The organism is Candidatus Thiopontia autotrophica (assembly GCF_982804495.1).
Genome location: NZ_CEYDPX010000008.1, coordinates 1 through 56,084, shown reverse-complemented (window position 1 = coordinate 56,084; position 56,084 = coordinate 1). Strand labels below are relative to the sequence as shown.

Genomic DNA, 56,084 nt, shown 5'->3' with positions numbered 1-56,084 from the left:
GTTAGGCAAAGCGAACGTACGATTATAATAGACACAAGATTCACGATAATTGAGGAGAAATCATGATTGACGCAAATAAACACAACTTGCTCTATTTTGAAAGTAATTCTATGAAAGAGTTATACAATACCATGGAGGAATGGCAACAAATGAATAGCAAACGTCTTCTCTCAACCAATATCCAACAAGATAATGGAAAATTCTGCTGTATTGCTTTAAGCAATCCTACAGAAGTTATCATTTGCAGTGGTTCAGGTGGCAGCCAGGCAGATGTCTCTGGAGGAAACTTGAACGTCAGCGATTGGTCGCGATAGCCTAACAAGGCAAATTCACACGGACAGCAAAAAGCGCCGCTCGTTCCTCGCTCTCCCTTTTACCGCCGGTGATTTGCGACGTTAACCAGTCGAGCGATACCGCTCTGCATCAGGAATCCAGCGTTTAATCAGTCTGGTTATCTTGTCCTGAGGGCTGTTTTGTAGCATCTGCCTGGCAATATCTTCTACCATTGGAATCAGGTGTTGATCACGTACCAGGTCAGCCATGCGTAGTTGAGGTGTTCCGGTTTGTCGTCGTCCCAGAAGCTCTCCGGGCCCACGCATCTCCAGGTCTTTGCGCGCGATCTCAAACCCATCACTGCTTTCCCGAATTGTCTGTAGTCGCTCTGTCGCAATTTTACTAAGGGGTGCTCGGTACATTAACAGACAGCTGCTGGCGATGGCCCCACGTCCTACTCTTCCTCTGAGTTGGTGGAGTTGGGATAGGCCTAGCCGTTCAGCATTCTCGATAATCATCAAGCTGGCATTGGGCACATCTACCCCAACCTCGATAACGGTTGTTGCTACCAAAATATGCACATCTCCTTTATGGAAGTTACCCATAACCTTATCTTTTTCAGCTGGCGGCATGCGCCCATGTACCAGCCCAACTGAAAGGTCGGGGAATCGCTGCTGTATCTCTTTGGCGCTTTCCGAAGCTGCCTGGCACTGTAATACCTCTGACTCCTCTATAAGCGGGCACACCCAGTAGGCCTGACGTCCCTGTTTGCAGTTTGCATGTACCCGTTCCAGCACCTCGTCTCGACGGAATTCAGGAATGGTGACAGTTTTAATGGGAGTACGTCCGGGCGGGAGCTCATCAATAACAGTGCTGTCAAGATCCGCGTAGAAGGTCATGGCCAGGGTGCGGGGGATTGGAGTTGCGGTCATGATTAGCTGATGAGGACTGGTGATCTCATCAACACCTTTCTGTTGCAGGGCCTGTCTCTGTCCAACCCCAAAGCGATGCTGCTCATCAATGATGATTAGTGCAAGGTTTCTGAATTGAATAGTTTTCTGGAACAGTGCATGTGTTCCCACAACAATTGAGGTTTTGCCACTAATCACTTTGTCAGTAACCTCAGCTCTATCCTTTGTGTTCATGCTGCCCGAGAGAAATCCTGTAGATATATCCAGTGGCTCTAACAGGCTACAGATGTTGTTGTGGTGTTGTCTTGCCAATAGCTCTGTTGGTGCCATCAGAGCGGTCTGAAATCCGGATTCGGTTACATGCAGTGCGGCACAGATGGCCACAATGGTTTTTCCAGAGCCTACGTCTCCCTGGAGTAGCCGCTGCATGGGATGCGGTTGTTGCAAGTCCAGAAAAATTTCACTGATTGCACGTTGCTGTGCATTTGTCAGAGAGAATGGAAGCTGTTCTATAAAACTATCCACCACTCTTCTCTCTGTTGATAGCGCGAAGGCATGATCTTGTCTGTAATGGCCACGTAGCTGTTGAAGACTTAAGTGGTGGGCAAGAAGCTCTTCAAAGGCAATGCGTTCACGGCATAGCGGCAGTGCCGCAAGAGTCTCTGCGGTGGGCCGATGTAGCGTCTGCAGAGCCACCTGCAGCGATGGCATATGTTGTAGAGGTGAAATATCCGGTAGTAGCTCTACAACCAACGGGAGAGCTCGTACAAGTGCCTGCGTCGTTATGGAGAGCAGGGTACGTTGTCGAACCCCATCGGTTGCCGGGTATATGGGGGTCAGGTTTTTTTCAAGTTCAGGGGCAGGCCTGTCTGGGTGAATAATCCTGTATTCCGGATGAACCATTTCAAGCCCGGATGGGCCCCGGCGTATCTCTCCAAAACAGCGAACAGAAGTACCCTCTTTCAGGGCTATCTGTTGTTGTTTGTTGAAATGGAAAAGACGAATGGTAAGAGTGCTGTTCTGGCCTGCAATTGTGCAGAGCAGGGAGCGGCGTTTGCCAAAACGTACGGCACACCCCTGAATGACCCCCTCAATTAATCTCTCATCACCTGGTTGCAGTGAAGAGATTGGGGCTATTTTGGTTTTGTCCTGATAGCGAAGAGGAAGATGGAACAGTAGATCTGCTACTTCACGTATCTGTAGCTTCTCTAATCTTTTCGAGAGTTGAGGACCAACCCCCTTTAGTGTGGAGACGGCAGGCAATGTAGGTTGCTAGCTCAGCACCATTACTCCGTCCATCTCTACCCCGGCAGCTTTTGGAAGCGCCGCAACCCCAACAGCTGCACGTGCAGGGTAGGGAGTATTGAAGTAGCGTGCCATTACCTCGTTAACTAGTGGGAAATGGCTCAGGTCGGTGAGAAAGATATTAAGTTTAACGATATCGGCTAGTGAGCCTCCAGCAGCCTCTGCAACAGCGGTGAGATTGTCAAATACGCGGACAATTTGTGCCTCCATATCTCCCTCAACCATTGCCATAGTCTCTGGTATCAGTGGAATCTGTCCTGATAGGTAGACGGTCTCTCCTGTACGCACTGCCTGTGAATAGGTGCCGATAGCCTGTGGTGCCTGGTCGGTTTGAATTGTCTGTGGTTTGTTGTTTGTCATGGTCTATTTTCTCGAGTTTTATCCATTGATTCTCTGAATGGTGGTAACCGGCTGCAATTTTTTGATCTTGCGGATAATTGAAGCGAGATGCTTTCTGTCGGTTACACGAATAATAAAGGTGATGGCATTGGTTCGTCCGTCCTGATCATCCAATGTGACATTATCGATATTAGAGCCCATCTCCGAGATGGTTGCCGCAACAGTGGCCAGTACCCCAGGTTTGTTGGTGACATCAACCCTGATTACTGCAGGCAGATCCCGTTCACTTTTCTTGGACCACTCCACGGTTACCCACTGCTCAGGGTGGCTCTGCAGATTGGATACATTTTTACAGTCGTTACGGTGAATAACCAGCCCCTTGCCGGCGCTGATGTGACCAATAATAGGATCACCAGGGATAGGGCGACAACATTTTGCAAAGTGAACCACCATCCCCTCTGTTCCCCGGATCATCAGGGGGCGTTGGTCATCATGGTTTTTGCCTCTTCTTTTGAGAAGAGGGGAGAACCTTGAGAGAGGATTCCACAGCGCAGCCATCCTGCCTTTCTGCTTCGGATGTTTTGTGTCGCTTTGGGGCTCTTTGGTTTTATACTGCACCAGGTTTCCAGCCACTAGATCAGCCATTCTCTGACCCATGCCAATTTCGTTATAGAGCGCATCCGTGTCTTCGAGCTGCAGCTTCTCCAGTAGAGAGGTGATCTCCATCTTCTTGAAACGCTTCCTGGATATATTGTGTCTGGAGAGTGCCTTGAGTAACAGTTTTTCACCTAGCCTTACAGCCTCATCCTGCTGCAGGTTTTTAAGATAGTGGCGTATGTTGCTGCGCGCTTTGCCAGTAGTTACAAACTGTAGCCAACCAGGATTTGGTCTGGCATCGGGTGATGTAGTGATCTCGACAGTCTGTCCGTTGAAGAGTTGGCTACTAAGAGGCACTGTCTTGTGATTTACTACGGCAGCTATTGCATGGTTTCCAACTTCTGTATGAATTCGGTAGGCGAAATCAAGGGTTGTTGCACCACGAGGAAACGCCATGATCTTTCCCTTGGGGGTAAACACGTAGACCTCATCAGGGAAAAGGTCAATTTTGACGCTCTCAAGAAATTCTATGGAGTCACCGGTATTTTTTTGCAGATCCAAAAGGTCCTGCAGCCACTGCCGGGCCCGTTTCTCGGTGTTAGTGATATTGGATGTATCACTCTCTTTGTACTCCCAGTGGGCAGCAATACCCTCCTCGGATATGGTGTGCATTTCCTGGGTACGAATCTGAATCTCTACCGGGATACCGTGTGGCCCAAACAGTACGGTGTGGAGTGACTGGTAGCCATTAGCCTTTGGAATTGCGATGTAATCCTTGAACTTGCCAGGAACCGGTTTATAAATGCTGTGGACAATGCCAAGCACCTGATAGCACTCCTCTACTGATGAGACAACTATTCTAAATGCGTAGACATCAAAGATTTTACTGAAGGGGAGGCGCTGATCCTTCATCTTTTTATATAGACTGTAGAGATGTTTCTCTCGTCCAGCTATCTCAGCATCCAGATTAGTATCTAGCAGGCGTTGGCGAATTGTGGTCTCGATGGTATCAAGCACCTCCTTGCGATTACCGCGAGCCTGACTTACTGCTTTGTCAAGAACACGCGCCCGCATGGGGTAGAGGTTTGAGAATCCGAGATTCTTTAGTTCGGTAGCAACCTTGTTCATTCCCAGTCTATGAGCGATGGGAACGTGAATCTCCAGAGTCTCCTGGGCAATACGGCGGCGCTTGTATGCTTTCATTCCATCAAGAGTCCGCATATTGTGGAGGCGGTCAGCAAGCTTTATCAGGATAACCCTGATGTCTCTGGTCATCGCCAGCATCATCTTGCGGAAATTTTCTGCCTGCGCATGTTGCGGGCTCTCCATCTGCATGCGGGTCAGTTTACTGACTCCATCCACTAGTGCCGTGATCTCTTCACCAAACTTTTCAGTCAGCTCTTTTCGGGAGTGGTTGGTATCTTCCAGTACATCATGTAGTAGCGCTGCGATGATGGTGGTATGGTCAATTCGCATCTCTGCCAAAATGCGAGCAACCTCAATGGGGTGATATATGTAAGGTTCACCACTTACGCGGTGTTGTCCGTCGTGGGCCTCTGCAGAGAAGAGATAGGCCTCATAGATTTCATTAACCTGCTTCTGATCAAGATAGCTCTCCAGGAGGGAGACAAGATCACTGATCAGAAACATGATAGAAGAGAAGTGTAAGCGTTAAGCCGCCTCGTCTTTGGCAACTGCAACTGTTGCGACATCGGTATCAGCAGAAGCCTCCTCCTCGTCAGCCTCACTCGTCTCTTCTGCGGCAGCCTCATCAGCAGCGACGGCAGCTTCTTTGATCTGGTCAAGGATGTCACGATTAATGAGACCTTCAGCTATTTCCCGCAGGGCAATTACAGTTGGTTTGTCATTATCAACCGGCACCATAGGTTCTCCACCCATAGCGATCTGACGTGCACGCTCTGCGGCAATCAGGGTCATATCAAAGCGGTTGTCAATTTTGTCCAGGCAGTCTTCTACGGTAATGCGTGCCATCAGTAATTACTCCAGTCAGTGTTCAGCTCGAAAAGGGCGGTAATTCTATATAAATCAACTGGATTCTTCCAGCAGACTTTGCAGTAACAGGCCATTTCTCTCTGATTGTGCATCGATTAGTAGCCGTTGTGCAAGAAAAATGGCCTTAAGCTCAACTTTTGCCTGATCAAACTCATCATTGATGATCAAAAAGTCATATTCATCGTAATGAGACATTTCACTGACAGCATCACTCATCCGTCGAGAAATGACCTCTTCACTGTCTTGTCCTCGTCCCTGTAGACGTTCTTGCAGGGCATGTTGCGATGGAGGCAGGATGAAAATGCCGACAGCTTCTTTCATTCTGTCACGTACCTGTCTTGCGCCTTGCCAATCGATCTCCAGGATTACATCCAGCCCTTGTTGTAGTGTGTCACGAACCCAAATTTCAGAGGTGCCGTAGTAGTTGTCAAAAACCTCTGCATGTTCCAGAAAATGCTCTTTCTCTATGCCCATACGGAAATCTTCAACAGATGTGAAGTTGTAGTGAATGCCATTCTCCTCACCAGGACGGGGTGCGCGAGTAGTATGTGATATAGAAAGTAAAACCCCATCGATCTCACTGAGCACCGCCTGTAACAGGCTTGATTTACCGGCTCCAGAGGGGGCTGAGATTATATATAGGGTTCCATTACTCAATGTTCTGTACCTGCTCTCTCATCTGTTCGATCAGCACCTTCATCTCGACAGAGATCCTGGTGGTCTCGATATGGGCTGATTTGGATCCGAGGGTATTGGCCTCTCGGTGGAGTTCCTGCATCAGGAAGTCGAGACGACGACCAACTGCACCGCCTTTTTTCAGGATGCGCTCTACCTCATCCAGATGTGTTGTAAGTCGATCCATCTCTTCATCAATATCAAGTTTTTGTGCCTGAAGAGCCATCTCCTGTTCCAGGCGAGTTTCGTCGGCCTGTTCCAAAAATTCCTCCAGGCGTTCGCGTAGTTTTTGCCGAACACTTTCCATCACCTTTGGCATCTCAACTTTTGCCTGCTCCACCAGGGGGCGCATGGCATCACAACGTTGCTGGATCATATCCTGAAGGCGTTCTCCCTCACGTTGACGTGTCTCTATAAGTTCATTGACAGTTTTCGAGAATAGATCCAGAGCCTGCTGCTGTACAAGTGAAGAGTCAATATCTTCTGACTGTATTACACCGGGCCATGAGAGGATCTCCATAGGATCTATGCGTGCTGCATTATCCATATGGTGTGCTACTCTCTTTGCGGCATCTGCAACCTGTTTGGCAAGCTCCTCATTGACCTCTACGCCACTAGCTGCATGGTTGGCTGGAGCATAACGGAGACCACACTCAACTTTGCCACGCCCCAACTTCTTGCGGCCCAGTTCACGCACCTTGTTTTCAATGGCGCGCAGATCTTCTGGCAGTCTGAGGAAAAGTTCAAGATAACGGTGGTTTACAGCACGAATCTCCCATGCCAGGCTGCCCCATTCAGCCTGAATATCTTTTCGCGCAAAGGCGGTCATGCTCTGAATCATTTTTGAACCCTGCTTCCGATTACCGGATAATGTGTCGTTTCAATAGATGGAAAGTATACAAGGAGTTTACCCATGCGACCCAGTAAAAGAGAGCCTAATCAGATGCGTGAGATCAAGATCACCCGCAATTACACCAAGCATGCCGAGGGCTCGGTGTTGGTGGAGTTTGGTGAGACCAAGGTAATCTGTACCGCCTCGGTTGAGGATAGAGTTCCACGCTGGCTAAAAGGTAAAGGCAAGGGGTGGGTAACTGCGGAGTACGGTATGCTGCCACGCTCGACTGGTAGCCGTATGGGGCGCGAAGCGGCACGGGGCAAGCAGGGTGGCCGCACCATGGAGATTCAGCGCCTGATCGGACGCTCACTGCGAGCAGCAGTTGACCTTAAGATGCTGGGTGAACAGATGATTACGGTTGACTGTGATGTGATCCAGGCTGATGGAGGTACCCGCACAGCATCCATTACAGGTGGTTTTGTGGCGCTCTCTGATGCGATCCAACACCTGATGGAGGTGGGAGCTGTTGAGCAGAACCCCATTACAACACCAATTGCATCAGTATCGGTTGGGGTTTACCAGGGCACACCTGTTCTTGATCTCGATTATGCTGAGGACTCCAACGCTGAAACAGATATGAATGTGGTAATGAACAGTAAAGGGCAGTTCATCGAGGTACAGGGGACGGCAGAGGAGGCCCCCTTCAGCATGGATGAGATGCAGCAGATGTTGGCGCTGGCACAGCAGGGGATTGGTGAGTTGATTGCCCATCAACAAGAGTCTCTGGCGTGAAAAAAATCATATTGGCAACCGGCAACAAGGGAAAGGTGAAAGAGCTGGGTGAGCTGCTTGCCAACTTTGAGATGGAGGTGATACCGCAGACAGAGTTCGGTGTAGTAGAGGCAGAGGAGACCGGCCTTACCTTCGTCGAGAACGCTATTCTCAAGGCGCGCAATGCGGCAGCCCATACCGGATTGCCTGCTATTGCCGATGATTCCGGTCTGGAGGTGGACTATCTCAAGGGGGCACCGGGCATCTACTCTGCCCGTTATGCCGGAACCGACGGCAATGATCCAGCTAACAACCAGAAACTGTTGAGGGCGCTGGATGGGGTGCCGGAGGGGCAGCGTAGTGCACGTTTTCAGTGTCTGATGGTCTACATGGAACATGCAGAGGATCCAACCCCACTAATTGCCCAGGGGAGCTGGGAGGGGCGTATTCTGACTGCCCCTCAGGGCGAGAATGGTTTTGGCTATGACCCGATCTTTTTTGTTCCGGAGCAGGGGTGCAGCTCGGCAGAGCTTCCTGCAGAGGTGAAAAACAGGCTGAGCCACCGTGGGCAGGCGCTGAAGAGGCTGGTCAAGTTATTACAGAGCTAAACTTTACTGCGGTCATTCCGCTCTCGCTCTACATCCACCTGCCGTGGTGTCTACAGAAGTGCCCCTATTGTGATTTCAATTCACATGCGTCTGGAGATGCCCTGCCGTTTGATCACTACGTAGATGCGTTGTTGCTAGATCTGGAGTGGGAGCTTCCCAGGGTTTGGGGGCGACCGGTACGCTCAATTTTTATTGGAGGAGGAACCCCCAGCCTTTTTCCTGCTGAAGAGATAGAGCGTCTGTTGTCTGGAATCCGTGCCCGTCTGCCGTTTGGCCCGGAGCCCGAGGTTACACTGGAGGCTAACCCAGGAGCAGTGGAGCAAGAGCGTTTTGCTGGATATCGGCAGGCAGGGGTAAATCGACTTTCCATTGGGGTCCAGAGTTTTGATGATGGGAGGCTTGAGGCAATTGGTCGAATTCATGATGGAGAGGATGCTGCTACCGCAGTTGAGATGGCAAGGGGGGCTGGATTTGAGAATATCAATCTGGACCTGATGTTTGGGTTGCCGCAACAGAGTAGAGCGGAGGCGATGGGAGATCTGCAGCAGGCTGTGGCGCTGGGCGTGGAGCACCTCTCCTGGTATCAGCTCACCATGGAGCCAAACACCCCATTCGGTCACCAGCCACCACCACTCCCTGATGATGAGGAGCTCTGGGAGATGCAGCTGGAGGGGCAGCAGCTGTTACAGGAGGAGGGGCTTGAACAGTATGAGATCTCGGCCTATGCGAGAGAGCAGAGCGAGTGTCGCCACAACCTCAACTACTGGCGGTTTGGGGACTATCTCGGCATTGGGGCCGGGGCCCATAGCAAGATTACCATGGCCGCAGATGGGGCCATTATTCGCTCATCACGACAGAAGAGCCCACAGCGCTATATGGATGGTGCGGGGTCGGAGCGGCTGTTGTCAGAGCGCCACACTGTGCCCGCACATGATCTTCCGCTGGAGTTTATGATGAACAGACTACGGATAAATGAGCCGTTTACAGTGAGGCAATTTGAGGAGCGTACCGGTTGCAGTTGGAATAGGGTAGAGTCAACAGTTGAAAAGGGGTGCAGAGAGGGGTTACTGTTACGCACCGGAGAGCAGGTTGTTGCAACCGACCACGGAAGAGAGTTTCTCAATGACCTGCTGGCACTATTTATGAATATTAAACAAGATGGAGAATAGAGAATGAGATCGGTGGGAGATTTTCAGCTAGAGCAGCGCATGACGCGCTATAGTCAATTCATTCCCAGGCTCTATAATTTCTGCCTCTCGCTGGGGTTTGAGCCAGGCAGGATTATGCCCTCTCGCGCCTTCTGTTCGGATGAGAACCAAGGCTTCCCCATCATTCTAATCGCCAAACACTTTGGTACCTTTCCATTCAACCATGGGCGAGTTGGGGGCATTGTGGCAACCGACCGCCACGGGCCTCATGCCCACCATGGCCAGGATATGGTAATTATTCAGGCTAGCCACGTTGGCTATGACCCGGATACAGAGCAGTTTGGTAGTTATCGTAGGCTACAGACCAGCCACTGCGAGTCTACCTCCGACTGTGGCAAGATTGCCGGGGTCTCCAGCTGGTATCTTAGCGAGTACCATTTTGCCTGTGAAAACATCCTGGTGAAGCGGCGTAATGGCGAGATTATGGTAACTATAGACAACCAGCTACTTGATGGCCGTCGCCAGGAGGGGTTGGTGCTGTGTCTGGAGAGTATGGTGCAACAGGATGAGCAGGGGGAGTATCTTATCCTGCGCGCACTGAGTACCTCAAAGATGTTTCTTGCAACAGCCGCTTTTGCAGAGCGTTTCTCACTCCTGGAGGAGGGAGAGGCGCAGGTAATTGGTTCGGCATTGAGCGCAGAGCTCTTCTCTTTTGAGAGAAATATTCAGGAGGCAGAGGAGGGGCACGACCATCTGGAGAGAAATCTGCTACCCTATATGCCACAGATTGTAACTACAAACTCCCCGGCACTGATTGCCGCACAGATCAATTCACAGGTTGAATTTGACCGCGCCTTCAGAACCATCACCCAGGATCCTGCCTATCATGGCAAGCGCCTGCTCTTTATCTCCGGGATCAACATCGATATCTCACCACGGGTTGGACAGATCTTCCCGTTGACCAAGTTTGTTCCATGGGCCGCCTATTTTCAGGACAGTGACGGTTCTCGTGTGACCTATGAGCAAGATGAGCTATGGGAGCTACTGAGTGAGCAGTCTACCGACAACCCGGATCAGATTGATCTGGATGGCGCTATTCAGCAGATGGAATATCTGGAAGAGGTGGTGATCGAGTCTCCAGGGGAGCAATAGCTCTATGAATAGGGGGAGGTGGTACTAGCCCCCTGCTGCAATCCCGAGAGCGGGGAGTGCAAAATAGGAGTCATTGACCAGTAGATGGACCCAGATACTGGCAGCATATCCAAGAGCGATCACCGGGGTCCACTTGAGATGGCCAACAAAGGTGTACTTTCCGCGCGCCTGCCCCATCAGCGCAACTCCGGCCGCAGATCCGATGGAGAGCATGCTTCCGCCAACCCCAGCGGTCAGTGTCACCAGTAGCCACTGTCCCATCGACATATCAGGCATCATTGTCAAAACCGCAAACATCACGGGAATGTTGTCAACAATAGCAGAGAGTACCCCAACAGCCACATTGGCATTGGTGGCTCCCCATTGAGCGTACATCACCTCAGAGGCAAGAGAGAGATAACCAATAAATCCGAGGCCACCAACAGCCAGGATTACCCCATAGAAGAAGAGCAGGGTATCCCACTCAGCACGGGCCACCTTGTTGAAAATATCGAAAGGGGCGGGAAGGGCAGGATCCATAAGATCGCCATGCTCTCCACTATCAGGGATATCCTTGTCGAAGGTCTTTTTCAGGTAGTAGCCGAAAAACTGTAGATAAGCCAGGCCGGTCATCATTCCCAGAACTGGCGGCAAGTGCAGGAAGTTGTGGAAGCTAACCGCTGTCGAGATAGTCAACAAAAACAGCAGGATAATGCGTCGGGCACCACGCTTCATTGTTGTTACCTCATCGCTTGCCTCAGGATGCATGTCAGGTATAGCGAAATGCATGATTGCGGCAGGGATCACAAAGTTAACAACAGATGGAATGAACAGTGCGAAGAAGGTTCCAAAATCGACAATTCCCTTTTGCCAGACCATCAGGGTGGTGATATCACCAAAGGGGCTGAAGGCGCCTCCTGCATTGGCTGCCACCACGATATTGATACAGGCAAGGAGGATAAACTTTCTGTTGTCACCACCCACAGCCAGCACCACTGCACACATCAACAGTGCTGTGGTCAGATTGTCAGCAATTGGGGAGATGAAGAAGGCAAGGATGCCGGTTAGCCAGAACAGCTGGCGGAATCCGAAACCTTTGCGAACCAGCCAGGATCGTAGTGCCTCGAAGACACGACGCTCCTCCAACGCATTTATATAAGTCATGGCAACCAGCAGGAACATCATCAACTCGGAAAATTCCAGGAAGTTGTGGCGTACGGCTACTTCAGCAGCATGGGGCATACCGTGGGATGCGTAGACCGTGGCGATCATCGCCCAGATAATGCCAGCTGCAAGCAGTACCGGTTTGGACTTTCTCAGGTGGGTAAACTCCTCAGCCATTACCAAGAGATAGGCAAGGGAAAAGATAATTAGGGATAGAATTCCAATAGTCTCTCCAGTCAGATCAAGAGCCTCACCGGTTTGTCCAGATGCCAGGCTTGATACCGGAAAGATAAGTATTAAAAGAGAGGTGAAGAGGGTTTTCATAATTATTAATTCCTTGAGGTGTCTCTCTATTTTATAGCTAGTGGATGTTTATTAAAAGGATCCGCCCAGCGCCAGGTGAAGAGTGATTCTGTTGTTAATATGGTCGGCAACCGCTCGCAGACGTTTACTTTCGTGAGTATATGCACGTTGTTTCGCATCCAGCAAAGTCAGGATATCGGTGAGCCCGTTCTGATAACGGTATAGTGCCAGAACAGCTGCAGAGTGGGATTCATTGGCTGCGCGGGTCAGTGACTCCACTCTCAGGCGCTGATAGTGGTCGGCATCCAGCGCATCTTCCACCTCCCTGAATGCAGTCCGGATGATTTGCGCATGGTTTATTAGTGCCTCTCGGTGTTCGATTCTCTCCAGCATCTCCTCGGCCTTTAGCCTCTCCTGCTGAAATAGGGGTTGAGTGAGATCACCCAGCAGGCTCCAGATCAGAAAATCCCAGTCAAGCAGGTTTTTTAATTCACTACTGGATGTTCCACCACTGGCGGTCAGGGAGAATGAGGGGAGACGGTTTTTTGCAGCAACCTCTGCATCAAGGCCGGCCGCAACCATACGCTTGTTGCTTGCCGCTATATCAGGGCGGCGCTTCAGCAAGTCAGATGGCAGACCTGCCGGAATAGAGCCGCCTATTTCTGGCATAGGCTCAGAGACTGTAAGTTCTGCTGCAGGGTAGCGACCCAGCAGGGTCTCCAATTCTCGCAATAGAAGGTTCTGTCCCATTCGTTTGCTGGCTAGCCTCTCCTCTGATGCGGTTAACTCAATTTTTATGAGATGTAGATCAAGCGCATCAACCAGTCCATTTTGAAAGCGATCCTCAACCACCTTCAACGCCTGTTGGTCTGCATTAAGCTGATATTCAGCAAGTTCTGTCTGCTGTTTTGACTCCACAGAATCAAACCAGTTTTGGGCTACCTCGGCGGCAAGAGAGAGGCGCGCCGCTCTGAGATCAGCCGCCACAGCCTCTGTCAGGGTTATAGCAGAACGCTCCTGATTTGATAACCTATTCCAGAGATCAACCTCCCAGACAGCCGAGACATCAAGAGTGTGGCGGTTACTGATTGATGCACGATCTGTAGATGAGATTGAACGAGATCGTTTGGAACTGATGCCTCCCTCAATAGTGGGGAGAAGATTGGATGATGCTATGGAGGCGGTCTCATTGGCGCTATACCAATTAAGTGCGGCAATCTTCAGGTCATGATTATGGGCAATGGCTTCTGCAACAAGTTGCTCAAGCTGCGGAGAGTTGAAATCTTTTAGCCATTCATCTGTAATCGATCCTGGCCTAACCGCATTTTCAGCCGTAACAGCACTCCAGCTAACAGGAGGGATGAGGACGGCTGTTGTGGTGTCTGGCGGCAACTGGTTGCTGCTGGCACAGCCTCCCAGGATGCCGCCCAGAAGAATCAGTAATGGTAGCTTCATATCCGTATGATCCCCCGGTTCGACTACTCTTGTCTACTGTGTAGGTGGCCGGTCTTGATATGTTTTGAATTTTATCCATACACATTATTCAGGTTTGGATGCTATACAGGCTGACTTTGAGAGAGGTTGGGGAGGATCGTGCAAAATAAGGAATCCGCTATGCTCTTATATTCCCTTGAATCACAAGGGATTGATTGGTATCATCTGCCGCCACTCCAGCAAGCTCGTCTGCTCCATATCGTCTCTATGTCGTCTGATATGTGTTTTTGTTGTTATATGAGTGCCTTGTAACCCTTTGAACGGTAATAGTTTTATGGAAATGATCCAGCGTTTTCTCCCCTTTCTGAAATGGTTCCCAATGAATGGAGAGACCATTCGTGCTGATCTCATAGCGGGTATTACGGTTGCCCTGGTACTTATACCTCAGTCCATGGCTTACGCTCAGCTTGCAGGGCTTCCTGCCTACTTTGGACTATATGCATCGTTTCTGCCGGTGATGGTGGCCGCGCTCTGGGGATCTTCCAAACAGTTAGGGACTGGGCCGGTTGCGGTGGTCTCGCTGTTAACCGCTGTTGCTGTGGGAACTGCACTGCAATCCAACCTGCCTGAAGGTGTGAGCAGTATTGATGCAATGAATCAGGAGCAGTTGGTTCAGTTTTATGTGCCACTGGCCGTTCTGCTGGCTCTTCTAGTCGGGCTATTTCAGTTAACGCTTGGCGTGTTGAAATTGGGAGTGGTGGTCAACTTTCTTTCACATCCGGTGATTGTTGGTTTTACCAATGCAGCAGCGATGGTTATTGGCCTCTCTCAGCTAAACAAGATTTTTGGAGTAACCAAGGATCGTAGTGACTTTTTTATTGGTGATATCTGGGGAGTATTGCAGCAGTTGGGTGATACTCATATGATGACCCTCTTTATGGGGGTTTTGGCCTTTGCCATCATGATGGGAGCCAAGAAGTTTATGCCCAAACTGCCAGGAGTTCTGTTGGCTGTGGTAATTACTACTGTATTGAGCTACATGATCGGTTTCCAGGGTATGGGGGGTGCAGTTGTTGGAGAGATTCCTGAAGGCCTTCCGGAGATGAAGGTTCCAACCATCAACCTTGAGGTGCTTGGTATTCTCTTTACCAGTGCAATTGTTATCTCCATGGTTGGTTTTATGGAGGCGATCTCCATCGCCAAGGCGATGGCAGCCAAGACCAAGGATAGGGTTGACCCTAATCAGGAGTTGATTGGACAGGGGTTGGCCAATATTGTGGGCAGTTTCTCCCAAGCCTATCCGGCCAGTGGCTCCTTCTCGCGATCTGCAGTAAACCTCAATGCAGGGGCAAAGACTGGAATGTCTTCGGTCTTTACTGCAGTACTGGTGCTGATAACCCTGCTCTTTCTGACCCCGCTTCTATATCATCTGCCAAAGGCTGTGCTGGCAGCGGTAATCATGATGGCAGTAATCGGCCTGATTAATTTCAAGGCATTCAAACATACCTGGATTGCCAATAAACATGATGGTGCAGCATCAATAGTTACATTTGTTGCAACTCTGGGGTTTGCCCCCCATCTCGATCAAGGCATTATGATTGGTGCCCTGTTGGCGCTTGGTCTATACCTCTATACAACAATGAAGCCTCGTGTGGCAATTCTGGGGCGCTATGCTGATGGAACCCTGCGCGATATCAGTGTCCATAATCTTCCACAGGATAAGCGCATTGTAGTTCTTCGTTTTGATGGCTCTCTCTACTTTGCAAATGTCTCCTATTTTGAAGAGGCAATTCTTGAGGCGTTATGTGCACGCCCGGATGTAAAGTATGTCCTGGTGGTTGGTGATGCCATTAATCAGCTTGATGCCTCTGGTGAGGAGATGCTTCATCAGTTGGTTAACCGGCTAAAGGATAATGAGATTACTCTGGTGTTTAGTGGTCTCAAGGCGCAGATCCACAAGGTCATGCAGCGCACAGGCCTGTTTGGACATGTTGGTGCAGAGAATATTCATCCCAATGAGGATATGGCTATCGACTATATCTACCGCCGCCTTGATGGAGAGGATTTCGGCAGTAATTATTGTGCTCTCATCACCCCTGAGGGTGAAGAGGAAGAGGAGAAAAATGCACGCCGGGATTCTCTGGAGGAGGCCTTCTGATTCAGGTTGATGTCGATAATTTCGATCAGACAGTCATTGCAGAGTCCTCAAAACATCTGGTAGTGCTGGACATCAGTGCAGAGTGGTGTGGTCCTTGCAAGGTGCTAGAGCCTATTCTTGAGCGCTTGGACCGGGAGTATAGCGGAGAGTTTATCCTTGCCAAGCTTGAGGCAGAGGATGAGAATATGAAGATTGCCGGGCGCTTTGGTGCACGTGGCTTTCCAACAGTAATCGCCTTTATCGATGGGGAAGAGGTGGAGCGATTTCAGGGCGCCAAACCGGAATCTTTTGTGCGGGACTTTATAAACCGTAACCTGCCGTAACTATTCCCGGACAGACTGCCAGGGCGGCTCTTAGCGAACTCCGCGCAGATAGATCCACTCAAACAGAAGTTTGGCCCAGTGAAAGAGACGGGTCTTGAAGATTATTGCGCGCTTCATATCCCTATATACCAGAACTCCAGAGTTGACCGAGTCAACAATACATATCAGCTCAACCTTGAAGTGATGATTCTCAGGGCTTCCTGTCATATCCGAAAGCATATTTTTGACTGCAGCCGCAGCCTGTAGATCTGCCATATGAGCCTGCTTTGGCATCCACTCAGGGCCAGGAAAGCTTCCGCTGTCACCCGCAACATAGACGTTGTTGAAGCCGGGGACGCGACCTCCCTTGTCAGCAACAACAAACCCCCCCGGGGATAGTGGAAGACCACTCTCAGAAAGCCATACGGAACCTGTTAGTCCAGGCATAAACAGGGTGAGGTTACTCTCAATCTCGCCCCCTTCAGTAATTACAGAATTTTCTGTGAAGCCTTTCATTTTGTGCCCGAGGTGAGTCTCTATCCCACGTTTTTTCATCTCACGCAACAGCCCCCCAGCGGCTTTTGGCCCAAGTTTTTTGCCGGGTTCAGGGGCCGGGCTGAAGAAGGTGATTTTGAACCGATCACGTCGCCCCTGTTTGCGTAGCAGGGTATCAATGCCGTAGAGGAACTCGAAAACCGGCCCACCACGCATTCCTGCAGGCTCTTTAGGGTTGCCCCCAAACCCCATTGCGATTGATCCACCATCCATTGCTGCGATGCGGTCACGAATTTGTTCACCAGCATGAATGCCATCACAAGGGATAATTGCATGCTCCTTGATTCCAGGTAGTTTCTTGATGAAGCTGGCGCCACTCGCAATCAGTAGACGGTCATAAGGCAGTGCGCACTGATCAGTATTGACCTGACGGCTCTCTGCATCGAGGCCGGTAACGCTACCCTGAAAGAAACGTACATTAAAACGGGCAAAAAAGTTTTCCAGAGGGATCTCCAGATCCTCACGTGAGCGCAGGCCAGATGGTATCCAGATAGTGCTGGGTAGATAGGAGAATATTGGGCGCGAAGCAACCATGGTGATGGAGCCACTGAAACGTTTTTTGCGCAGTGTCTTGACCGCAGTCAGGGCAGCAAATCCAGCACCTAGAATAACAATTTTTTCATCTGATCCCATAATCAATTTTTACTCTAAAATAATTGGTTTTATCTCACTGTCGAATGAGAGCTTGCTAAGTTGACCGCGGTGAATATAGCGAATACGACCATCTCTATCAATAACCACAGAGTATGGGAGAACCTGATCATTGTTGCCCCAGTCAGCCATGATTGCGCTGCTGGTAGCTAGCAGAACTGGATAGTTGATCTCTAGGGTGCGGGCGAAGTTTTTTATCTTGTTTGGATCATCAATACCGATACCGATAATCTGAAAACCATTCTCGCCATACTGGCTCTGATACTCAATAAACTCAGGAATCTCATATTTGCATGGAGGGCACCAGGTAGCCCAGAAGTTGAGCATTATTACCTTACCCTTCCAGTCACTCAGACTATGAAACTCCCCGTTGGTATCCTCCAGAGAGAAGGCTGGAATATCCCAGGCATTGATTACATTCCCATCAAGCTGAAAGTCGATAGTACGAGGCGGTATCGAGGCTGACTGTTGCTCTGCAGGGCCAGGGTTCTCATCCTGGACCCATAATCCTCCCAATTTGTAGGCAATAACAGCTCCAACAGTAAGTGCAACCAGATAGAGTGCAGTGGTAAAGCGGTTTCTCTCCATGGTTATCATGATCCTCCTTGAAAGTTTTGACGAGTATATCCTACTCTTCAATCTTCTCGAAGAGCAGATCCCAGACCCCGTGACCCAGTCTTATCCCACGTTTTTCGAACTTGGTAACTGGGCGAGATTCAGGTCGTATTGAGAAGTTGCCAGCCCCGGCCACATTTACAAGACCAGGTTCATTGCTAATGATCTCCATCATCCACTCCGAGTACTCTTCCCAGTCAGTTGCCAGGTGGAATACTCCTCCAGGCTTCAGAATGTTATGAATTTTTCTGACAAATTCAGGTTTCACGATACGGCGTTTGTGGTGCCGTTTTTTATGCCACGGATCTGGGAAAAATAGCATAACCGAGTCAAGGGAGCCCTTCGGAATCTGCTCACTAATGGCCTCAATGGCATCATGTTTTAGCAGACGGATGTTTTTGACCCCCTTTTTGTCAATCTCATCCAGCAGCCGTCCAACTCCAGGGCGGTGTACCTCAATTCCAAGATAGTCTGAACCGGGGTTTGCCAGAGCCAGCTCCAGCAGGGCATGACCCATACCAAAGCCGATCTCAAGGTGAAGTGGTGCACTACGTTGAAACAGGGCGGGAGGATCCATAGCGTCACCGGAATCAATACCAAATCTGGGCCATAACTCATCAAGTGCACGCTGTTGACTCCTGGTCATACGCCCCTCACGGCGCACAAAAGAGCGAATGTGGAACAGCTTTTCTGGAGAGACCACGGTTGTGTAGCCTGTTAGATGAAGTGCCCGTCTATTGGAGAAGAGGCGCTAGCATAGGCTTTCTTGGGCATGCGTCCAGCAAGGAATGCTTCACGACCTGCCTCAATTCCCTTTTTCATTGCTGATGCCATCAAGACTGGATCTTTGGCTGCTGCAATTGCAGTATTCATCAATACACCGTCACAGCCCAGCTCCATGGCAATGGCTGCATCCGAGGCTGTTCCAACTCCCGCATCTACCAGAATGGGTACATTGGCATTCTCTACAATAAGTCGAATATTGTGGGGGTTGCGGACTCCTAACCCAGAGCCGATTGGGGCTGCCAGAGGCATAACAGCTACACATCCCATCTCTTCCAGGCGTTTGGCAATTAGTGGGTCATCAGTTGTATATACCATGACCTTGAAGCCATCCTTTATCAGAACTTCTGCTGCCTCAAGTGTGGCGGTAACATCCGGGTACAGGGTTTTCTCATCCCCGAGAACTTCGAGTTTAACCAGATCATGACCGTCCAGTAGTTCACGCGCCAGGCGACAGGTTCGAATTGCGTCATCAGCAGTAAAACAGCCAGCTGTATTGGGCAGAATGGTGTATTTTTCTGGGGGTATGGCATCAAGCAAGTTGGGTTCGTCAGGATTCTGTCCAATATTGGAGCGGCGAATAGCGACAGTCACAATCTCTGCCCCACTGGCCTCTGTGGCTAATCTGGTCTCTTCCAGATCCTTGTATTTTCCTGATCCAACCAGCAGGCGGGAGTTGTATGTTTTTCCAGCAATTACAAAGCCGTCATTTGTATCCATAACATTGTTTTCCTGATGTTTCTGTTGTCTCTGTTTACTCTTTAACCACCACCAATAGCGTGGACGATCTCAACCTTGTCTCCATCATGTAGTAGATGTGTCTCGTAGCCGCTTCTGGAGACAATCTCCAGGTTGATCTCTATTGCAATTCGTCTTCCCGTTAGTTGCAGCTCCTCGATAAGGTCTGCGGCTGTAGATTTGTCTGGAAGGGTGCGGTTTTTACCGTTGAGAAGAATAACCATGGTGGGTCAGAGGTAGTTGTTTGAATCTGTTGTCAGCCGCGGATTGTCGTTCGATCTACCTGTGGTGTCAATGGAATGGTGGTTTTCTTGATTGACGACCTCTATAAAGAGGCAGACAATGCAGACTCGAGCTTCTTCTGGAGGGGCAAGATGAGCAGCATGAATATTGTAGATTCACTGAGAGCCAGCAGTGCACCTGTTATCTATTTCAAGGATATAAAGGGTAGGTTTGTGTGGGTAAACCAGGGGTGGATAAACCTTTTCCGGGTCAATTCAGAAGATATTCTTGAGAAACCCCATTTCGGCGCCTACAGCGAAGAGCTTGCTAGGGGTCATCGAAAAAACGAACAATTGACTGTTGAGCAGAACAGGGAGATGACCTTTGAGGAAGAGATTACTCTGACTGATGGGCGGCATTGCTATCTGACTACAGTTTTTCCCATGTATGACGACAGGGATAAGCTGGTTGGTGTTGGCTCCATTTCGGCAGATATTACAGAGTATCGAGAGGAGCTAGACAATCTTAAGAGCTCCCAGACAGACCTGCAGGAGCTGGTAATTCACGACAATATGACTGGCGCACTAAACCGCCAGGCACTGCAGGATAGAGCAACCCAAGAGATGATGAGATACCGCAGGTACCGTCACCCATTCTCTCTGATAATGTTTGATCTTGATTACTTCAAGGAGGTGAATGATCGGTACGGACATGCGGCTGGAGACAGACTGCTGATTCATTTGGTTGAGGTTGTAAGTAGTCTGTTGCGAGATACAGATAGTTTGTACAGAATGGGAGGGGAAGAGTTTGTAGTGCTGGCACCGGATACGGCAATTGACGGAGGTATGAGGTTGGCAGAGAGAGTTCGTTCAACAGTTGAATATACAGATTTTTCTCCGGTAGATGCCTTGACTATCAGTGCTGGTGTTTCTGCAATGGTTGAGGATGCAGATCTTGATGATCTGCTTAAACGGGCAGATGAGGCGTTATACAGAGCTAAAAATGAGGGCAGGAACAGAGTGATAGCAGAATGAATCCTCCAATCTCTTGACCAGAGCTCCGTGATGCGCTTCAATACGCATCCTTTCGCAGTCTCTGTTATTGAGAGCAGAACATGTTTTTGGCCGGATAGCTCAGTTGGTAGAGCAGAGGATTGAAAATCCTCGTGTCGGTGGTTCGATTCCACCTCCGGCCACCATATAAACAACGACTTATCGGTTATCCGGTAGGTCGTTTTCTTTTTTGGCAATCCAGGGTGTGGTAGCCGCCAAGTCTGATTGACGATATGATTAAAACGATATGGAATCTATCCACACCGATCCTGTAGCTCCAGTTCTTCTTGGGCTAACAGTTATTACGCTGTTGGCTCTGTTGGGGCGACATATTGCAAAACGTCTCAATCAGCCATCTGTGCTGGGTGAGCTTGCCTTTGGGATGTTGATTGGAAATATTGGTTACTGGATTGGAAGTGATCTGATCTCGGTTTTGCGTGAATCAGGCGCGGTATTCAATGCAATAAACCTCTCTCTTGATGCGGGTGTCACGCTTGAACAGGCTCTTAAGATCACCCTTGGAGATGAGCTGGCAGATGAGATGCTACCAATTCTCTCTAGCTCTCAGGGCGGTAAAATTACTGATGTAATCCAGATTATTGATAGTTTTTCCAGAATTGGCCTGCTCTTTCTGCTTTTTGCGGTTGGGCTGAACTCATCCACAATCGAGCTGCAAGCATCGGCAAAATCGGCATTTCGGGTTGCAATGATTGGGGTGATTGCACCGTTTGTTTTTGGTATTGGAGTAATGCAGTTGCTTGCGCCCCAGGCTCACTGGACCACTAATCTACTGGTTGCTATTGCGCTTTGTGCCACCAGCATTGGTATTTCTGCACGGGTTTTTCATGACCTCAACCAAGACAACACTGAGGTTGCACGTGTTGTCTTGAGTGCGGCAGTTATTGATGATGTGTTGGGGCTGGTTCTTATGGCAATTGGTATTGATGCGGTCTCTCGTGGCAGCCTGGATATGACAAGTATTGTCTACTCCATTATTCAGGCAGCAATGTTTTTGGCCTCTATATATCTGCTGGTCCCCAGGATAATTCGTGCTGTGATCAAGCATCTTCACCACCTTGATCTGTGGGAGGCAGAGCTGTTTATTGCGTTCCTGATGCTGACCAGCCTCTCCTGGTTGGCTGATTTTGTGGGCCTCTCTGCAATCGTAGGGGCCTTTGCCGCAGGGTTAATTCTGAGCAACCATGAATTCAATTACTGGATGAAAGAGTGCGATTTAGAGAATAGAGAGTGTAGGCTTGATCATGAGATTCGTGAACAGATACGCCCCTTTGAGGCTGTCTTCGCTCCAATTTTCTTTGTGTTGATGGGGATGCAGGTAAAGCTTGAGGTTTTTCTTGATCAGGAGATTGTTCTGCTTGCTTCGGCTCTGACTATTGTTGCGATTGTTGGCAAGATGATCAGCGGGCTTGGTGCAGAACGTCATCTATCAAGATCAGCTATTGGTGCGGGCATGGTTCCTCGAGGCGAGGTTGCACTTATCATGGCAGCGATAGGAAAAGGGCTTGGTGTTCTTGGCCCATCGCTCTTTTCTGCCGTGGTGATTATGACAGTTGTAACCACACTGGTAGGACCTGCTCTGTTGAAGTGGAGGTTGACGTCAGCTGACGTCAATACGTAGAAAGCCGAGCATCTTGTTGTATGGACGGGTGTTTTTGTTCCAGAATTTATGTAATGATTCGCTTATATTGGGTTTATAAGGGCTGCTTGTCAGCAGGATAAGATTAGTTATGGATCAGAAGAAGGTTGATCGAGCGTTGGAGATCGTTGGTCAGATGGGCTGCGAAAAGACGCGTGAAATCATTCGTCAGCTAGAGGCAGGAGAGGAGGTTCACCCCTGTGAAAATCTGTCGATTGATGAGTGTAAATCGATGCTGGAGGAGCTAAAAGAGGTCATGGCGGTCTACGGCGATGACTGCTGCCCAATCCCTGCTGTTCAGTCTTAGGGCAGCTCACGTCGTGACCCAATCAGATCTCCATCCCATCAAGCTTTTTCAGAGGCTCCTCAGGCTCACGGCCTGGTATCTCTAAAGGTAGCGTGACCAGTTGCGCGTTCCCTTTCCAAAAACAAAGAAGTGCGGGTTCAGCAGAGACTCCTTGGTGTTGTACCGCAGTGGATTCATTGCGGTATCGGTAATCTGTCCACCAGCCTCTTCAACAATGCACTGTGCTGCAGCGGTATCCCACTCTGATGTAGGCCCAAGACGAGGATAGAGGTCAGCTTTGCCTTCGGCAATCAGGCATGATTTGAGCGAGCTGCCCATGGGGAAGATGCGATGTGAGCCAATCTTGTCCAGGAAGTCGGTGATAACCTCGTTGTGATGAGATCGACTGCCTGCAACCACCAGTTGTTCTTCTGATGGAGAGCGAGCATGGATTTGTGATGGCGATTCGTCGGGAAGCTGTTTCCATGATCCTCCGTCACGCCATGCATAGTATAGAATCTTGTTAACAGGCACCTGAATTACTCCAATAATTGGGCGCTGGTTCTCAATAAGGGCTATGTTGACGGTAAACTCACCATTTTGTTTGATGAACTCTCTGGTGCCATCAAGGGGGTCGATCAACCAGTAACGTTGCCACTGTTTTCTCTCCTCAAACGGAATGGGATCTGACTCCTCGGAGAGAACAGGTATCTCGGGTGTAAGCTGTGCCAGCCCTTCGGTGATGATAGTGTGGGCAGCTAGATCGGCCTCGGTAAGTGGGGTGTCGTCCTTCTTGTCAGTGACCGAGAAGCCGGCATCGTAGATTTTCAAGATGCCCTCACCGGCACGCTGAGTCAGTGAGATCAGAGGGGCAATTAGTGGTTGTAGCTCAAGGGTATTCATTATTGCATCTCTCTAACCATAAACAGGGCAGCGATAGTGCGAGCCTCGGTCATCTCTTCTTGTTCGATTAATTTATTCAATTGGCTAAGTTTCCAGGGAATGACCTCTATCTCCTCCGGCTCATCTCCCGGCAGTCTCTTCTCGTATAGCTCTCTACCAACAACTATATGGGTAGTGTGGCCGAGGTAACCGGGCGCAATGGTAAGGGAGTCAATATGCTCCAACTTGTTGGCACCATAACCTACCTCCTCCATCATCTCTCGGTTGGCTGCTTCCAGAATGGATTCACCCACATCTATTTTCCCCTTTGGAAGGGCTAGCTCGTAACGGCCTACCCCAACGGCATACTCTCGAATCATCAGCACGGTATCCTCATCCACCATTGGTACTATAAGAACTGCTCCACGAGACGAGCTCTTCAATCTCTCCCACTGTGCCTCTACTCCGTTGGAGAATCTAAGATCAACCGACTCTATAGTGAAGAGGCGGCTTTTTGCACAGATCTTGGTATTCAGAATCTCTGGAGGGGTTCGATTTTTAGACATATGGAGTATCCTACCCCACTATGGTTGATTGGTCACAAATCGAAACAGTTCTTCTGGATATGGACGGAACCCTGCTGGATCTCCATTTTGATAATTATTTCTGGCTGGAGCATGTTCCCATGCGCTATGGAGAGAAAAAGAATCTTTCACTGCATGAGGCAAAGCAGGAGGTTTACCAGCGCTGTCAGGCGATTGAAGGGACGCTGGAGTGGTACTGCGTAGACCACTGGAGCAGAGAGCTGGACCTTGATATTCTCCAGCTCAAGGAGGAGGTCCACCATCTGATTGCAGAGCATCCACATGTACGTGATTTTCTTGATGCAGTACGTGATTCAGGGCGGCGTGCAGTATTGGTGACCAATGCTCATGGCAAAAGTCTTGATCTGAAGATGCGTAAAACTGAACTCGGTCCATATCTTGATGAGATCATCTGTGCGCATGATCTTGGTCTGCCAAAGGAGCACCCGGAGTTTTGGGAGCGTCTACAGGAGCATGAACAATTTGACCCGCAACAGACGCTATTGATAGATGATAGCCTCAGTGTGTTGCGCTCGGCGCAGCAGTACGGAATTTGCCACCTGTTGGCAGTTTACCAGCCGGACACAAAAAATCCTCCAAAGAGTGTGGAGGATTTTGATGCAATTAACGGGTTTCGTGAGTTAATACCAGTCAGGTAACAACTCTAGCGGTTCCGGGGGCGTCTACGTTGCCCGTTTCTATGTCCTGAGTGAGATTTGCCATGATACCCATTGTTGGAAGAGCGATTCCCCGCTTTTCCCCCTCGATTTCTTGATGGACGTTTGACAGGTGGCTTCAGTTCAGCCAGCATGTTGCTGGTAATTGCTCCGACTGGAATCTTGTGGTCGATATAGTCTTCGATATCAGGCAGTGAAAAGGAGTATTTTTCACAGGCAAAACTGATGGCATCTCCACTGGCACCGGCACGGGCAGTTCTGCCAATACGGTGAACATAGTCCTCACGATCCTGCGACAGATCGTAGTTAAAGACATGACTGACTTCTGGGATATGCAGGCCTCGTGCAGCAACGTCTGTAGCAACCAGTACGGGAACCTCTCCCTTCTGAAATTTCTCTAATAGCTGTTGGCGTTTTTTCTGTGGCACATCGCCAGAGAGTACAGCAGCAGGAAAGTCATTGCCTTCGAGGAAGCTCCATACCTTGTCAGCCTCAAATTTGGTGTTAACGAAGACAATACTACGGTGCGGAGCCATATCCTTCATCAAACCAATCAGCAGGGGTATCTTCTCGTTGTTGGCCGGGTAGTAGACTACCTCGTTCACATTGGAGGCGGTAACCTGTTCAGGCTCTATTTTGATCTGTTCAGGGCTGTTCATATGGTCGTATGCCAGTTCCATGACACGGAATGATAGAGTGGCCGAGAAGAGCATGCTCTGACGTTTTTCCGGTTTAGGGGCGCGGTTCATAAGAAAACGAATGTCCTTGATAAAACCAAGATCAAACATGCGATCAGCTTCGTCCATAACTACAACCTCGGCCGCCTTGAGGTCAAAAACATGCTGCTTGAAGTAGTCGATTATGCGTCCTGGTGTACCAATCAGGATATCTACACCGTTCTCGATAACCTTGCGCTGCTGCTCATAACCCGTGCCGCCATAAGCGAGCCCAAGTTTGAGTTCGGTAAATTTACCGAGCTGTTCCGCATCATTGTGAATCTGGATTGCCAGTTCGCGTGTAGGAGCAAGAATAAGAGCCCGTGGTTGATTTACGTTTTTCCAGTGTGGAGGGTGTTTTCTTAATAGACGATCCATGATTGCCAATAGAAAGGCTGCAGTTTTTCCTGTCCCGGTTTGGGCCTGACCAGCAATATCTTTTCCCTCCAGAGCCAGAGGCAATGTACCTGCCTGAATTGGAGTGCAGTATTCAAAGCCAAGGGCATCCACACCCTTGACAAGCTCGGGAGAGAGCTTTAGAGATGAGAATAGGGTATCTGAAAGATGCGATCTGTTGTCGTCTTTAGGATTATCATTTGTTTTGTTCTGTGAGTTCATGGGTGCGGAGAATAGCAGAAACTGTAATGGAACCCTGAAGAATGTGAAAATTAAGGCTTGCATTGTCTGGGGGATTGAGCTGAAATAGAGGAAATTAAATCTGCTATTAGGTGGCAGAAGATCCAAAACATTCAGTTACAGGGCTCATCGTCCGCGATGCCAGTCCCAAAAAAATCCCTTCTTAAAGGAGCAAGCAAACAATGAGTGACGATATTGTCCATATTACCGACGACAGCTTTGATGATGAGGTGCTGGCTGCAGAGCTTCCAGTGCTGGTAGATTTCTGGGCAGAGTGGTGTGGTCCATGCAAGATGATTGGTCCGGTACTTGAAGAGATTGCGGGTGAGTATGCAGGGCGAGTCAAGGTAACAAAGCTTAATATTGATGAGAACCCAAATACCCCACCAAAGTTCGGTATTCGTGGAATTCCAACTCTGATGCTCTATAAGGGCGGTGCCGTTGAGGCAACCAAGGTAGGGGCAGTTAACAAATCACAACTTTCTGCATTTATTGAGGAAAATATTTAGATATTTTTTGTCACGGCCTGTCTCTTTCAGGCCGTGACCAGTTTTACCATACATAATCCGGCTGTTTTGCCTCGCTTCGAGGTTATCTGGTACAGCCAAACAATCTTAATTCAAACTTTCACAACCAATCCTATATAGGAAAATCAATCATAATGAATTTAGCAGAACTTAAGCTCAAGACTGTTCCAGAGCTTCATGAAATCGCTCAGGCAAGCGAGATCAATGTCCAAAATCGTCAGAGAAAACAGGATCTGGTGTTCACCATCCTGAAGGGGCTGGCGAAGCGCGGGGATAGCATTGAGGCTGGCGGTGTACTTGAGGTTTTGCAGGATGGTTTTGGTTTTCTGCGTTCCAGTGATGGCTCTTATCTGGCGGGACCAGATGATGTGTATGTGTCACCCAATCAGATCCGTCGTTTTGGGATGCGTACGGGAGACACAGTTACAGGTACGGTCAGGGCTCCGAAGAAGGGAGAACGTTATTTTGCGCTCCAGAGAGTAGACAATATCAATGGTGAATCACCTGAAAAGGGCAAAAACAAGACCCTGTTCGAAAATTTGACACCACTGCATGCCAATGACCGTCTTACTATGGAGCGTGGTAACGGTAGTACAGAGGATCTGACAGCAAGATTGATAGATCTAGCCTCCCCAATCGGCAAGGGGCAGCGTGGATTGATTGTATCTCCTCCAAAGGCTGGTAAGACGGTAATTATTCAGAATATTGCCAAGGCGATTGAGTACAACCATCCTGAAGTGCAGCTGATTGTACTTCTAATTGACGAGCGTCCGGAGGAGGTTACCGAGATGCAGCGCTCTGTAAAGGGCGAGGTTGTCTCCAGTACATTTGACGAGCCGGCATCTCGTCATGTACAGGTTGCAGAGATGGTCATCGAAAAAGCAAAACGGATGGTCGAACACAAGAAGGATGTGGTTATTTTGCTTGATTCCATTACCCGTCTGGCCCGTGCCTACAATACAGTTGCCCCCTCGTCAGGAAAGGTGTTGACTGGTGGTGTTGATGCCAATGCGTTGCATCGCCCAAAAAGGTTCTTTGGTGCGGCACGTAATGTGGAGGAGGGCGGAAGTCTGACCATTATTGCAACAGCACTGGTTGAGACTGGGTCTAGAATGGATGATGTTATTTATGAAGAGTTCAAGGGTACCGGCAACATGGAGCTCCATCTGGATCGCCGTATTGCTGAGAAGCGTGTATTCCCGGCTATCAATATCAACCGTTCTGGCACTCGTCGTGAGGAGTTGTTGACCAATCCTGATGAGATACAGAAGATCTGGTTGTTGCGCAAAGTGTTGCATCCAATGGACGAGCTGGCAGCAATGGAATTTGTGCTTGAACGCCTGCGTGCTACCAAGAGCAATGCTGACTTCTTCGATGCAATGAAGCGATAGTTGTTGTCAAAACACCTGTTTTAGGTATAATTCGCGTCCGGATTTGGCCCCTTGAGGCCAATAGAATGAATTTGAATAGTTGAGATAATGTGATGAAGAGCGGAATTCACCCAGAGTACACTGAAGTAGACATAACCTGTAGTTGCGGTCATGCATTTACAACCAAGTCCACCATGGCGGACGATACTTTGCATATCGACGTATGTTCTCAGTGCCACCCTTTCTTTACCGGAAAGCAAAAGATTGTGGATACAGCTGGTCGTGTTGACAAATTCCGTCAGAAATACGGAGAGATGTAACTCGTCTGTCGAAACAGATTTTGAAAAAGGGCATCTCTTCGGGATGCCCTTTTTTTATGTTCTATCTTCATTCAATGTGTGCAAAGTAGAGTAAAATCGCCATCAAAACAGAGGAAGAGAAAAGTAGTAGTTTAAGGAGGATATATGTCAGAACTAAAAAATGATCGTTTTCTTCGTGCATTGATGCATGAGCCTGTAGATGTTACCCCAGTTTGGATGATGCGCCAGGCAGGACGTTATCTGCCTGAGTACAAGGCAACTCGTGCCCAGGCCGGCAGTTTTATGGATCTGTGCAAGAATCCCGAATTGGCCTGTGAGGTTACCATTCAGCCGCTGGAACGTTTCCCTCTGGATGCTGCTATTCTCTTTTCTGATATCCTTACAGTGCCTGATGCAATGGGTCTTGGGCTCTACTTTGCCGAGGGTGAGGGGCCGAATTTTGAGCGTCCTGTTCGTACCGCAGCTGATGTGGACAAACTGTTTATGCCAGACCCTGAGGGTGAACTAAAGTATGTGATGGATGCGGTTCGCACTATTCGCAGAGAGCTGGATGGACGGGTACCTCTGATTGGTTTTGCTGGTAGCCCATGGACTCTGGCAACCTATATGGTGGAGGGAAAGTCTAGCAAGGAGTACGCCATCACCAAGGCGATGATGTACTCCGACCCAGCCATGTTGCACAAAATTCTTGATGTAACTGCCAAGTCAGTGACAGCTTATCTAAATGCCCAGATTGCTGCTGGTGCGCAAGCAGTAATGGTCTTCGATAGCTGGGGTGGCGCACTGTCACACGATGCCTATAAAGAGTTTTCGCTGCAGTATATGCAACAGATTGTAGACGGCCTAACTCGCGAAAACGATGGGCGCAAGGTTCCAGTTATTCTCTTTACCAAGGGTGGCGGGCTCTGGCTTGACTCAATGGCAGATACCGGATGTGATGGATTGGGTCTGGATTGGACAGTCGATATTGGCAATGCTCGTGCCCAGGTTGGTGATCGTGTGGCTCTGCAGGGAAATATGGATCCATCCGTACTCTACGGCACACCAGAACGTATTCGTGAAGAGGTGGCTACGATACTTGGTAGATACGGTAGTGGCTCGGGCCATGTATTTAATCTTGGTCACGGCATTCATCAGCACGTAGATCCTGAAAATGCTGGAGTCTTTGTGGATGCTGTTCATGAGTTGAGCGCGCAATACCACAGCTGATTTTGTCAATTTGACCGCAGAATACGTATTTCTACGTATATAGGTCTGCCCGCTGTTAATGGTACGATACCCTCACCCCACCACTGGAGGAGAGCTTAAAAACTTTGGTGGAGAGGGGTACCAAACAGATGAGGGGGGAGTGTTATTTTGCAAGACGTATCAAATCTTCAGGCACAGCAGAAATGCGATGTGTTTGACAACAAGGACGAGTTAACCCAAACGGCATCTACGCTACAGGCACTGAGTCACCCTATGAGGCTGAAAATTCTATGTCTTCTTGGGGATGAGGAGATGATTGTCAATGATATTCTGGGACATGTTGGATCAACTCAGAGCAATGTCTCACAACATGTTGAGGTTCTCAGAAAGGCAGGAATTGTGAAATCCAGAAGAGTTCACAACAAGATATATTGCTCAGTCAAAACCGATGAGATGATGCCTCTTATTGCTCAGATCAAGAAGATATTCTGTACAGAGAAAGAGAGCAGTCTGATCTTCACGTAAAGGTTATTTGGGAGAAGGGTGAGCCGGTATCTTGTTAAGTCAGGATGCCGGTTTTTATTTGGGTGTTCCTCATGTGGAGAGGAGCTTATAAATAGTCGCGCATCATGCAACAGTCTATTCGTCATTACCTGGTTGTAACGGGGGGCTACTGGGCCTTCACCGTTACCGACGGCGCCATCCGCATGCTGGTAGTGCTGTATTTCCACCTGCTGGGTTATTCGCCGTTCGAAGTGGCGATGCTGTTTCTCTTCTACGAGTTTTTCGGCATGGTCACCAACCTGGTCGGCGGTTGGCTCGGGGCGCGCATCGGTCTTAACCTGACAATGAACATCGGGATGGGGATGCAGGTGGTAGCGCTGGCGATGCTTACCGTGCCGGATGCCTGGTTATCGGTGGTCTATGTGATGGCGGCACAGGCCTTGTCCGGCATTGCCAAGGACCTGAACAAGATGTCTGCCAAGGCCTCGGTAAAACTTATTGCCGGTGATGGTGGTGAGTCAAAGCTGTTTAAATGGGTGGCCGTTCTGACCGGTTCTAAAAACGCGCTCAAGGGCGGTGGTTTTTTCGTGGGTGCTGCATTGCTTGAATGGATCGGCTTTCGCGGTGCTTTGATTGTGTTGGCATGCATGCTGTTTGTCGTGCTGATCATTACGGCGGTCATGCTGCCTTCGGGTGTTGGCAAGATGACGTCCAAACCGAAGTTTACCCAGGTGTTTTCCAAAGTGCCCGCGATCAATTGGCTGTCGGCAGCGCGTTTTTTCCTGTTTGGTTCACGCGATGTGTGGTTTGTCGTGGCCTTGCCGGTGTTTCTGGTGGAAGTGGCTGGCTGGTCAGTGACCGGCGTGGGTACTTTTATGGCAGCCTGGGTCATCGGTTATGGGTTTGTACAGGCGTCAGCACCAAAACTACTGCGGCGTAGTCATCATGGACAGGGGCCTGGTGGAGGAACTGCAAGATTCTTGGCTTTTGTGCTGGCGGTATTTCCAGCCGGTATTGTCATTGCAATGCAGCGGGGCTGGCCAATTGAAACTGTGCTGGTCACAGGGTTGATTCTGTTCGGTATTGTCTTTGCGATCAATTCGGCGGTGCACTCCTACCTGATTTTGGCCTATTCCGATCATGACCAGGTGTCGATGAACGTCGGATTTTACTACATGGCCAATGCCGGTGGCCGTCTGGCGGGCACGGTCTTATCCGGGTTGATCTACCAGACGTATGGACTGGAGGGCTGTCTGTGGCTGTCATCGGGTTTCGTGTTGGCTGCTGCCATGCTTTCCTTTGCGCTTCCTTCTGTCCAATCTACTGCCGGAGAATAAACCATTGTTTGAGCAACTGGCCAGTTTGCTCGTTTATCAGGGGTTGGCCTTGTCACCAGCAAGCCACTGGGGTGCTGTACTACATTTCTTCGTAATGGACGTCGCCAAGATCTGCGTCCTGTTGCTCGTGATCTATGTCATCGGTTTTGTCAAAGCCGGCATCGCCTGTAATCACATCAACAAAAAAGCCGCTCATTGAGCGGCTTTTTTGTTTTCAGGAAGATGTTGTTTATCCGCCTAGTCCATCAAAGATCTGGTTCTTAATCTCATCAACACTGCCAACACCGTTAACCTTAATGTAGTTGCAGTCTTCGTTGTTGTAGAAGCTGATCAGAGGCTCCGTCTGTTCATGGTAGATGTTGAGACGAGCCTTTACGGTCTCTTCCTGATCATCCTCTCGCTGGATCAGATCCTCACCAGTTACATCATCCTTGCCTTCATCTTTGGGTGGATTGAAAACAACGTGGTAGGTGCGGCCAGAGGCAAGATGGACGCGACGACCTGACATACGCTTGATGATCTCCTCATCAGGAACATCGATCTCAACAACGGCATCAATCGGAACACCAGCCTCTTTCAGGGCTTCAGCCTGTGGGATTGTGCGAGGGAAACCATCAAACAGGTAACCGTTTGCGCAGTCATCATCGGTGATACGCTCTTTTACCATACCCATGATGATGTCATCAGAGACCAGGCCACCCTCGTCCATGATCTTTTTGGCAGCAACACCAAGCTCAGTGCCAGCCTTTACGTGGGCACGAAGCATGTCACCGGTAGAGATCTGTGGAATATTGTATTTGTCTTTGATGTAGTTAGCCTGTGTACCTTTACCGGCACCTGGGCCACCTAGAAGAATAATGCGCATTTTGTTTGACTCCTTGTCAATCCTGGAACCGAACAGGGCATCATTGCAATGATTTGATCTGTTCCGATTCTCAAATAAAAAAACAGGGTCTTGTGATTTTCACAAGAGCTGGTTAATTATCGGATTAATAAGGGGTTGATTGCCAGTTGAGGTTTTCAATGGGCGGATAAGAAATTACTGATATCGGTTTTGTAAAATCCTCTCCATCAGGTTCTCTGCCTGTCGACCATACCCCCCTCCAAACAGGTTGAAGTGGTTGAGTATGTGATAGAGATTGTAGAGATCTTTTCTCGATGTGTACCCTGGGCTTAGAGTCCAGCTCTCATTATAGGCATTGTAGAAGCGGTTGGAGAAGCCACCAAACAGCTCTGTCATTGCCAGGTCGGTTTCGCGATCACCATAGTAGAGTGCAGGGTCATAGATAATTGGATCCCCGATTTTTGTGGTTGACCAGTTTCCTCCCCAGAGGTCTCCATGTAGCAGAGATGGGATGGTATTGTGATCCACAAGAATCGACTCTATCTGTGCAAGTAGCTGTCTACCATTTTCAATAATAGAGGGGGCAGCGCCTTGTTGTGCGGCCCACTGGAGCTGAGGAGCAATACGGTGATCTTTCCAAAATTTCCCCCAGGATGACTCCTGTCGGTTGATCTGTTTTGTTGAGCCTATGGTGTTGTTACGATCCCAGCCAAACTTTGGTTTTGTAACCTTGTGCATCTCCGCCAAGCCATGTCCCAGAACCTCTTCGGATGTTTCTGAGGCTCCCGCCATCTCAATAAAATCCATTACCAGAAAGGCACTGTCTCCAGCACTTCCTGCAAGTATTGGTAATGGGGTTAGTAGTGTATTGCTGCTTTTTATCTCTTCCAGCGCAGCAAACTCTGCCAGAAACATGTCAAGCAGCTCTGCCCTGTTTGCTTTTACAAAAAACTGTTCTGAGGTGGAGGTTTCCAGAATAAATGTCTGGTTGATATCACCTCCAGATATTGATTCGTGAGATCTGTATTCCATTACAGTTCGCAGGTGTTCTGCAAGCTGAGTGGTAACTATCTTCAGTAACTCACTCATTATTCATAGCGTTATTCACAATATCAACAGCTTGGCGAGCCAAGAAAAAACTGATGGCGCCATAAGTTCTATATCTATTAGAAAAGCAGAATAATATGTAATTCATTGTTATCTATCGAATTATTTTTTGTCCGATATATCAGGAAGCTACGACATGCTTTCTCTGTTCAACTACAGGAATTCGTTGAATCTATTCTATACACAAAGTTATCCACAGGCTGTCAGAGTGATAGAGGATTATCTCTATGCCATACCATGATCTGCCGAAATGCGTCTGGATCTTTGGTATGAGTCATCTCTCCTGGGCGCGGAAAGTGCAGGTCTTGTAGCCTGGAGAGCCAGAAACGTAGTGCTGCTGCACGCAACATTGTTGGCCAGAGTTGGTATTCTTCTTCAGTAACAGGGCGTTGTTCGCGATAGTGCGTTAAAAATGAGCTATATCTGGCGCTGTTGATAGATCCATCATGACCTGTACACCAGTCATTAACGGTTATTGCGACATCGTAGAGCAGGGCATCATTACATGCATAATAGAAGTCGATGATGCCTGTTAGTTGTTCACCAACAAAAAGGGCATTATCTCTGAACAGGTCAGCATGGATTATGCCCTGTGGGAGCTCGCCGCGTTTTGAGACTGATTGAAACTGTAGCTCCTCTTCAAGCAGCTGTTTATCATCACTCCCCATTTTTTCTGCAATTATCTGAATCGTCTCCCGACACCAGCGGATGCCGCGAGGGTTCTCTCGGTGTCCACTAAAGTTGTGAGCCATGGAGTGCATTCGCCCCAGGGCCTTGCCAAGTGCAGCACATTGTTCCTGATTCGGATAATCCACGCTACGACCATTAAGACGCTGAACAAGGGCAGCTGGTTTGCCAAGAAACTTGCGAAGATATTCTCCGCTCTTGTCAGCAATTGGGTGTGCGCTAGGCACCTTGTGTTCAGCCAGAAAGGCCATAATGTCGAGAAAATATGGTAGCTCTTCCCACTCCAACTGTTCAAAGATGGTTAGAACAAATTCACCATCTGTAGTGGATACAAAATAGTTGGTGTTCTCGATTCCGGCCTGAATGCCCTCATATGAGATTAGCTCTCCTACACTGTACTGCCCCATTAGTTCGACAAGCTCATCCTGTGAGACAGTTGTATAGACAGACATTAGCGATTGTCCGAGTTATTATCTGTTGATGATTCCCAGCGAAATAGCTCCCATCGTGGGGCCTGGAGAGATGGAGATGTATCATCCTGTTTAAATTCCAGGTAGGCAGCCTCATTTGGGTCGCTTAGAAAGTAAGAGTGTTTGCCCGTTGGTGTTGCGGGTTTAGCATCTCTCTTTAATTCATCTTCCAGCGAGATTGATTTCGGTAAATCAGGCGGGGTGATGGTGATCATGGCGGGAGGGGTAGTAGAGACTGGATTCGGGTCTGCATGGATAAGCGGAAACTGGATAAGCAGAAACAGGCTGAAAAATAGTCGGGCCATGGTTGATCTTTGAATATTCACGTTGTTTATTTCGGTTCATGCTGTTGGCATGAAAAGGGCAGCCCATATGACTTATTCAACGGGCTCTTTATTGGTATGATGATACGACAAATTGACTCAGAGTTCCTGTAGTAACTTATATTTACAACCCTTATGACACAATCTCCGCAACTGATCCTGGTGGACGGATCATCTTATCTATACAGAGCTTTTCATGCACTGCCACCTCTTGCCAACTCCAAAGGCCAGCCAACCGGTGCTGTCTACGGTGTAATCAATATGTTGAGAAGTTTGTTGGATGAATATCGGCCACAACAGGTTGCAGTTGTATTTGATGCCAAAGGGAAGACTTTTCGTAATGATCTCTATCCACAATACAAGGCAAACAGGCCACCTATGCCGGATGATCTTAGCAGCCAGATTGCCCCACTGCATGCAATCATAGAGGCGCTGGGGCTTCCGTTGATAGTGCACGAAGGGGTGGAGGCTGATGATGTTATTGGGACACTGTCACGGCAGGCTGAGGCTGACAATGTCCCAGTACTGATATCGACCGGAGACAAGGATATGGCTCAGTTGGTTGGACCCGATGTCACCCTGATAAACACCATGACTCACACATTGATGGGGTCAGATGGTGTGGTAGAGAAGTTTGGGGTGCGGCCGGATCAGATAATTGATTATCTGACCCTGGTTGGTGATACCTCGGACAACGTACCAGGGGTATCAAAGGTTGGACCCAAGACAGCGGTGAAGTGGCTTGAGCAGTTTGGTTCTCTGGATGAGATTATTGCCAGGGCTGATGAGGTTGGTGGCAAGGCCGGGGAAAATTTACGCGCTGCTCTTGAGCAACTCCCACTCTCACGTGAATTGGTAACAATTCGTTGTGATATTGATCTGGGGGCCACATATTCTGATCTGGTACCACAAGATCCTGATGAGCATCTGCTACATCAGCTCTACAGCGAAATGGAGTTCAAGCGATGGCTTGCGGATCTCTCGGATAGCAGTGAAAGTCTGCAGGGTGAATCGGCAGATCAGAATTCACAAGCAACCACAGATCTTCTGGTTGATACCATTTTTACCGAGCAACAGTTGGAAGAGTGGATGCAGCGGCTAAAACAGTCAGAGCTTTTTGCAATTGATACAGAGACGACAAGCCTCCGTTCCATGGAGGCAGAGCTTGTAGGGGTGTCGTTTGCAGTTGAGCCCGGACATGCCGCTTATCTTCCCCTGGCACACCATGACCTTGAGTCACCACAACAGTTGAATCGGGAGATAGTTCTGGAGCAGTTGCGCCCTCTCCTGGAGGATCCATCACAGCTCAAGGTTGGGCAAAATCTGAAATATGACGCCACCCTGTTTTTCAACCATGGAGTTCAGTTACGTGGAATTGCCTTCGATACCATGCTCGAGTCATATGTAATTGACAGCAGTGCAACACGCCATGATATGGACTCTCTGGCACTAAAATATCTTGGCCACAAGACAATCTCTTATGAGGAGGTGGCAGGGAAAGGCAAAAAACAGCTCCGATTTGATGATGTTCCTGTCGCGCAGGCGGCCCCATATGCAGCAGAGGATGCAGAAGTGACGCTACGTCTCCATCAGGAGCTATGGCCAAGACTGGAGGGTGAGCAGGAGAGGCTTTTCAGAGAGGTTGAGATGCCTCTGCTGGAGGTGTTATCCAGAGTTGAGCGTAATGGTGTGGCCATTGATGTAGCAATGTTGCAGCGGCAGAGTCAGGAGCTGGCAAAAAGCATACTGGAGATTGAGCAGGAAGCCTTTATTGAGTCTGGTGATGAATTTAACCTCTCCTCACCCAAGCAGATTCAGGCGATTCTTTATGAAAAGCAGGGGTTACCAATATTAAAGAAAACCCCAAAGGGACAGCCCTCTACTGCTGAGGCAGTGCTACAGGAGTTGGCGCAGGACTATCGACTGCCCCAGTTGATTCTGCAGCATCGCAGCATGAGCAAGCTGAAATCAACATATACAGACAAGCTGCCGCAACAGATAAACTCAAGAACCGGAAGAGTTCATACCTCATACCATCAGGCGGTAGCTGTGACAGGAAGGCTATCATCATCTGATCCAAATCTGCAGAACATCCCGATCAGAACCAAAGAGGGAAGACGAATTCGTCAAGCCTTTGTTGCAGGTGAGGGCTATGTGCTGGTGGCAGCTGACTACTCTCAGATTGAACTGCGCATTATGGCCCATCTGTCTGGAGACACGGGGTTGTTGGAGGCGTTTCGTGAAGGGAAGGATATTCATCAAGCTACCGCCTCGGAGGTTTTTGCGGTTGATCCACAACAGGTAACAGCAGATCAGCGTCGTAGCGCAAAAGCTATTAATTTTGGATTAATCTACGGCATGTCGGCATTTGGTCTGGCAAGGCAGCTGGGTATTAGTCGTGGTGCAGCACAAAGTTACATCGATCTCTATTTTGATCGTTATCCAGGAGTAAGGCAGTATATGGATGAGACCCAGGAGAAGGCGCGTGACCAGGGTTATGTGGAGACCTTGTTTGGGCGCAGGCTCTATCTTCCTGATATTACCTCTAAAAATGGTCAGCGCAGACAGTATGCAGAGAGAACAGCAATCAATGCCCCAATGCAGGGGACAGCTGCAGACATTATTAAGCGTGCAATGATTGCTGTTGATGGTGCGCTATTAGAGGATAATCCCACTGCACAAATGATTATGCAGGTTCACGATGAGCTGGTATTTGAGGTAGAGAGCGACAAGCGTGATTTGCTAATCTCTATGGTGCGAAAGAAGATGGAGACAGCAGCAGTTCTGGATGTGCCGCTGATAGTTGATATTGGTAGCGGACCAAACTGGGATGATGCACACTAAGTTTTCTCTGATTTTTTGCTCTTTTACTCTGTTAGCCACCCCAGGATAATTCTGCGGGCCTCATCCACCCCCGCCCCCTTGGTAGCAGAAAAGATCTGTGCAGTAACACCGGGAAATTCATGATCGATGATTTTTTGCACCTTCAGTAGAGAGTTCATTGCTGCCCCACGCTTTAGCTTGTCAGCCTTGGTGAGCAGGATATGGAGTGGAAAACCACTCCAGCGACTCCACTCTACCATCTGTCGGTCATTATCAGTCATGGGATGACGAATATCCATAAGGACGATAACTCCACGCAGCGCCTCACGTTCTCGCAGGTATTTCCCTAGATCCTGCTGCCACTGTTGGCGCACCTTGAGAGGAACTTTGGCAAACCCATAGCCAGGTAGATCCACTAGATTGTGATGTTCATCCAGCGAAAAAAAGTTGATTAGCTGGGTGCGTCCCGGGGTTTTACTTGTTCTGGCCAGACCATTGATGCCGGTTAGGCGGTTGAGGGCGCTGGATTTGCCAGCGTTGGAGCGTCCAGCAAATGCAACCTCGGCAATACTCCCTTGTGGACAACGAGAGAGGTTTGGTGCGCTAGTTAGAAAAGTGGCCTGATTAAGGTTCATACTGTGGATTATACCGGCTGAAGCTTCATCGATTCTGATTGATGAAAGGATAGATATTGCGAGAATAGTTTGAAGTTGGCGTGATTGCGAATATAATGGCTAATTCTATGTGGATTTGTGCGGATATTCCGTTGACCATAACATCTATTTTGCATGTTGTGGATTCGGATGCTGGGCAGGTTTGGGTTTGGTAAGTACAGGGTGTACCTGTTGTTAACAAGAAGGAAAGAATCGATGAAGAAGGCCGTTTTGACGCAAACTTTGGTTGCAGCAGCTGTGCTCGCAATATCTGGAACAGTGATGGCTGGTGGTGATGTTGATGCTGGCAAGGCAAAGGCTGCTGTTTGTGGGGCCTGTCATGGGGCTACCGGCCATGGTAATCCAGCCTTTCCTGATCCTATGAACCCAGGTAAAACAAAGGCAGTTCCTGCTCTGGCAGGACAGAACGCTGGCTATCTTGCAAAACAGATGGAGGATTTCAAGTCAGGCGCACGCAAGGATCTATTGATGACAGGCCAGGCGCTTGGCCTGAGTGATGCAGATATCGCAAACCTGGCAGCATATTATGCAACAGCTGCTGGTGCTGATGGCGGCTCTGTAGATGCAGGGCTTGCAGCCAAGGGTAAGAGCCTCTACCAGGGTGGAGATATGGCACGTGGTGTTACCGCATGTATGGCCTGTCATGGACCAGATGCGGCTGGAAATGACTCCGCAGGTTGGCCTGGGTTGACCGGCCAGCTGGCTGACTATACAACGGCACAGCTTAATGCGTTTGGTTCTGGTGCTCGTTATAACGATCCAAATAGAATGATGCAGGATGTCGCGAGTCGTCTTACAGATGGTGACATCTCTGCGGTAACTGCCTATATTCAATCAATGGATGGAGTAGTGGCTTCTGCCCCTGTAGCCGCTACAACTGCACCAGAGGCGCCTGCACCAGAGGCGCCGGTAGTGGCTGAGACAGTAGCTGCCCCGGCCGCTGCTGCTAAAGAAGCAGCACCCGCTCCTGCAGCTGCTCCAGCTTCCGCGGCAACAGGTGGTGCGGCACTATTCCAGGCAGGCTGTTTCGCATGCCACGGCCCAATGGCTCCCGCACTAAATGCACCTCAGATTGGGGTTAAGGATAATTGGGCCCCAAGACTGGAAAAAGCTGGTGGTCGTGATGGACTGGTTGCCAGTGCAATAGCTGGCGTAGCAGGAACAGCAATGGCGCCAAAAGGTGGTACAGCTTTGAGTGATGCGGAAATTGGAGCAGTTATTGACCATATTATTGCGCAGGCTGGTCTATAGCCAATAATTGGTAGTAAATATAAAAAAAGGCCGCAGATTCTGCGGCCTTTTTTTGTGGAGATAGAGTGAACCCGTTATCATCTGTATGGTCTCAGATTTAGACATTAACAACCGAGGGTGAAGCAATGAAAAATAGATGGATTGCATGGACAGCAATGGTGGTTATGGGGTTTGTAACCGTAACCGCAACAGCGGAAGATTATATGGAAGGTGTTGAGTACACCCGAATTAGCAAGCCTATGCGAACTGTTGCCGAACCGGGAACAATCGAGGTGCGAGAGTATTTCTGGTATGGATGCCCTCACTGCAACAATCTGGAGCCTTTTTTACAGAGATGGCTTGATACAAATCCAAAAAATATAAGCCTTAAAGTGCAGCCAACTATATTTAGAGAGAATTGGGCGCCTGCAGCACAGGCATTCTATACTGCAGGAGTGCTGGGAGTGCTGGATAAGACGCATCATGCAATGTTTGATGCCATTCATAATGACAATAGAAAAAATCTGTTGGGGGATGATCTGGCGATGGAGGTCTTCTTTGAAGAGCATGGAGTTGCACCGGCTGATTTTCGTAAAGCATGGGGTTCATTCAGTGTGCAGTCACGTGTAAAGCAGGCTGTTCGCATGACCAGAAAATCTGGAATCAAGGGGGTTCCTGCGGTGGTTGTGAATGGTAAATACGTGACTGACCCAGGGATTGCAGGTGGATATCGTGAGATGTTCAAAGTGATTGAGTACCTAGTTGCCAAGGAGATGGCATCAAACCACTGAGTGCAGAATGACTCCAATTCAGGAGCAGCTTCTTGAAACGCTCTCGGATGGAGAGCTTCATAGCGGCACAACACTAGGAGATAGTCTTGGGGTTAGCCGTGCAGCAATCTGGAAACAGATCCAGGCTCTGCAATCTATCGGTGTGGAGATCTACTCTGAAAATCGTCATGGGTACAGGCTCTCTGCCCCAGTCACTTTTCTTGATGAGCAGGAGATCAGATCCCGGTTGTCTGTTGAGGCGACACAATGCCTGCCGCATATTGATATGGTATGGAGTTGTGACTCAACCAATAGTGAGCTAATGCGTAACCTCCATGACGGTGCCAGCAGTGGCGCGGTCTTGCTTGCCGAACATCAAGTTGCCGGTAGAGGCAGAAGGGGAAAGGAGTGGGTATCCCCATTTGGTGGAAGCCTCTACCTGTCGCTACTCTGGAAATTTTCTGGAGGGCCAATGGTGTTAAGTGGGCTGGGAATCGTTGTTGGAATTGCTATGGCTACTGTCCTGAACAGGAGCTGGCTCTCCGGGGTTCAGCTTAAATGGCCCAACGATCTATATTTTCAGAATCAGAAGCTTGGCGGCATATTGATTGACCTGGAAGGAGAGTCGGAAGGGCCAACCAGTGCAGTCATTGGCATTGGACTGAATGTTAATGTTTCTCAGGCCGCTGGTGGCAGGATTAAGCAGCCATGGACATCTCTTTCCGAGCAGCTAGATAGTGTTCCATCTCGTAATGAGCTGGCTGCAGCTCTGTTGAATGAGGTTGTTGAGGTATTGAACCGTTTTGAGAGTGAGGGGCTGGAGTCGTTGACACCCGAATGGGATCAGCTAGATATGGTTCGTGATCACCATGTGTTGTTGGAGTTGGAAGGAAAAAGAGTTGCAGGCGTGGCGCGAGGAATTGACCAACTTGGAGCGTTGCTGGTGGAGAGTGGTGGTGCAGTTAGCCGCTATTTTAGTGGCGATGTCTCACTACGTATTCAGCAGAATAAGAGATGAGGGAAGAGAGACACTGGTTATTGATTGATGCAGGGAACAGCAGGGTAAAGCTGGGGTGGGCATTAGTAAGTGGTATTTCTCGATTTGATCTGCTGGATAATGAAAACATAGATTCTCTCCTCCCGGTGATCTTGGGTAAACATATTGCGCCATCCATGGTATGGCTAGCAAATAGTGCTGGAGAACAACGAGAGCAACAAATTAAAAAAATTGTAGAGACATTATGGGGGGTTGATGTGCAATCAATTGGTGCCACAGGGAAGTTTGGTGATGTTAGTAATGGTTACTACAAGCCAGAACAGCTAGGGATAGATCGCTGGCTGGGAATGATTGCGGCCTGGGACAAAATTCACGGAGCATTCTGTCTTGTGGACTGTGGAACTGCAGTAACAATTGACCTTGTTGATGGAGAAGGTAACCATCAAGGAGGCATTATTACTCCTGGCATTGGAGCAAGTTCGCGGGAATTAGCAGCAAAAGCCCGACATTTACCGTCTAATCAACTGTATTCTGAGACTTTTCCTCTGGGAAGAAGTACAGAAGAGGGGTTGCGAATGGATAGAGATGGTTCTGTAGATAGTGTGGACAGTGCCATAGCTGATATCTTGTCTCGGAACAAAAATGTGGCATTAATGGTTACCGGAGGGGATGCCTGGCAGATACATGAGAGCTCACGCTTTAGGTTTAAAGATGATCCAAATCTTGTTTTGGATGGGCTATTTTTGGTTGCCAACTCTGCGATCTCCCAGTAAAATGCGCGCTCTTGCCGCTATAGCTCAGCTGGTAGAGCAACGCACTTGTAATGCGTAGGTCCGGAGTTCGAATCCTCGTGGCGGCACCATAAAGATACTGTATACATACCAGCTTACAGTGGACAGATAAAAGGGTTGTCTCGTCATGAGATGACCCTTTTTCTTTGTAGGCAACACCCTACAGGCGGCCCTGAATAAAGTTGCTGATTTCGTTAATCTCCTCAGCACAAACAGCATGCTCCATCACGTATTGATGCCACTTGGCTATGTATCCTTTTTCCTCTAGCCACGATTTTGCAGACTCTCCAGCAGAATACGGGACTACAGGGTCGTTTACCCCATGTGCAAAAAAAATGGTAGCGGGATGTTTATTGTTGGCTGACGGGATTTTTTCAGGGTATGGAAGGTATGTTGAGAGGGCCATCACTCCGGCAAGTTGTTGTGGATGGCGCAGAGCACTATGTAGCGCGATGACGCCTCCCTGAGAGAAACCAGCGAGCAAAATATTTCCGGGCAATATTCCTGACTCCACCTCCTTGTCAATCAACTGGCTAATTGATTCAACGGAAGATTCTATCCCTTCAATATCTCCCCGTTTACCAAAATCAAAACTGGTGATGTCATACCAGCCACGCATAACCATTCCATCATTTACGGTGATTGGGCGCTCTGGAGCATGGGGAAAGATAAAACGAATGGCGTGATCTATGGGCAGCTCCAGCATTGGAAGCACACTCTCAAAATCATGACCATCTGCCCCAAGCCCATGAAGCCATATAACGGTTGAGGATGCTTTTGAGGGGGGTTCAATAGTGATATGAGAGATGGTTTCCATGGGTTATGAAGTTTATACTTATCGCCATGAATATGAAAAAGTTATCTATGGCGTTGTTGTCGATTTGGGTGGTGACCATACTTTCTGGTTGCGGGCAGGCAGGTGATCTTTATCTGCCGGATGATATTCGTGCAGAGAAGTTGGAGCAACAGGCTACAAAGGCATCATCAGTAAAGGCACAACAGTTACGTGACGAGGCTACACGCCTTCGTCAGCGTCATCAGGAGATGGCGGAGTTACGTACCAGACTGAGCAGTCTGGAGCAGGAAGAGAGCTCTCTGCGAGAGAGCAAGAAGATTGAGGCGGCAGACGAGACACTTAAGGAGATCAATAAGATTCGTTACCGCCTTGGAACCCTGATTCTGGAACAGCATCGCGCTCAATAGCAAAAAACATGAACTCATTTTTTGAACAACGTGAGGGTATTCTCTATGCAGAATCACTCTCTATGAAAACTCTTGCGGAAGATTATGGTACCCCACTATTTGTCTACTCCGAGAATGCAATTCGTGCTCAGTGGCAGGCATTTGAGAATGGATTTAATGGTGAAGAGCATCTGGTCTGTTTTGCGGTAAAGGCAAACTCCAACCTTGCGGTATTGGCATTGCTGGCAAGCATGGGTGCAGGTTTCGATATTGTCTCGGTTGGAGAGTTGGAGCGTGTATTAAAGGCTGGTGGGGATGCCGGAAAAGTGGTGTTTTCTGGTGTTGGAAAGCGTGATGATGAGATTAAACGGGCGCTGGAAGCAGGTATTCTCTGCTTTAATATAGAGTCTGAGGCAGAGCTGGAGCGGGTAAATCGAGTTGCTGGTGACATGGGTATGTGTGCCCCAATATCATTGCGGGTCAATCCTGATGTGGATGCTGGTACTCACCCATATATCTCAACAGGGCTCCGGTCCAATAAATTTGGTATAACTATCGATCATGCACGTGAGGTCTATAGGCTTGCTGCAACCCTGTCTAATCTTAAAATTATGGGTATTGATTGCCATATTGGATCACAGCTAACAGAGCTCTCTCCATTTGAGGATGCGCTTGATCGAGTGTTGCTGCTGGTAGATCAGCTTGGTGAGGATGGTATTAACTTGCACCATATCGATGTGGGTGGTGGACTGGGGATTGACTACAATCATGATAATCCACCATCTCCTGAATCCTATGTAAGAGCAGTGACAGAAAAACTGGATGGCAGGGATCTTGAGATCATAATGGAGCCTGGTCGGGCCATGGTCGGAAATAGCGGGGTGATGCTGACCAAAGTGGAATTTATAAAAGAGGGTGAGGAGAAGAATTTCTGTATTGTGGACGGAGCAATGAATGATCTGATTCGGCCAGCCCTCTATAGTGCATGGCAGAATATCGTACCGGTTGAGGAGCGCACCTCTGGTAAAAAGAGTATCTATGATGTTGTGGGCCCGATCTGTGAGACTGGAGACTTTCTGGGGAAGGATCGTGAACTGAATGTGGAGTCAGGTGATCTGCTTGCAGTAATGTCATCCGGGGCTTATGGTTTTGTCATGAGTTCAACCTATAATTCTCGTCCACGTGCTGCAGAGGTGATGGTCTCTGGTGAGAGAGCCGTCGTAGTGAGAGACCGAGAAACCATTGAGTCGCTATATGCTGGTGAGCATATTCCAGATAGTTTCTGAGGAGGGGCTGAGATGAGACTGCGTTTTACAAAAATGCACGGTTTGGGCAATGATTTTGTTGTAATCAATGCGGTCAGCGAGCCTTTTGAGCCAACGTCAGAGCAGGTTCGTTTTCTTGCAGATCGTAATTTTGGGGTCGGATGTGATCAGTTGTTGTTGGTTGAGCCGGCACAGAGTGAGGGGGCTGATTTTCGGTATCGTATCTGGAATGCTGATGGTGGAGAGGTAGAGCAGTGTGGGAATGGTGCTCGCTGTTTTGCCCGTTTTGTTCGTGACCAGGGGCTAACCAATAAAGACGAGATTGTTGTCGAGACGGCCAGTGGCATCATTACACTCAAGCTTCAGGATAATGGATGGGTAACAGTTAATATGGGCCCTCCAATTCTTACACCATCAGATATCCCGTTTGTAGCTGATGAGCAGGCGGACACATATGACATTGAGGTAGATGGTGATGTTCTCAAGGTGGGCGTACTATCCATGGGGAATCCACATGTGGTACTTGCCGTTGATGAGCTGGAGGATGCGACAGTTAATAGGTTGGGGCCGCTACTGGAGTCACATGAACGTTTCCCGCAGCGGGTAAATGTTGGTTTCATGCGGGTAGTTAGCCCTTCAGAGATTCATCTGAGAGTGTATGAGAGGGGCACCGGAGAGACCATGGCTTGTGGTACCGGTGCATGTGCAGCAGTTGTAACTGGTATAGTACAGGGCAAGCTGAGCAGTGAGGTTAAGGTTGGTTTGAGAGGCGGAGAACTCTCTGTAAGATGGATGGGTGGTGATGCTCCAGTTATGATGACGGGGCCGGCAGAAACAGTATTTGAGGGTGTAATTGAGTTATGAGTCAACATGAATCAGTTAGTCATGAAGAGATTCATGCTGTTAGCGGTGACGATGTTGCTGCCTATCTAGAGCAACATAACGACTTTTTTATAGACTATCCAGAGCTATTGAATAAGATTAATGTGCCTCATCAAAGTGGGGCTGCAGTATCTCTGATTGAGCGCCAGGTTGGGCAGTTGAGAAAGGAAAATGGCCGTCTCAATAATGAGATCAACACCCTGATTCATGTTGCGCGCGAAAATGATGCTCTTAGTGAAAACATGCATCGTCTTACTCTTGAGCTGTTGAATTGCGAGAGTCGTGATGGAATTGTGGCCTCGCTGTATGAGAGTCTACGGGACCATTTTGGGATTGAGCAGGTGGTGATTCTGCTTCCACATGCAGAAAATGAGCAGACACATAAACTGTTTGAGTCACTGCTTCAAGACAGTGTCCCATTTTGCGGTCAGTTGGATGAAGAGCAGCGTGAAAGTATCTTTGGAGATGATTTGGAGCATGGCGCATCAGTTGCCTTGCTGCCTCTCGGAGAGTTTGGGGGGCAGGGGTTGATAGCATTGGGGAGTGCTGACCAGCAGTATTATCACGAAAAGATGGGGACTCATTTCCTGGTACAGCTTGCATCGCTGGTTAGTACGGCACTACGTCACTGTGACGGTGAGCAGCAATAACGATCTGGAGAGCTGGATCGAGCGCTTTCTGAATCATCTTCAGAATGAGCGCAGACTTTCACCAAACAGCCTGAAGGCATATAGCAGGGACCTATCCCATTTTCGTAGCCATATTGAGAAGCGTGGCGACAGATTCCTTGAGTTAACATCGCATCACCTGAGGGATTTTGTGGCACAGCGCCACCGTAGTGGAGCTGCCAGTCGAACCATCCAGAGAAATCTTTCAGCAGTTCGAACTTTTTACCGCTACCTGCTGCGTGAACAGGGGATTGATTACAATCCGGCAGCCGGGGTCTCGGCACCCAAGGGTGATCACCCTCTTCCGACAACACTTGATGTTGATCAGATGGATAGTCTATTGGCCTTTAGTGAAGATGATCCACTGTCAATTCGTGACCATGCAATGTTTGAGTTGATCTACTCGTCCGGGCTTCGTCTCTCTGAGCTCGCCGGTGTGGACTGCAGGGATATCAGTCTTGATGATGCAACTATTCGGGTTTTAGGCAAGGGGAGCAAAGAGCGTGTACTGCCAGTTGGAGGGGTTGCACAGCAGGCTATTCAGCAGTGGATGCGGATTCGTCAACAGATGGTTGATAAAGATGAGCAGGCACTTTTCGTCACTCAACGTGGTAAACGTATAGCTGTGCGGACAATTCAGCAACGCCTGGAGAAGCTTGCCAGAAAGAGGGGTATGGATCGCCGGGTACATCCACATATGTTGCGCCACTCATTTGCCAGCCACCTGCTTGAATCCAGCGGAAATCTGCGAGCTGTCCAGGAGATGCTTGGACATGAGAACATCAGTACTACACAAATTTACACCCATCTTGATTTTCAGCACCTGGCAGCGGTTTATGATCAGGCTCACCCAAGAGCCAAACAGAAAAGCAGTGATGGCAGGTTTTCCCCTGCCAAGCGTAAAGATATGTAATCTCAAAAATGCCGATGACAGCAGTTTGCGGTAGAATCCAACTCCTTTTTTGAAAATTCTGGAAAAGATCATGGATCAATACCACGGAACAACTATTCTCTGCGTGCGGCGTGACAATCATGTTGTGCTTGGTGGTGATGGACAGGTGTCTATGGGCAATACGGTGATGAAGGGCAATGCTCGCAAGATTCGTCGTCTCTATCATGACAAGGTTATTGCAGGATTTGCCGGCGGCACTGCGGATGCCTTTACCTTGATTGAGCGTTTTGAAGGAAAATTGGAGAAGTATTCCGGGCATATGATTCGTTCTGCTGTTGAGCTAGCCAAGGATTGGAGAACCGACCGCATGTTACGCAAACTGGAAGCACTGCTGCTGGTTGCAGACGAGAATGAAACCCTGGTGATAACCGGAAATGGTGATGTTATTGAGCCTGAGCATGGTGCAGTTGCCATTGGATCTGGCGGCCACTATGCGCTCTCTGCTGCACGCGCATTGTTGGAAAACAGTGAGATGGGGGCGCAGGAAATTGTTGAAAAGAGTATGGGTATTGCGGCAGATATCTGTGTATTTACCAACCGAAGCTTGGTCACGGAAGAGTTAGGTGATAAGGATTAATAGAGATGAATGAGTTGACTCCAAGAGAGATCGTTTCCGAATTGGATAAACATATTATTGGACAGGATGCAGCCAAGCGTGCAGTAGCTATTGCCTTGCGCAATCGCTGGCGCAGAATGCAGGTTAGTGAGGAGTTGCGTTACGAGATTACCCCAAAAAACATTCTTATGATTGGTCCTACAGGGGTGGGAAAAACTGAGATAGCGCGCCGCCTGGCACGCCTTGCCAACGCTCCATTTATAAAGATTGAGGCAACAAAATTCACCGAAGTTGGTTATGTTGGGCGCGATGTTGAGTCGATTATACGCGATCTTGCAGATATCTCCATTAAAAACGTGCGAGAGAGTGCGGTTGAGTCTGTTCGTTCCAGGGCTGAGGATGCGGCTGAGGAGAGAGTATTGGATGCGCTGCTGCCACCAGTAAAGAGCAGGGGGGCAGCATCTGAACAGGAAGAGGAGGAGTCTCCAACACGCCAGAAGTTTCGCAAAAAGTTAAGAGAGGGTGACCTCGATGACAAGGAGATTGAGATTGAGGTATCTGCTCCTGCAGTAGGGGTAGAGATCATGGGTCCTCCAGGGATGGAGGATATGACTTCACAACTACAGGGCATGTTCCAGAATATGGGCAATAAACCACCAAAAGCCAAGAAGATGCGCGTTGCAGAGGCTCTGAAGATATTGGTGGAGGAAGAGTCACACAAGATGGTCGATGAGGAGGAGATTAAGTCACAGGCTATCAATAGTGTGGAGCAGAATGGCATTGTCTTTCTTGATGAGATTGATAAGGTGGCCAGGCGTAGTGAGGAGCAGAGTGGTGGAGAGGTTTCACGAGAGGGGGTGCAGCGTGACCTGTTGCCGTTAGTGGAAGGAAGTACTGTCAGCACAAAGTATGGGATGATCAAGACCGACCATATTCTATTCATCGCCTCGGGAGCATTCCACCTCTCAAAACCATCTGATCTGATTCCAGAGTTGCAGGGACGTCTGCCGATCAGGGTTGAGCTCTCTGCCTTGAGCGTGGAGGACTTCAAGCTTATTCTCTCTGCGACAGATGCGTCTCTGACCGAACAGTACACAGCATTGATGGAGACAGATGGTGTTGACCTCAGGTTTGAGGATGCTGGGATTCATAGAATTGCAGAGTTCTCATGGCAGGTAAATGAGCGTACAGAAAATATTGGAGCAAGGCGGCTCCATACAGTTATGGAGCGTCTGCTGGAGGAGATCTCCTTTGAGGCGACTGACCATTCAGAAGAGACGGTTGTGGTTGATGCAGATTATGTGGACCACCATTTGTCAGAGCTTGCTGCAGATGAGGACCTGAGTCGTTATATACTGTAGTGGATATGTAATGGCGTAGTGGTCAGGATTAGAGGAGTTTTATAAAGATCAGAGCTTATCTGGTCAATGGAGATAACAAGAGATTATGAGTGAACAGACACATCAGATACCTACAGAGATTCGTTATGACAGGGAGTCTCGAGTATTGACCTTAAGTTATGATGATGGGAAATCATGGGACTACACAGCAGAGTATCTGCGGGTCTACTCCCCTTCTGCAGAGGTGCGCGGACATGCACCAGGCGAGGAGATTTTGCAGGTAGGCAAGGTTGACGTTGCCATCGACAAGATTGATCCTGTTGGCCACTATGCAGTTTCGCTCAAATTTGATGATGGCCATGATACAGGTATCTACTCATGGGACTGGCTATATCAGCTGGGAGAGAAGATGGATGAGTATTGGCAGGACTACCTTGACAGGCTTGAGGCAGAGGGAATTGAGCGCAAGACAACAGCAGAGCGCATGGCCACCTGATTGGGAGAATATCATGAACGAAAAGACTACCCATTTTGGTTACGAGGATGTCGCTGTTGGTGAAAAGGCCAAGCGTGTTCGTGGAGTCTTTGATTCAGTTGTTGATAAATATGACCTGATGAATGACCTGATGTCGATGGGGGTTCATCGTCTCTGGAAAAAATTCACTATCGAGATGAGTGGTGCTCGAGAGGGGCAGGAGATTCTGGATCTGGCCGGAGGTACTGGTGATCTCTCCCTGCAGTTTTCAAAAATTGTCGGCCCCAAGGGAAGAGTTGTGCTCTCTGATATTAACGCAAGCATGCTGGTAAAGGGGCGTGACCGTCTTATCAATGAGGGCGTTCTTGGTAATGTGGAGTATGTACAGATCAATGCTGAAGAGATCCCATTCCCCGAGAACAGTTTTGACTGTATCACCATCTCTTTTGGTCTGCGCAATGTTACCGACAAGAGCAAGGCACTACGCTCGATATACCGGGCTCTGAAGCCGGGCGGTAGATTGCTGGTATTGGAGTTTTCCAAGCCAACAGACGAGAAATTGAAATCAGTCTATGATTTTTATTCATTCAAGATCCTGCCATTTATAGGCAAGGTTGTTGCCAATGATGAGAGTAGTTACAAATATCTGGCAGAGTCAATTCGTATGCACCCTGATCAAGACTCATTGCGAGGCATGATGGACGAGGCAGGGTTTGATCGTACCGAATATTTTAATATGACTGGCGGTATTGTGGCCCTGCATCGCGGGTTCAAGAAATAGCATATGGTTGGGGCTCGCCATCTAGTGCGGCTACTGGTGATTCAGCGTGTTTTGGCACGTCATAGGCTGGATGAGATTATTCTGGCTATTCATCTCTTTCGTCCATTCCGTTTTCTGCTCTACCTCTCCCCATTTTACTGGTTAAGAAGGGATCGTAGCCCCGCAGTTGACGCGGTCAAGGGTGAGAGGATTCGTCGAGCACTTGAGGATCTTGGTCCAGTCTTTGTGAAACTTGGACAGATGTTCTCAACCCGACGAGACCTGTTGCCGGATGATATTGCAGATGAGTTGACCAAACTGCAGGATGCAGTTCCTCCATTCCCAGGATCAGAGGCAAAGGATATTGTTGCAACGGCGCTGGGCGGCCCGCTAGAGAACTTCTTTGAGAGTTTTGATGAGACACCACTGGCCTCTGCTTCCATAGCGCAGGTCCATGCTGCACGCACCCATGATGGCAGAGATGTGGTAGTTAAGGTGGTGCGGCCTGATATTGAGGCTAGAATCAGGCAGGATCTGGGGCTGGCAAAACAGATGGCTTCTCTGGCAGAACGCTACTGGTCTGAAGGACGACGTCTTCACCTCAAACATATTGTTGCAGACTATGAGCAGATCATTCTGGACGAGCTCGACATGATGCGTGAGGCAGCCAATCTCTCGCAAGTGCGACGCAACTTTGCAGATGGAGAGTCGGTACTGACCGTTCCAGAGCCGGATTGGCAGCTGACCCGAGAGAATATTCTGGTGATGGAGCGGGTTCATGGGATTCCGGTCGGCGATCTGGAGGCTCTGCGCCAACATGGGGTAGACCTCAAGCGACTCTCGGAGTTGGGAGTAGAGATCTTCTTTACCCAGGTATTTCGGGATAACTTTTTCCATGCGGACATGCACCCTGGAAATATTATGGTTGATGTCTCTGATCCGGCACAGCCTGGATATGTCGCAGTTGATTTCGGAATCATGGGTAGCCTGACTGAGGATGATCAGCGCTATCTTGCCGAGAATTTTCTCGCCTTCTTCAATCGTGATTATAAAAAGGTTGCACAGCTCCACCTCGATTCAGGATGGGTGCCGGCAACGGCACAGATTGGCGAATTGGAGTCAGCGTTCCGTAGTGTCTGTGAACCGATATTTGAGCGCCCATTCAGTGAGATCTCATTTGCACTGCTGTTGCTGAAACTGTTCCGTACCGGAAGACGATTCGGGATGGAGGTACAGCCTCAACTGGTGCTGTTGCAGAAGACCCTTCTATATATTGAGGGTCTTGGTAAGCAGTTATATCCGGACCTTGATCTGTGGGCAACAGCCATGCCATTTCTGGAGAACTGGATTCGGCAGCGCAAGGGGTTTGAGGGGTTCAAGCAGAAGGTTCAACAACATGGACCCGAGTTGGTGGAGCAGATACCGGAAATCCCCGGAATGATCTATGAGGTGTTGAAACAGGCCCAGGATGGCAAGCTGGCTTTGGAGTGGAAATCCTCCGAGCTGGAGAAAATTCGTAGTGAGCTCCGTACCAACCGTCACGCACTCTACAGCGCAATTGCCGGTGGCAGCATGTTGATTACCAGTGCCCTGTTATTGAATTTCGGCTACCTGACAACAGGAACGGTACTGGCAGCGATAAGTGCCATCGTGTTGCTTAGATCCTGGCCAGAAAAATAGTGCGAGAACGTTTCTGGGAGCACTACCCCCTGGCCGAGTTGACCTCGGATGAGTGGGAGTCTCTCTGCGATGGCTGTGCCCGTTGTTGTCTGCAGAAGCTGGAGGATGAGGAGAGTGGCGAGGTCTTCTATACCAGCATTGCCTGCAATCTACTCGATCTTGAGCGGTGTAGTTGTAGCGACTACCCAAACCGTAATATCAACGTACCAAATTGTGTCCACCTGACTGTGGAGAAGACGGCAGAGTTTCACTGGCTCCCATCAACCTGTAGCTACCGCCTGCTACATGAAGGTAAATCACTGCCCGGATGGCACCCCCTGGTTAGTGGTGACCGGGATAGTATCCATGATACGGGTATCTCTATTCGTAGCTTTGCAATGCTGGAACAGGGTGGCGAGGATCTTGAGGAGTATCTGATAGGGGAGCTTTAGGAATCATCCTGTTGTCCATGGTGCGGAATATGACGTGCTATTCGCCTGGCCGCTGTATGGATCTGTTTAAGATGGTCAATAAGGTTATTCTCCAGGGTATAGGCCGCAACCCGATTGGGCTCACTTGCCTGTAGCCGGCGCATCATATGGTGCACGGTGTGCTCCTGAAACTCCTTGATATAGCTCTTCATCTCGATCACCTGAAGGGCGGAATCCGGATCATGATCATGGAATGCCTGTATCGATCGATGTACAGCATTGAGGATATCATGATGGAATGAGGTTAGAAGTTGTTGGGTTGCCTCACTCACCCTGATCAACTCGTCATGACGCAGCAGACCGCCCTGGGTGATGCCCCTCTCGATAATCTCCCCAATGGTCTCAAGTTCATTGGTAACCACCAGACACTGCATCATCTCTGTGGTCTCATGCTCAGTCAGCTCCTGTTTACTGAGGCGGCGCAGATAATCTGTAATCTCCAGCAGTGATATTTTGACCCGTTGCTGTTCCGCTGCCAGGGTGTGGAGCGAGTAGCTGTCTCCGCTCAACGCCTCTGGCATGCTGCGTCGAAGCATGGAGATAACGTGATCTCCCATGACCTCGATCTCACTCTCGGCTGCAGCCAGGGCAAGCGAAGGTGTGGTGAGCAGATCATGCTCCAGGTAATCGGTAGTGGGTTGTCTCTTGTCAGGAACTAGCACCACCAGCAGTTTGACAATCGGCCCGACAAAGCCGATGAAGATCAACATATTCACCACATTGAATAGAGTGTGGGCGTTGGCAATCTGCCTGGGAACCTCTGCGCTTTGCCGTTCCAGTCCGGAGAGTTCCGTATGGATAGGCGAAAACTGCTCTACCCACGACGCCAGATCATCCACAAACAGAAACCAGATCATCACCCCAATAATATTGAAGAGAATATGAAACAGGGCTGCCCGTACCGCCTCGCGCGGCTTGCCGATAGCGGCAATTCCCGCCGTTATACAGGTGCCGATATTTGCCCCGAAGGAGAGGGCGATACCGATAGGCAAGGTGATCAGCCCCTGGGTCGCGAGGATGATAATGATTCCGGTGGTTGCCGAGGAGGACTGAATAAGGGCGGTAAACCCGGCCGCCACAAAAATGGCAATCAGGGGGTTTTCTGCGCTGGTGATAAGCTCAAGAAACCACGGGTTATCTCTCAGTGGGGCCATAGCATCGGACATGATTCCCATCCCGAAGAAGATCATGCCGAGGCCAAATATCAGGGTGCCATAGTTCTTTATGCGTTCATGTTGGGCAAAGAAGAAGAGGGCGAATCCAAACCAGATCATCACCAGCGCCTGTTTGGTAATGTTGAAGGCGATAATCTGTGCGGTGATGGTGGTGCCTATATTGGCTCCCATAATCACCCCCATAGATTGGGTCAGATTCATCAATCCGGCGGTAATGAAACCAACTGTCAATACGGTGGTGACAGATGATGATTGCACGATTGAGGTGACGATGGTGCCGGATAGAACACCGGTAAAACGGTTTGTGGTGAGCTGAGAGAGCAGCAGTTTCATCCGCTCTCCGGCCACAACCTTGAGTGCTGTTGTCAGCTGCTCCAGCCCGAAGAGAAAAATTGCCAGCCCACCAAGAAGATGGGTAGTGATCTGCCATGTCTCCATTGTCACATCTTAAAACATATCGATCGGGTCCACATCCACAGACCAGCGAACTTTTCGCCCCTCTTTGGTTGATTCAATTGCCGGGATCAGTGGGGCCAGCAGTTGATGCAGTGGTTTACGATACGATGATTGCAACAGCAACTGTGCTCGATAGCGCCCGGCCCGTTTCTCCATTGGGGATGGAACAGGCCCGAGGATCTCGACCTGAGAAATGGCATGACCGACAGCCATCTCCCTGACCTGTTGCAGAAAGTGGATGGCAGCCTGCGGCTTTGATGATTCTGCACGAATCAGAGTGAGATGGCTGTATGGGGGAAGTGCAGCCAGTTTGCGTTCAGCCAGGGCCTGTTTTGCAAAATCCGGATACCCTCTCTGTAACAGGGTAAGAAGCAGTGGGTGGTCCGGGTTGTGGGTCTGAATTGCAACCTCACCTCTCATTGATTCTCGCCCCGCACGGCCTGCAACCTGGGTAATCAACTGCCCCATCTGCTCGGTTGCACGAAAATCTGAGCCAAACAGACCGCTATCGGCATCCAGAATGGCAACCAGAGTTACCTTTGGAAAGTGGTGTCCCTTGGCCAGCATCTGTGTACCCAATAGAATCTGGTGATCCCCGGCATGGATCTGTTGCAGCTTCTCATCCATCGATCCTCGCCTACGGGTGGTGTCACGATCAATTCTGGCAACAGAGTGTTCCGGGAATATTTTCTGTAGCGCCTCCTCAATCCTCTCTGTACCTGCGCCAATATCGGTTAATTCATGGCTGCCACATTCAGGGCAGTGGGGTGGTCGAGGCCGTTCCCCGCCGCAATGGTGGCATACCAGCCGATTTTTTTTCTGATGAAATGTGTAGTGAATTTCACAGCGTGGACAGGCCGAGCTCCAGCCACACCCTCTGCAGAAGAGAGTTGGGGCATATCCCCTGCGGTTGAGAAAAATAAGGATCTGTCCATCCTGTTCAAGATGCTCTCTCATCTTTTCAATGAGTGGAGCGGATAGCAGGTGTTCCATCTTTCTCGAGCGCACATCAATCAGGGATATTTCCGGGGGCTTGGCGCCACCGGCACGGCTAGAGAGAAGCAGCTTCCGGTATTTTCCGGACTCGGCGTTATGCAGGCTCTCGAATGATGGAGTGGCACTGCCCAGCAGTACAGGTATACCCTCCTGCTTTCCGCGCAAAATAGCAAGATCCCTGGCAGAGTAGCGAAAGCCCTCGTGCTGCTTGAAGGAGCCGTCATGCTCCTCATCCACAATAATGATCCCCGGAGATTGTAGTGGAACAAAGACCGCAGAGCGGGTACCGATAACTATTTTTGCCTCCCCCGCCCTTGCCGCCAGCCAGTCACCAAGGCGCTCACTGCTGTTGCGTCCGGAGTGGAGCAGTGCAATCGGCAGATCAAAACGCTGTCTGAATCTCTGTACAGTCTGTGGGGTAAGAGAGATCTCCGGCACCAGAACCAGAGCCTGTCTGCCGTCATCAATCACCCTCTGGATGATCTGTAGATAGACCTCAGTCTTGCCGCTACCGGTCACCCCCTCCAGCAGAACCGGCCGGATCGGGTCGTTGCCTGCGCCGTCCATCTGTTTGTGAACCACATCAACCGCCTGCTGCTGCTCACCATTGAGCTGATGCGGGGCATCGGACTCAACTTTTGGTGGTTGGTTATAACCTGCCCTGCTCTCTCTGACTACCAACCCCTTCTTGATCAACTCTCGCATAAAGGTGCTGGAACCAGAGAGCTCTCTCTCCTGTTGCAACCGCTCCAGCAGTTGACGTTGACGAGGGGCACGGCTTAGTGAGTCCAGATCTGTCTGAATTCCCCTCTCAGTAATACGGTAGATAACCTGTTCAGGCTGTTTGGCATACCTCCCCTGTCGCAACGGAACAGGCAGTGCCGTCTCATAGACCTCCCCAATTGCATGGTGATAGTAACTGGCCGACCTCAACAGCAGAGAGTGGAGTGACTCCGGCAGCAGGGGAGCGGAGTCAATAATCTCTGTGACAGGCTTTAGCCTCTCTTCCGGAATATCGGACTTCGCAGTAGTCTCCAGCAGAATACCGATACGCTGTTGTTTCCCGAACGGAACCTTGACACGAATACCTGGACGATACCCACCCACTGAACCACCTGCCGGAGGAAGATAGTCAAATGCTCTTCTGAGAGGAACAGAGAGGATCGCAATACGGAGGATCATAGATTATCAAGTGGGCTCTGAACCCCCTTTCCACCCTGATTCAGCACATGGGTATAGATCAT

At 49.3% G+C, this 56,084-nt stretch carries 58 protein-coding genes and 2 tRNA genes; 36 read left to right on the top strand and 24 right to left on the bottom strand.

Going from position 1 to position 56,084, the window contains the following annotated elements:
* The first annotated feature begins 62 nt into the window (after positions 1–62).
* Positions 63–314 carry a hypothetical protein gene (locus AC3ZFK_RS04125; RefSeq protein WP_487506568.1) on the top strand — a complete coding sequence of 84 codons (252 nt, stop codon included), beginning with the start codon at positions 63–65 and terminating at the stop codon, positions 312–314.
* 81 nt (positions 315–395) lie between these two features.
* Here AC3ZFK_RS04125 and recG read toward each other — a convergent pair whose 3' ends face one another.
* From recG to AC3ZFK_RS04095, 6 genes are read right to left on the bottom strand one after another with little or no spacing between them, the layout of a single operon-like run.
* Complete coding sequence (gene recG, locus AC3ZFK_RS04120; protein WP_489433734.1) at positions 396–2,447, bottom strand: ATP-dependent DNA helicase RecG; 2,052 nt, start codon at positions 2,445–2,447, stop codon at positions 396–398.
* Between the two features lie 9 nt (positions 2,448–2,456).
* Complete coding sequence (locus tag AC3ZFK_RS04115; protein ID WP_487506570.1) at positions 2,457–2,849, bottom strand: RidA family protein; 393 nt, start codon at positions 2,847–2,849, stop codon at positions 2,457–2,459.
* A gap of 18 nt (positions 2,850–2,867) precedes the next feature.
* Positions 2,868–5,075: a RelA/SpoT family protein gene (locus AC3ZFK_RS04110; RefSeq protein WP_487506571.1), complete on the bottom strand. Its 2,208-nt coding sequence runs from the start codon at positions 5,073–5,075 to the stop codon at positions 2,868–2,870.
* A gap of 21 nt (positions 5,076–5,096) precedes the next feature.
* Positions 5,097–5,417 (bottom strand): DNA-directed RNA polymerase subunit omega, encoded by a 321-nt coding sequence (rpoZ, locus tag AC3ZFK_RS04105; protein WP_487506572.1) that lies wholly within the window; start codon positions 5,415–5,417, stop codon positions 5,097–5,099.
* 54 nt (positions 5,418–5,471) lie between these two features.
* The gene (gmk, locus tag AC3ZFK_RS04100) at positions 5,472–6,095 is read right to left on the bottom strand and encodes a guanylate kinase (protein ID WP_487506573.1); all 624 of its coding nucleotides are present in this window, start codon (positions 6,093–6,095) and stop codon (positions 5,472–5,474) included.
* Positions 6,088–6,954, bottom strand: coding sequence for a YicC/YloC family endoribonuclease (locus AC3ZFK_RS04095; protein ID WP_487506574.1), 867 nt, complete (start codon positions 6,952–6,954; stop codon positions 6,088–6,090). The genes gmk and AC3ZFK_RS04095 overlap by 8 nt, the downstream gene beginning before the upstream one ends.
* A 72-nt stretch (positions 6,955–7,026) precedes the next feature.
* Between AC3ZFK_RS04095 and rph the strand changes: the two genes are divergently transcribed.
* Genes rph through AC3ZFK_RS04075 form a run of 4 tightly spaced genes read left to right on the top strand, consistent with a single transcriptional unit; the run spans position 7,027 to position 10,627 of the window.
* Positions 7,027–7,740, top strand: a complete 714-nt coding sequence (gene rph / locus AC3ZFK_RS04090; protein WP_487506575.1) for a ribonuclease PH — start codon at positions 7,027–7,029, stop codon at positions 7,738–7,740.
* Positions 7,737–8,327 (top strand): XTP/dITP diphosphatase, encoded by a 591-nt coding sequence (locus tag AC3ZFK_RS04085; protein ID WP_487506576.1) that lies wholly within the window; start codon positions 7,737–7,739, stop codon positions 8,325–8,327. Before rph ends, AC3ZFK_RS04085 begins: the two co-directional genes overlap by 4 nt.
* Positions 8,315–9,496 carry a radical SAM family heme chaperone HemW gene (hemW, locus tag AC3ZFK_RS04080; protein ID WP_487506623.1) on the top strand — a complete coding sequence of 394 codons (1,182 nt, stop codon included), beginning with the start codon at positions 8,315–8,317 and terminating at the stop codon, positions 9,494–9,496. The genes AC3ZFK_RS04085 and hemW overlap by 13 nt, the downstream gene beginning before the upstream one ends.
* A gap of 3 nt (positions 9,497–9,499) precedes the next feature.
* Complete coding sequence (locus AC3ZFK_RS04075) at positions 9,500–10,627, top strand: hypothetical protein (RefSeq protein WP_487506577.1); 1,128 nt, start codon at positions 9,500–9,502, stop codon at positions 10,625–10,627.
* Positions 10,628–10,651: 24 nt separating this feature from the next.
* Here the strand turns inward: AC3ZFK_RS04075 and nhaD are convergent, their stop codons facing one another.
* On the bottom strand, positions 10,652–12,094 hold the full coding sequence (nhaD, locus tag AC3ZFK_RS04070; RefSeq protein WP_487506578.1) for a sodium:proton antiporter NhaD: 1,443 nt from the start codon (positions 12,092–12,094) through the stop codon (positions 10,652–10,654).
* Positions 12,095–12,145: 51 nt separating this feature from the next.
* Positions 12,146–13,528 (bottom strand): TolC family protein, encoded by a 1,383-nt coding sequence (locus AC3ZFK_RS04065; RefSeq protein WP_487506579.1) that lies wholly within the window; start codon positions 13,526–13,528, stop codon positions 12,146–12,148.
* A gap of 313 nt (positions 13,529–13,841) precedes the next feature.
* Between AC3ZFK_RS04065 and AC3ZFK_RS04060 the strand changes: the two genes are divergently transcribed.
* Positions 13,842–15,665, top strand: coding sequence for a SulP family inorganic anion transporter (locus AC3ZFK_RS04060; protein WP_487506580.1), 1,824 nt, complete (start codon positions 13,842–13,844; stop codon positions 15,663–15,665).
* Positions 15,662–15,988 carry a thioredoxin family protein gene (locus AC3ZFK_RS04055; RefSeq protein ID WP_487541390.1) on the top strand — a complete coding sequence of 109 codons (327 nt, stop codon included), beginning with the start codon at positions 15,662–15,664 and terminating at the stop codon, positions 15,986–15,988. Before AC3ZFK_RS04060 ends, AC3ZFK_RS04055 begins: the two co-directional genes overlap by 4 nt.
* Before the next feature lie 30 nt (positions 15,989–16,018).
* Here AC3ZFK_RS04055 and AC3ZFK_RS04050 read toward each other — a convergent pair whose 3' ends face one another.
* The 5 genes from AC3ZFK_RS04050 to thiS are packed head-to-tail and all read right to left on the bottom strand — an operon-like array spanning position 16,019 to position 19,533.
* Positions 16,019–17,155, bottom strand: a complete 1,137-nt coding sequence (locus AC3ZFK_RS04050) for an NAD(P)/FAD-dependent oxidoreductase (protein WP_487506581.1) — start codon at positions 17,153–17,155, stop codon at positions 16,019–16,021.
* A 9-nt stretch (positions 17,156–17,164) separates the two neighbouring features.
* The gene (locus AC3ZFK_RS04045) at positions 17,165–17,761 is read right to left on the bottom strand and encodes a TlpA disulfide reductase family protein (RefSeq protein WP_487506582.1); all 597 of its coding nucleotides are present in this window, start codon (positions 17,759–17,761) and stop codon (positions 17,165–17,167) included.
* A 40-nt stretch (positions 17,762–17,801) separates the two neighbouring features.
* Positions 17,802–18,491, bottom strand: coding sequence for a tRNA (guanosine(46)-N7)-methyltransferase TrmB (gene trmB, locus AC3ZFK_RS04040; RefSeq protein WP_487506583.1), 690 nt, complete (start codon positions 18,489–18,491; stop codon positions 17,802–17,804).
* Positions 18,492–18,505: 14 nt separating this feature from the next.
* Entirely contained in the window at positions 18,506–19,291 is a 786-nt protein-coding gene (locus tag AC3ZFK_RS04035) for a thiazole synthase (RefSeq protein WP_487506584.1), read from the bottom strand.
* Between the two features lie 41 nt (positions 19,292–19,332).
* Complete coding sequence (gene thiS, locus AC3ZFK_RS04030) at positions 19,333–19,533, bottom strand: sulfur carrier protein ThiS (RefSeq protein WP_487506585.1); 201 nt, start codon at positions 19,531–19,533, stop codon at positions 19,333–19,335.
* Positions 19,534–19,608: 75 nt separating this feature from the next.
* On the opposite strand from thiS, the gene AC3ZFK_RS04025 reads away from it, so the two are divergent.
* The 4 genes from AC3ZFK_RS04025 (at position 19,609) to AC3ZFK_RS04010 (ending at position 22,547) form a co-directional block, all read left to right on the top strand.
* Complete coding sequence (locus AC3ZFK_RS04025; RefSeq protein WP_487506586.1) at positions 19,609–20,565, top strand: diguanylate cyclase; 957 nt, start codon at positions 19,609–19,611, stop codon at positions 20,563–20,565.
* A gap of 88 nt (positions 20,566–20,653) precedes the next feature.
* Positions 20,654–20,729: transfer RNA gene (locus tag AC3ZFK_RS04020), tRNA-Phe, on the top strand.
* Between the two features lie 101 nt (positions 20,730–20,830).
* Entirely contained in the window at positions 20,831–22,222 is a 1,392-nt protein-coding gene (locus AC3ZFK_RS04015) for a cation:proton antiporter (protein WP_487506587.1), read from the top strand.
* 109 nt (positions 22,223–22,331) lie between these two features.
* Complete coding sequence (locus tag AC3ZFK_RS04010) at positions 22,332–22,547, top strand: hypothetical protein (protein WP_487506588.1); 216 nt, start codon at positions 22,332–22,334, stop codon at positions 22,545–22,547.
* An 81-nt stretch (positions 22,548–22,628) separates the two neighbouring features.
* Here the strand turns inward: AC3ZFK_RS04010 and cysQ are convergent, their stop codons facing one another.
* Positions 22,629–23,429 carry a 3'(2'),5'-bisphosphate nucleotidase CysQ gene (cysQ, locus tag AC3ZFK_RS04005; protein ID WP_487506589.1) on the bottom strand — a complete coding sequence of 267 codons (801 nt, stop codon included), beginning with the start codon at positions 23,427–23,429 and terminating at the stop codon, positions 22,629–22,631.
* Positions 23,429–23,974 (bottom strand): ADP compounds hydrolase NudE, encoded by a 546-nt coding sequence (gene nudE, locus AC3ZFK_RS04000; protein ID WP_489433733.1) that lies wholly within the window; start codon positions 23,972–23,974, stop codon positions 23,429–23,431. The genes cysQ and nudE overlap by 1 nt, the downstream gene beginning before the upstream one ends.
* Positions 23,975–23,994: 20 nt before the next feature.
* Here nudE and yrfG point away from each other — a divergent pair, with 20 nt between their 5' ends.
* Positions 23,995–24,651, top strand: coding sequence for a GMP/IMP nucleotidase (gene yrfG / locus AC3ZFK_RS03995; protein ID WP_487506591.1), 657 nt, complete (start codon positions 23,995–23,997; stop codon positions 24,649–24,651).
* Positions 24,652–24,656: 5 nt separating this feature from the next.
* Here yrfG and rhlB read toward each other — a convergent pair whose 3' ends face one another.
* Complete coding sequence (rhlB, locus tag AC3ZFK_RS03990) at positions 24,657–26,003, bottom strand: ATP-dependent RNA helicase RhlB (protein WP_487506592.1); 1,347 nt, start codon at positions 26,001–26,003, stop codon at positions 24,657–24,659.
* A 200-nt stretch (positions 26,004–26,203) separates the two neighbouring features.
* On the opposite strand from rhlB, the gene trxA reads away from it, so the two are divergent.
* The 7 genes from trxA (at position 26,204) to AC3ZFK_RS03955 (ending at position 31,466) form a co-directional block, all read left to right on the top strand.
* Complete coding sequence (gene trxA / locus AC3ZFK_RS03985) at positions 26,204–26,530, top strand: thioredoxin TrxA (RefSeq protein WP_487506593.1); 327 nt, start codon at positions 26,204–26,206, stop codon at positions 26,528–26,530.
* A 152-nt stretch (positions 26,531–26,682) separates the two neighbouring features.
* Positions 26,683–27,939 (top strand): transcription termination factor Rho, encoded by a 1,257-nt coding sequence (gene rho / locus AC3ZFK_RS03980; protein WP_487506594.1) that lies wholly within the window; start codon positions 26,683–26,685, stop codon positions 27,937–27,939.
* 92 nt (positions 27,940–28,031) lie between these two features.
* The gene (gene rpmE / locus AC3ZFK_RS03975; protein WP_487506595.1) at positions 28,032–28,238 is read left to right on the top strand and encodes a 50S ribosomal protein L31; all 207 of its coding nucleotides are present in this window, start codon (positions 28,032–28,034) and stop codon (positions 28,236–28,238) included.
* A 144-nt stretch (positions 28,239–28,382) separates the two neighbouring features.
* Positions 28,383–29,447 (top strand): uroporphyrinogen decarboxylase, encoded by a 1,065-nt coding sequence (hemE, locus tag AC3ZFK_RS03970; RefSeq protein ID WP_487506596.1) that lies wholly within the window; start codon positions 28,383–28,385, stop codon positions 29,445–29,447.
* A gap of 147 nt (positions 29,448–29,594) precedes the next feature.
* A complete protein-coding gene (locus tag AC3ZFK_RS03965) occupies positions 29,595–29,951 on the top strand; it encodes an ArsR/SmtB family transcription factor (RefSeq protein WP_487506597.1) in 357 nt (118 codons plus the stop codon).
* A 104-nt stretch (positions 29,952–30,055) separates the two neighbouring features.
* Positions 30,056–31,267, top strand: a complete 1,212-nt coding sequence (gene arsJ / locus AC3ZFK_RS03960; RefSeq protein ID WP_487506598.1) for an organoarsenical effux MFS transporter ArsJ — start codon at positions 30,056–30,058, stop codon at positions 31,265–31,267.
* 4 nt (positions 31,268–31,271) lie between these two features.
* Positions 31,272–31,466 (top strand): hypothetical protein, encoded by a 195-nt coding sequence (locus AC3ZFK_RS03955; RefSeq protein ID WP_487506599.1) that lies wholly within the window; start codon positions 31,272–31,274, stop codon positions 31,464–31,466.
* A 30-nt stretch (positions 31,467–31,496) separates the two neighbouring features.
* Here AC3ZFK_RS03955 and adk read toward each other — a convergent pair whose 3' ends face one another.
* The 4 genes from adk to AC3ZFK_RS03935 all read right to left on the bottom strand — a co-directional run bounded on the left by adk (position 31,497) and on the right by AC3ZFK_RS03935 (position 34,680).
* Positions 31,497–32,132, bottom strand: a complete 636-nt coding sequence (adk, locus tag AC3ZFK_RS03950; protein ID WP_487506600.1) for an adenylate kinase — start codon at positions 32,130–32,132, stop codon at positions 31,497–31,499.
* Positions 32,133–32,306: 174 nt separating this feature from the next.
* On the bottom strand, positions 32,307–33,200 hold the full coding sequence (locus AC3ZFK_RS03945; protein ID WP_487506601.1) for a fructosamine kinase family protein: 894 nt from the start codon (positions 33,198–33,200) through the stop codon (positions 32,307–32,309).
* Positions 33,201–33,421: 221 nt separating this feature from the next.
* Positions 33,422–34,357 carry a homoserine kinase gene (locus tag AC3ZFK_RS03940; RefSeq protein ID WP_487506602.1) on the bottom strand — a complete coding sequence of 312 codons (936 nt, stop codon included), beginning with the start codon at positions 34,355–34,357 and terminating at the stop codon, positions 33,422–33,424.
* Complete coding sequence (locus AC3ZFK_RS03935; protein WP_487541381.1) at positions 34,357–34,680, bottom strand: hypothetical protein; 324 nt, start codon at positions 34,678–34,680, stop codon at positions 34,357–34,359. The genes AC3ZFK_RS03940 and AC3ZFK_RS03935 overlap by 1 nt, the downstream gene beginning before the upstream one ends.
* A gap of 153 nt (positions 34,681–34,833) precedes the next feature.
* Between AC3ZFK_RS03935 and polA the strand changes: the two genes are divergently transcribed.
* The gene (polA, locus tag AC3ZFK_RS03930; RefSeq protein ID WP_487506604.1) at positions 34,834–37,542 is read left to right on the top strand and encodes a DNA polymerase I; all 2,709 of its coding nucleotides are present in this window, start codon (positions 34,834–34,836) and stop codon (positions 37,540–37,542) included.
* Between the two features lie 23 nt (positions 37,543–37,565).
* Here polA and yihA read toward each other — a convergent pair whose 3' ends face one another.
* A complete protein-coding gene (gene yihA, locus AC3ZFK_RS03925; RefSeq protein ID WP_487506605.1) occupies positions 37,566–38,156 on the bottom strand; it encodes a ribosome biogenesis GTP-binding protein YihA/YsxC in 591 nt (196 codons plus the stop codon).
* A 234-nt stretch (positions 38,157–38,390) separates the two neighbouring features.
* On the opposite strand from yihA, the gene AC3ZFK_RS03920 reads away from it, so the two are divergent.
* The 5 genes from AC3ZFK_RS03920 (at position 38,391) to AC3ZFK_RS03900 (ending at position 42,054) form a co-directional block, all read left to right on the top strand.
* Positions 38,391–39,446, top strand: a complete 1,056-nt coding sequence (locus AC3ZFK_RS03920; RefSeq protein WP_487506606.1) for a c-type cytochrome — start codon at positions 38,391–38,393, stop codon at positions 39,444–39,446.
* A gap of 125 nt (positions 39,447–39,571) precedes the next feature.
* Entirely contained in the window at positions 39,572–40,216 is a 645-nt protein-coding gene (locus AC3ZFK_RS03915) for a thiol:disulfide interchange protein DsbA/DsbL (protein WP_487506607.1), read from the top strand.
* Positions 40,217–40,223: 7 nt separating this feature from the next.
* Entirely contained in the window at positions 40,224–41,213 is a 990-nt protein-coding gene (gene birA / locus AC3ZFK_RS03910) for a bifunctional biotin--[acetyl-CoA-carboxylase] ligase/biotin operon repressor BirA (RefSeq protein WP_487506608.1), read from the top strand.
* Positions 41,210–41,965: a type III pantothenate kinase gene (locus tag AC3ZFK_RS03905; RefSeq protein WP_487506609.1), complete on the top strand. Its 756-nt coding sequence runs from the start codon at positions 41,210–41,212 to the stop codon at positions 41,963–41,965. The genes birA and AC3ZFK_RS03905 overlap by 4 nt, the downstream gene beginning before the upstream one ends.
* A 13-nt stretch (positions 41,966–41,978) precedes the next feature.
* A tRNA-Thr gene (locus AC3ZFK_RS03900) sits at positions 41,979–42,054 on the top strand.
* Positions 42,055–42,143: 89 nt separating this feature from the next.
* On the opposite strand, the gene AC3ZFK_RS03895 is transcribed toward AC3ZFK_RS03900, so the two are convergent.
* Positions 42,144–42,800, bottom strand: a complete 657-nt coding sequence (locus tag AC3ZFK_RS03895) for an alpha/beta hydrolase (RefSeq protein ID WP_487506610.1) — start codon at positions 42,798–42,800, stop codon at positions 42,144–42,146.
* Positions 42,801–42,805: 5 nt separating this feature from the next.
* Between AC3ZFK_RS03895 and lptM the strand changes: the two genes are divergently transcribed.
* The 11 genes from lptM to AC3ZFK_RS03840 all read left to right on the top strand — a co-directional run bounded on the left by lptM (position 42,806) and on the right by AC3ZFK_RS03840 (position 52,174).
* On the top strand, positions 42,806–43,186 hold the full coding sequence (gene lptM / locus AC3ZFK_RS03890; protein WP_487506611.1) for an LPS translocon maturation chaperone LptM: 381 nt from the start codon (positions 42,806–42,808) through the stop codon (positions 43,184–43,186).
* An 8-nt stretch (positions 43,187–43,194) separates the two neighbouring features.
* Positions 43,195–44,451 (top strand): diaminopimelate decarboxylase, encoded by a 1,257-nt coding sequence (gene lysA, locus AC3ZFK_RS03885; protein ID WP_487506612.1) that lies wholly within the window; start codon positions 43,195–43,197, stop codon positions 44,449–44,451.
* Positions 44,452–44,463: 12 nt separating this feature from the next.
* A complete protein-coding gene (dapF, locus tag AC3ZFK_RS03880) occupies positions 44,464–45,294 on the top strand; it encodes a diaminopimelate epimerase (protein WP_487506613.1) in 831 nt (276 codons plus the stop codon).
* Positions 45,291–45,962, top strand: coding sequence for a DUF484 family protein (locus tag AC3ZFK_RS03875; protein ID WP_487506614.1), 672 nt, complete (start codon positions 45,291–45,293; stop codon positions 45,960–45,962). Before dapF ends, AC3ZFK_RS03875 begins: the two co-directional genes overlap by 4 nt.
* Entirely contained in the window at positions 45,949–46,893 is a 945-nt protein-coding gene (gene xerC / locus AC3ZFK_RS03870) for a tyrosine recombinase XerC (protein WP_487506615.1), read from the top strand. The genes AC3ZFK_RS03875 and xerC overlap by 14 nt, the downstream gene beginning before the upstream one ends.
* Before the next feature lie 70 nt (positions 46,894–46,963).
* On the top strand, positions 46,964–47,509 hold the full coding sequence (hslV, locus tag AC3ZFK_RS03865; protein ID WP_487506616.1) for an ATP-dependent protease subunit HslV: 546 nt from the start codon (positions 46,964–46,966) through the stop codon (positions 47,507–47,509).
* 5 nt (positions 47,510–47,514) lie between these two features.
* Complete coding sequence (hslU, locus tag AC3ZFK_RS03860) at positions 47,515–48,849, top strand: ATP-dependent protease ATPase subunit HslU (RefSeq protein WP_487506617.1); 1,335 nt, start codon at positions 47,515–47,517, stop codon at positions 48,847–48,849.
* 85 nt (positions 48,850–48,934) lie between these two features.
* The gene (locus tag AC3ZFK_RS03855; protein ID WP_487506618.1) at positions 48,935–49,324 is read left to right on the top strand and encodes a gamma-butyrobetaine hydroxylase family protein; all 390 of its coding nucleotides are present in this window, start codon (positions 48,935–48,937) and stop codon (positions 49,322–49,324) included.
* A 13-nt stretch (positions 49,325–49,337) separates the two neighbouring features.
* On the top strand, positions 49,338–50,084 hold the full coding sequence (gene ubiE / locus AC3ZFK_RS03850; RefSeq protein WP_487506619.1) for a bifunctional demethylmenaquinone methyltransferase/2-methoxy-6-polyprenyl-1,4-benzoquinol methylase UbiE: 747 nt from the start codon (positions 49,338–49,340) through the stop codon (positions 50,082–50,084).
* A 3-nt stretch (positions 50,085–50,087) separates the two neighbouring features.
* The gene (gene ubiB, locus AC3ZFK_RS03845) at positions 50,088–51,743 is read left to right on the top strand and encodes a ubiquinone biosynthesis regulatory protein kinase UbiB (protein ID WP_487506620.1); all 1,656 of its coding nucleotides are present in this window, start codon (positions 50,088–50,090) and stop codon (positions 51,741–51,743) included.
* Positions 51,740–52,174 carry a YcgN family cysteine cluster protein gene (locus tag AC3ZFK_RS03840; RefSeq protein ID WP_487506625.1) on the top strand — a complete coding sequence of 145 codons (435 nt, stop codon included), beginning with the start codon at positions 51,740–51,742 and terminating at the stop codon, positions 52,172–52,174. Before ubiB ends, AC3ZFK_RS03840 begins: the two co-directional genes overlap by 4 nt.
* Here AC3ZFK_RS03840 and AC3ZFK_RS03835 read toward each other — a convergent pair.
* Together AC3ZFK_RS03835 and AC3ZFK_RS03830 are read right to left on the bottom strand one after the other, a co-directional pair.
* Complete coding sequence (locus AC3ZFK_RS03835) at positions 52,171–53,826, bottom strand: Na/Pi cotransporter family protein (protein ID WP_487506621.1); 1,656 nt, start codon at positions 53,824–53,826, stop codon at positions 52,171–52,173. The genes AC3ZFK_RS03840 and AC3ZFK_RS03835 overlap by 4 nt on opposite strands.
* Positions 53,827–53,835: 9 nt before the next feature.
* The gene (locus AC3ZFK_RS03830) at positions 53,836–56,022 is read right to left on the bottom strand and encodes a primosomal protein N' (protein WP_487506622.1); all 2,187 of its coding nucleotides are present in this window, start codon (positions 56,020–56,022) and stop codon (positions 53,836–53,838) included.
* Positions 56,023–56,084 lie beyond the last annotated feature (62 nt).

Coding starts and splice junctions, on each gene's coding strand:
- AC3ZFK_RS04125 (WP_487506568.1), top strand. CDS start 63: ATGATTGACGCAAATAAACACAACTTGCTCTATTTTGAAAGTAATTCT.
- AC3ZFK_RS04115 (WP_487506570.1), bottom strand. CDS start 2,849: ATGACAAACAACAAACCACAGACAATTCAAACCGACCAGGCACCACAG.
- AC3ZFK_RS04110 (WP_487506571.1), bottom strand. CDS start 5,075: ATGTTTCTGATCAGTGATCTTGTCTCCCTCCTGGAGAGCTATCTTGAT.
- rpoZ (WP_487506572.1), bottom strand. CDS start 5,417: ATGGCACGCATTACCGTAGAAGACTGCCTGGACAAAATTGACAACCGC.
- AC3ZFK_RS04095 (WP_487506574.1), bottom strand. CDS start 6,954: ATGATTCAGAGCATGACCGCCTTTGCGCGAAAAGATATTCAGGCTGAA.
- rph (WP_487506575.1), top strand. CDS start 7,027: ATGCGACCCAGTAAAAGAGAGCCTAATCAGATGCGTGAGATCAAGATC.
- AC3ZFK_RS04075 (WP_487506577.1), top strand. CDS start 9,500: ATGAGATCGGTGGGAGATTTTCAGCTAGAGCAGCGCATGACGCGCTAT.
- nhaD (WP_487506578.1), bottom strand. CDS start 12,094: ATGAAAACCCTCTTCACCTCTCTTTTAATACTTATCTTTCCGGTATCA.
- AC3ZFK_RS04065 (WP_487506579.1), bottom strand. CDS start 13,528: ATGAAGCTACCATTACTGATTCTTCTGGGCGGCATCCTGGGAGGCTGT.
- AC3ZFK_RS04060 (WP_487506580.1), top strand. CDS start 13,842: ATGGAAATGATCCAGCGTTTTCTCCCCTTTCTGAAATGGTTCCCAATG.
- AC3ZFK_RS04050 (WP_487506581.1), bottom strand. CDS start 17,155: ATGGGATCAGATGAAAAAATTGTTATTCTAGGTGCTGGATTTGCTGCC.
- AC3ZFK_RS04045 (WP_487506582.1), bottom strand. CDS start 17,761: ATGGAGAGAAACCGCTTTACCACTGCACTCTATCTGGTTGCACTTACT.
- AC3ZFK_RS04035 (WP_487506584.1), bottom strand. CDS start 19,291: ATGGATACAAATGACGGCTTTGTAATTGCTGGAAAAACATACAACTCC.
- thiS (WP_487506585.1), bottom strand. CDS start 19,533: ATGGTTATTCTTCTCAACGGTAAAAACCGCACCCTTCCAGACAAATCT.
- AC3ZFK_RS04025 (WP_487506586.1), top strand. CDS start 19,609: ATGGTGGTTTTCTTGATTGACGACCTCTATAAAGAGGCAGACAATGCA.
- AC3ZFK_RS04015 (WP_487506587.1), top strand. CDS start 20,831: ATGGAATCTATCCACACCGATCCTGTAGCTCCAGTTCTTCTTGGGCTA.
- AC3ZFK_RS04010 (WP_487506588.1), top strand. CDS start 22,332: ATGGATCAGAAGAAGGTTGATCGAGCGTTGGAGATCGTTGGTCAGATG.
- cysQ (WP_487506589.1), bottom strand. CDS start 23,429: ATGAATACCCTTGAGCTACAACCACTAATTGCCCCTCTGATCTCACTG.
- nudE (WP_489433733.1), bottom strand. CDS start 23,974: ATGTCTAAAAATCGAACCCCTCCAGAGATTCTGAATACCAAGATCTGT.
- yrfG (WP_487506591.1), top strand. CDS start 23,995: ATGGTTGATTGGTCACAAATCGAAACAGTTCTTCTGGATATGGACGGA.
- rhlB (WP_487506592.1), bottom strand. CDS start 26,003: ATGAACTCACAGAACAAAACAAATGATAATCCTAAAGACGACAACAGA.
- trxA (WP_487506593.1), top strand. CDS start 26,204: ATGAGTGACGATATTGTCCATATTACCGACGACAGCTTTGATGATGAG.
- rho (WP_487506594.1), top strand. CDS start 26,683: ATGAATTTAGCAGAACTTAAGCTCAAGACTGTTCCAGAGCTTCATGAA.
- rpmE (WP_487506595.1), top strand. CDS start 28,032: ATGAAGAGCGGAATTCACCCAGAGTACACTGAAGTAGACATAACCTGT.
- hemE (WP_487506596.1), top strand. CDS start 28,383: ATGTCAGAACTAAAAAATGATCGTTTTCTTCGTGCATTGATGCATGAG.
- arsJ (WP_487506598.1), top strand. CDS start 30,056: ATGCAACAGTCTATTCGTCATTACCTGGTTGTAACGGGGGGCTACTGG.
- adk (WP_487506600.1), bottom strand. CDS start 32,132: ATGCGCATTATTCTTCTAGGTGGCCCAGGTGCCGGTAAAGGTACACAG.
- AC3ZFK_RS03945 (WP_487506601.1), bottom strand. CDS start 33,200: ATGAGTGAGTTACTGAAGATAGTTACCACTCAGCTTGCAGAACACCTG.
- AC3ZFK_RS03940 (WP_487506602.1), bottom strand. CDS start 34,357: ATGTCTGTCTATACAACTGTCTCACAGGATGAGCTTGTCGAACTAATG.
- AC3ZFK_RS03935 (WP_487541381.1), bottom strand. CDS start 34,680: ATGGCCCGACTATTTTTCAGCCTGTTTCTGCTTATCCAGTTTCCGCTT.
- polA (WP_487506604.1), top strand. CDS start 34,834: ATGACACAATCTCCGCAACTGATCCTGGTGGACGGATCATCTTATCTA.
- yihA (WP_487506605.1), bottom strand. CDS start 38,156: ATGAACCTTAATCAGGCCACTTTTCTAACTAGCGCACCAAACCTCTCT.
- AC3ZFK_RS03920 (WP_487506606.1), top strand. CDS start 38,391: ATGAAGAAGGCCGTTTTGACGCAAACTTTGGTTGCAGCAGCTGTGCTC.
- AC3ZFK_RS03915 (WP_487506607.1), top strand. CDS start 39,572: ATGAAAAATAGATGGATTGCATGGACAGCAATGGTGGTTATGGGGTTT.
- birA (WP_487506608.1), top strand. CDS start 40,224: ATGACTCCAATTCAGGAGCAGCTTCTTGAAACGCTCTCGGATGGAGAG.
- AC3ZFK_RS03905 (WP_487506609.1), top strand. CDS start 41,210: ATGAGGGAAGAGAGACACTGGTTATTGATTGATGCAGGGAACAGCAGG.
- AC3ZFK_RS03895 (WP_487506610.1), bottom strand. CDS start 42,800: ATGGAAACCATCTCTCATATCACTATTGAACCCCCCTCAAAAGCATCC.
- lptM (WP_487506611.1), top strand. CDS start 42,806: ATGAAGTTTATACTTATCGCCATGAATATGAAAAAGTTATCTATGGCG.
- lysA (WP_487506612.1), top strand. CDS start 43,195: ATGAACTCATTTTTTGAACAACGTGAGGGTATTCTCTATGCAGAATCA.
- dapF (WP_487506613.1), top strand. CDS start 44,464: ATGAGACTGCGTTTTACAAAAATGCACGGTTTGGGCAATGATTTTGTT.
- AC3ZFK_RS03875 (WP_487506614.1), top strand. CDS start 45,291: ATGAGTCAACATGAATCAGTTAGTCATGAAGAGATTCATGCTGTTAGC.
- hslV (WP_487506616.1), top strand. CDS start 46,964: ATGGATCAATACCACGGAACAACTATTCTCTGCGTGCGGCGTGACAAT.
- hslU (WP_487506617.1), top strand. CDS start 47,515: ATGAATGAGTTGACTCCAAGAGAGATCGTTTCCGAATTGGATAAACAT.
- AC3ZFK_RS03855 (WP_487506618.1), top strand. CDS start 48,935: ATGAGTGAACAGACACATCAGATACCTACAGAGATTCGTTATGACAGG.
- ubiE (WP_487506619.1), top strand. CDS start 49,338: ATGAACGAAAAGACTACCCATTTTGGTTACGAGGATGTCGCTGTTGGT.
- ubiB (WP_487506620.1), top strand. CDS start 50,088: ATGGTTGGGGCTCGCCATCTAGTGCGGCTACTGGTGATTCAGCGTGTT.
- AC3ZFK_RS03835 (WP_487506621.1), bottom strand. CDS start 53,826: ATGGAGACATGGCAGATCACTACCCATCTTCTTGGTGGGCTGGCAATT.
- AC3ZFK_RS03830 (WP_487506622.1), bottom strand. CDS start 56,022: ATGATCCTCCGTATTGCGATCCTCTCTGTTCCTCTCAGAAGAGCATTT.